The organism is Microcoleus sp. MON1_C5 (assembly GCF_036701875.1).
In the GTDB taxonomy this organism is placed as follows: domain Bacteria; phylum Cyanobacteriota; class Cyanobacteriia; order Cyanobacteriales; family Microcoleaceae; genus Microcoleus.
The window spans coordinates 1-57,671 of sequence record NZ_JAUBRN010000006.1 but is presented as its reverse complement, the minus strand read 5'-3'; the positions used below and the strand labels follow the sequence as shown (position 1 = coordinate 57,671).

At 45.2% G+C, this 57,671-nt stretch carries 53 protein-coding genes (1 of these 53 running past the window's edge); 26 read left to right on the top strand and 27 right to left on the bottom strand.

Translation table 11 applies throughout. The annotated features are described in order from the left end of the window. Positions 1-367: the 5' portion of a DUF1997 domain-containing protein gene (locus QUA71_RS04585; RefSeq protein ID WP_333282704.1), read on the bottom strand. It extends 212 nt beyond the left edge of the window; 367 of the gene's 579 nt are visible here — the first part of the coding sequence; its start codon is at positions 365-367; its stop codon lies off the left edge, out of view. Between the two features lie 208 nt (positions 368-575). Between QUA71_RS04585 and pheA the strand changes: the two genes are divergently transcribed. Further along, entirely contained in the window at positions 576-1,502 is a 927-nt protein-coding gene (gene pheA, locus QUA71_RS04580) for a prephenate dehydratase (protein WP_333282700.1), read from the top strand. A gap of 50 nt (positions 1,503-1,552) precedes the next feature. Beyond that, positions 1,553-2,194 (top strand): pentapeptide repeat-containing protein, encoded by a 642-nt coding sequence (locus QUA71_RS04575; RefSeq protein WP_333282698.1) that lies wholly within the window; start codon positions 1,553-1,555, stop codon positions 2,192-2,194. A gap of 33 nt (positions 2,195-2,227) precedes the next feature. Here the strand turns inward: QUA71_RS04575 and QUA71_RS04570 are convergent, their stop codons facing one another. From QUA71_RS04570 to rpsL, 7 genes are all read right to left on the bottom strand, one after another. Further along, the gene (locus QUA71_RS04570) at positions 2,228-3,160 is read right to left on the bottom strand and encodes a PspA/IM30 family protein (protein ID WP_333282695.1); all 933 of its coding nucleotides are present in this window, start codon (positions 3,158-3,160) and stop codon (positions 2,228-2,230) included. A gap of 215 nt (positions 3,161-3,375) precedes the next feature. Next, a complete protein-coding gene (locus QUA71_RS04565) occupies positions 3,376-4,017 on the bottom strand; it encodes an LON peptidase substrate-binding domain-containing protein (protein ID WP_006632192.1) in 642 nt (213 codons plus the stop codon). Positions 4,018-4,425: 408 nt separating this feature from the next. Then, the gene (rpsJ, locus tag QUA71_RS04560; protein WP_006632193.1) at positions 4,426-4,743 is read right to left on the bottom strand and encodes a 30S ribosomal protein S10; all 318 of its coding nucleotides are present in this window, start codon (positions 4,741-4,743) and stop codon (positions 4,426-4,428) included. 182 nt (positions 4,744-4,925) lie between these two features. Continuing rightward, positions 4,926-6,155: an elongation factor Tu gene (gene tuf, locus QUA71_RS04555; RefSeq protein ID WP_190660866.1), complete on the bottom strand. Its 1,230-nt coding sequence runs from the start codon at positions 6,153-6,155 to the stop codon at positions 4,926-4,928. A 102-nt stretch (positions 6,156-6,257) separates the two neighbouring features. Next, positions 6,258-8,330, bottom strand: a complete 2,073-nt coding sequence (gene fusA, locus QUA71_RS04550; RefSeq protein ID WP_333282691.1) for an elongation factor G — start codon at positions 8,328-8,330, stop codon at positions 6,258-6,260. 345 nt (positions 8,331-8,675) lie between these two features. Then, the gene (rpsG, locus tag QUA71_RS04545) at positions 8,676-9,146 is read right to left on the bottom strand and encodes a 30S ribosomal protein S7 (RefSeq protein WP_006632196.1); all 471 of its coding nucleotides are present in this window, start codon (positions 9,144-9,146) and stop codon (positions 8,676-8,678) included. A 145-nt stretch (positions 9,147-9,291) separates the two neighbouring features. Beyond that, positions 9,292-9,672 (bottom strand): 30S ribosomal protein S12, encoded by a 381-nt coding sequence (gene rpsL, locus QUA71_RS04540; RefSeq protein WP_006632197.1) that lies wholly within the window; start codon positions 9,670-9,672, stop codon positions 9,292-9,294. A gap of 85 nt (positions 9,673-9,757) precedes the next feature. On the opposite strand from rpsL, the gene QUA71_RS04535 reads away from it, so the two are divergent. From QUA71_RS04535 to QUA71_RS04525, 3 genes are all read left to right on the top strand, one after another. Next, positions 9,758-9,910, top strand: coding sequence for a hypothetical protein (locus tag QUA71_RS04535; protein ID WP_190660862.1), 153 nt, complete (start codon positions 9,758-9,760; stop codon positions 9,908-9,910). 213 nt (positions 9,911-10,123) lie between these two features. After that, complete coding sequence (locus tag QUA71_RS04530; RefSeq protein ID WP_015174049.1) at positions 10,124-10,327, top strand: hypothetical protein; 204 nt, start codon at positions 10,124-10,126, stop codon at positions 10,325-10,327. Positions 10,328-10,534: 207 nt separating this feature from the next. Then, the gene (locus QUA71_RS04525) at positions 10,535-11,386 is read left to right on the top strand and encodes an Npun_R2479 family HD domain-containing metalloprotein (protein ID WP_333218050.1); all 852 of its coding nucleotides are present in this window, start codon (positions 10,535-10,537) and stop codon (positions 11,384-11,386) included. A gap of 244 nt (positions 11,387-11,630) precedes the next feature. Here QUA71_RS04525 and QUA71_RS04520 read toward each other — a convergent pair whose 3' ends face one another. From QUA71_RS04520 to QUA71_RS04475, 10 genes are all read right to left on the bottom strand, one after another. Beyond that, on the bottom strand, positions 11,631-12,146 hold the full coding sequence (locus tag QUA71_RS04520; protein WP_190660858.1) for a transcriptional repressor: 516 nt from the start codon (positions 12,144-12,146) through the stop codon (positions 11,631-11,633). Positions 12,147-12,366: 220 nt separating this feature from the next. Further along, positions 12,367-12,552 carry a hypothetical protein gene (locus QUA71_RS04515; RefSeq protein ID WP_333282686.1) on the bottom strand — a complete coding sequence of 62 codons (186 nt, stop codon included), beginning with the start codon at positions 12,550-12,552 and terminating at the stop codon, positions 12,367-12,369. 266 nt (positions 12,553-12,818) lie between these two features. Then, positions 12,819-13,133 (bottom strand): photosystem I reaction center subunit XI, encoded by a 315-nt coding sequence (locus tag QUA71_RS04510; RefSeq protein ID WP_333282683.1) that lies wholly within the window; start codon positions 13,131-13,133, stop codon positions 12,819-12,821. Further along, positions 13,130-13,387 carry a hypothetical protein gene (locus QUA71_RS04505; RefSeq protein WP_333218044.1) on the bottom strand — a complete coding sequence of 86 codons (258 nt, stop codon included), beginning with the start codon at positions 13,385-13,387 and terminating at the stop codon, positions 13,130-13,132. Before QUA71_RS04505 ends, QUA71_RS04510 begins: the two co-directional genes overlap by 4 nt. Positions 13,388-13,921: 534 nt before the next feature. Beyond that, positions 13,922-14,659: a response regulator transcription factor gene (locus QUA71_RS04500; protein ID WP_039886887.1), complete on the bottom strand. Its 738-nt coding sequence runs from the start codon at positions 14,657-14,659 to the stop codon at positions 13,922-13,924. A gap of 598 nt (positions 14,660-15,257) precedes the next feature. After that, a complete protein-coding gene (locus QUA71_RS04495; RefSeq protein WP_333282680.1) occupies positions 15,258-16,220 on the bottom strand; it encodes an FTR1 family protein in 963 nt (320 codons plus the stop codon). Positions 16,221-16,331: 111 nt separating this feature from the next. After that, the gene (locus tag QUA71_RS04490) at positions 16,332-16,766 is read right to left on the bottom strand and encodes a ferritin-like domain-containing protein (protein ID WP_006632205.1); all 435 of its coding nucleotides are present in this window, start codon (positions 16,764-16,766) and stop codon (positions 16,332-16,334) included. Between the two features lie 118 nt (positions 16,767-16,884). Next, positions 16,885-17,205 (bottom strand): hypothetical protein, encoded by a 321-nt coding sequence (locus QUA71_RS04485; RefSeq protein ID WP_333282677.1) that lies wholly within the window; start codon positions 17,203-17,205, stop codon positions 16,885-16,887. A 113-nt stretch (positions 17,206-17,318) separates the two neighbouring features. After that, complete coding sequence (locus QUA71_RS04480; protein ID WP_333282674.1) at positions 17,319-17,528, bottom strand: hypothetical protein; 210 nt, start codon at positions 17,526-17,528, stop codon at positions 17,319-17,321. Between the two features lie 9 nt (positions 17,529-17,537). Then, a complete protein-coding gene (locus QUA71_RS04475) occupies positions 17,538-17,699 on the bottom strand; it encodes a hypothetical protein (RefSeq protein ID WP_333282671.1) in 162 nt (53 codons plus the stop codon). Between the two features lie 628 nt (positions 17,700-18,327). Here QUA71_RS04475 and QUA71_RS04470 point away from each other — a divergent pair. From QUA71_RS04470 to QUA71_RS04460, 3 genes are all read left to right on the top strand, one after another. After that, positions 18,328-19,257, top strand: coding sequence for an energy-coupling factor ABC transporter permease (locus tag QUA71_RS04470; RefSeq protein WP_333282668.1), 930 nt, complete (start codon positions 18,328-18,330; stop codon positions 19,255-19,257). Then, a complete protein-coding gene (locus QUA71_RS04465) occupies positions 19,250-19,927 on the top strand; it encodes an energy-coupling factor transporter transmembrane protein EcfT (protein ID WP_333282665.1) in 678 nt (225 codons plus the stop codon). The genes QUA71_RS04470 and QUA71_RS04465 overlap by 8 nt, the downstream gene beginning before the upstream one ends. A 167-nt stretch (positions 19,928-20,094) precedes the next feature. After that, positions 20,095-20,829 carry an ABC transporter ATP-binding protein gene (locus QUA71_RS04460; RefSeq protein WP_333282662.1) on the top strand — a complete coding sequence of 245 codons (735 nt, stop codon included), beginning with the start codon at positions 20,095-20,097 and terminating at the stop codon, positions 20,827-20,829. A 190-nt stretch (positions 20,830-21,019) separates the two neighbouring features. On the opposite strand, the gene QUA71_RS04455 is transcribed toward QUA71_RS04460, so the two are convergent. Continuing rightward, a complete protein-coding gene (locus tag QUA71_RS04455) occupies positions 21,020-22,027 on the bottom strand; it encodes an ion transporter (RefSeq protein WP_333282659.1) in 1,008 nt (335 codons plus the stop codon). 244 nt (positions 22,028-22,271) lie between these two features. On the opposite strand from QUA71_RS04455, the gene QUA71_RS04450 reads away from it, so the two are divergent. Together QUA71_RS04450 and QUA71_RS04445 are read left to right on the top strand one after the other, a co-directional pair. Beyond that, the gene (locus QUA71_RS04450; protein ID WP_333282656.1) at positions 22,272-23,279 is read left to right on the top strand and encodes a 2-hydroxyacid dehydrogenase; all 1,008 of its coding nucleotides are present in this window, start codon (positions 22,272-22,274) and stop codon (positions 23,277-23,279) included. A 196-nt stretch (positions 23,280-23,475) separates the two neighbouring features. After that, positions 23,476-23,913, top strand: a complete 438-nt coding sequence (locus tag QUA71_RS04445) for a CAAD domain-containing protein (RefSeq protein ID WP_333282653.1) — start codon at positions 23,476-23,478, stop codon at positions 23,911-23,913. A gap of 141 nt (positions 23,914-24,054) precedes the next feature. On the opposite strand, the gene aroA is transcribed toward QUA71_RS04445, so the two are convergent. Continuing rightward, positions 24,055-25,410, bottom strand: a complete 1,356-nt coding sequence (gene aroA, locus QUA71_RS04440) for a 3-phosphoshikimate 1-carboxyvinyltransferase (RefSeq protein ID WP_333282650.1) — start codon at positions 25,408-25,410, stop codon at positions 24,055-24,057. A gap of 437 nt (positions 25,411-25,847) precedes the next feature. On the opposite strand from aroA, the gene QUA71_RS04435 reads away from it, so the two are divergent. Further along, positions 25,848-26,351 (top strand): hypothetical protein, encoded by a 504-nt coding sequence (locus QUA71_RS04435; RefSeq protein WP_333282647.1) that lies wholly within the window; start codon positions 25,848-25,850, stop codon positions 26,349-26,351. Between the two features lie 118 nt (positions 26,352-26,469). On the opposite strand, the gene QUA71_RS04430 is transcribed toward QUA71_RS04435, so the two are convergent. Next, on the bottom strand, positions 26,470-26,949 hold the full coding sequence (locus QUA71_RS04430) for a hypothetical protein (RefSeq protein ID WP_190656695.1): 480 nt from the start codon (positions 26,947-26,949) through the stop codon (positions 26,470-26,472). 143 nt (positions 26,950-27,092) lie between these two features. Between QUA71_RS04430 and QUA71_RS04425 the strand changes: the two genes are divergently transcribed. The 3 genes from QUA71_RS04425 (at position 27,093) to QUA71_RS04415 (ending at position 29,228) form a co-directional block, all read left to right on the top strand. Then, a complete protein-coding gene (locus tag QUA71_RS04425; protein ID WP_190656697.1) occupies positions 27,093-27,770 on the top strand; it encodes a hypothetical protein in 678 nt (225 codons plus the stop codon). A gap of 236 nt (positions 27,771-28,006) precedes the next feature. After that, positions 28,007-28,306 carry a putative quinol monooxygenase gene (locus QUA71_RS04420; protein WP_190656699.1) on the top strand — a complete coding sequence of 100 codons (300 nt, stop codon included), beginning with the start codon at positions 28,007-28,009 and terminating at the stop codon, positions 28,304-28,306. A gap of 118 nt (positions 28,307-28,424) precedes the next feature. Next, the gene (locus QUA71_RS04415; RefSeq protein ID WP_333282642.1) at positions 28,425-29,228 is read left to right on the top strand and encodes an MOSC domain-containing protein; all 804 of its coding nucleotides are present in this window, start codon (positions 28,425-28,427) and stop codon (positions 29,226-29,228) included. Positions 29,229-29,345: 117 nt separating this feature from the next. Here the strand turns inward: QUA71_RS04415 and QUA71_RS04410 are convergent, their stop codons facing one another. Next, complete coding sequence (locus QUA71_RS04410) at positions 29,346-30,212, bottom strand: calcium-binding protein (RefSeq protein WP_333282639.1); 867 nt, start codon at positions 30,210-30,212, stop codon at positions 29,346-29,348. A 75-nt stretch (positions 30,213-30,287) separates the two neighbouring features. Next, the gene (locus QUA71_RS04405) at positions 30,288-31,961 is read right to left on the bottom strand and encodes a methyltransferase domain-containing protein (RefSeq protein WP_333282636.1); all 1,674 of its coding nucleotides are present in this window, start codon (positions 31,959-31,961) and stop codon (positions 30,288-30,290) included. A 356-nt stretch (positions 31,962-32,317) separates the two neighbouring features. On the opposite strand from QUA71_RS04405, the gene QUA71_RS04400 reads away from it, so the two are divergent. The 7 genes from QUA71_RS04400 to QUA71_RS04370 all read left to right on the top strand — a co-directional run bounded on the left by QUA71_RS04400 (position 32,318) and on the right by QUA71_RS04370 (position 46,222). After that, on the top strand, positions 32,318-36,118 hold the full coding sequence (locus QUA71_RS04400; protein ID WP_333282633.1) for a glycosyltransferase: 3,801 nt from the start codon (positions 32,318-32,320) through the stop codon (positions 36,116-36,118). Positions 36,119-36,413: 295 nt separating this feature from the next. Continuing rightward, complete coding sequence (locus QUA71_RS04395; protein WP_190656712.1) at positions 36,414-37,163, top strand: peptidylprolyl isomerase; 750 nt, start codon at positions 36,414-36,416, stop codon at positions 37,161-37,163. After that, positions 37,160-40,159: a peptidase domain-containing ABC transporter gene (locus tag QUA71_RS04390; RefSeq protein WP_333282630.1), complete on the top strand. Its 3,000-nt coding sequence runs from the start codon at positions 37,160-37,162 to the stop codon at positions 40,157-40,159. Before QUA71_RS04395 ends, QUA71_RS04390 begins: the two co-directional genes overlap by 4 nt. A gap of 52 nt (positions 40,160-40,211) precedes the next feature. Next, on the top strand, positions 40,212-42,218 hold the full coding sequence (locus QUA71_RS04385) for a chromosome partitioning protein ParA (protein ID WP_333282626.1): 2,007 nt from the start codon (positions 40,212-40,214) through the stop codon (positions 42,216-42,218). A 238-nt stretch (positions 42,219-42,456) separates the two neighbouring features. Further along, positions 42,457-44,400 carry a hypothetical protein gene (locus QUA71_RS04380; RefSeq protein WP_333282623.1) on the top strand — a complete coding sequence of 648 codons (1,944 nt, stop codon included), beginning with the start codon at positions 42,457-42,459 and terminating at the stop codon, positions 44,398-44,400. A 3-nt stretch (positions 44,401-44,403) separates the two neighbouring features. Continuing rightward, positions 44,404-45,165: a glycosyltransferase family 2 protein gene (locus tag QUA71_RS04375; RefSeq protein WP_333282620.1), complete on the top strand. Its 762-nt coding sequence runs from the start codon at positions 44,404-44,406 to the stop codon at positions 45,163-45,165. After that, positions 45,158-46,222 (top strand): NAD-dependent epimerase/dehydratase family protein, encoded by a 1,065-nt coding sequence (locus QUA71_RS04370; protein WP_333282617.1) that lies wholly within the window; start codon positions 45,158-45,160, stop codon positions 46,220-46,222. The genes QUA71_RS04375 and QUA71_RS04370 overlap by 8 nt, the downstream gene beginning before the upstream one ends. A gap of 84 nt (positions 46,223-46,306) precedes the next feature. On the opposite strand, the gene QUA71_RS04365 is transcribed toward QUA71_RS04370, so the two are convergent. Then, positions 46,307-46,996 (bottom strand): methyltransferase domain-containing protein, encoded by a 690-nt coding sequence (locus QUA71_RS04365; RefSeq protein WP_333282614.1) that lies wholly within the window; start codon positions 46,994-46,996, stop codon positions 46,307-46,309. Between the two features lie 50 nt (positions 46,997-47,046). Between QUA71_RS04365 and rfbC the strand changes: the two genes are divergently transcribed. The 4 genes from rfbC to QUA71_RS04345 all read left to right on the top strand — a co-directional run bounded on the left by rfbC (position 47,047) and on the right by QUA71_RS04345 (position 51,454). After that, positions 47,047-47,592, top strand: a complete 546-nt coding sequence (gene rfbC, locus QUA71_RS04360; RefSeq protein ID WP_333282611.1) for a dTDP-4-dehydrorhamnose 3,5-epimerase — start codon at positions 47,047-47,049, stop codon at positions 47,590-47,592. A 2-nt stretch (positions 47,593-47,594) separates the two neighbouring features. After that, positions 47,595-48,467 carry a dTDP-4-dehydrorhamnose reductase gene (gene rfbD, locus QUA71_RS04355; RefSeq protein ID WP_333282609.1) on the top strand — a complete coding sequence of 291 codons (873 nt, stop codon included), beginning with the start codon at positions 47,595-47,597 and terminating at the stop codon, positions 48,465-48,467. A gap of 118 nt (positions 48,468-48,585) precedes the next feature. Further along, positions 48,586-50,388, top strand: coding sequence for a hypothetical protein (locus QUA71_RS04350; RefSeq protein WP_333282606.1), 1,803 nt, complete (start codon positions 48,586-48,588; stop codon positions 50,386-50,388). A 91-nt stretch (positions 50,389-50,479) separates the two neighbouring features. Next, on the top strand, positions 50,480-51,454 hold the full coding sequence (locus QUA71_RS04345) for a glycosyltransferase family 2 protein (protein WP_333282603.1): 975 nt from the start codon (positions 50,480-50,482) through the stop codon (positions 51,452-51,454). A 95-nt stretch (positions 51,455-51,549) separates the two neighbouring features. On the opposite strand, the gene QUA71_RS04340 is transcribed toward QUA71_RS04345, so the two are convergent. From QUA71_RS04340 to QUA71_RS04330, 3 genes are all read right to left on the bottom strand, one after another. Beyond that, positions 51,550-53,382 carry a DUF6798 domain-containing protein gene (locus QUA71_RS04340; RefSeq protein ID WP_333282600.1) on the bottom strand — a complete coding sequence of 611 codons (1,833 nt, stop codon included), beginning with the start codon at positions 53,380-53,382 and terminating at the stop codon, positions 51,550-51,552. A 12-nt stretch (positions 53,383-53,394) separates the two neighbouring features. Further along, positions 53,395-55,488 carry a hypothetical protein gene (locus tag QUA71_RS04335; protein ID WP_333282597.1) on the bottom strand — a complete coding sequence of 698 codons (2,094 nt, stop codon included), beginning with the start codon at positions 55,486-55,488 and terminating at the stop codon, positions 53,395-53,397. A 168-nt stretch (positions 55,489-55,656) separates the two neighbouring features. Continuing rightward, the gene (locus QUA71_RS04330; protein ID WP_333282593.1) at positions 55,657-56,679 is read right to left on the bottom strand and encodes an SGNH/GDSL hydrolase family protein; all 1,023 of its coding nucleotides are present in this window, start codon (positions 56,677-56,679) and stop codon (positions 55,657-55,659) included. 244 nt (positions 56,680-56,923) lie between these two features. On the opposite strand from QUA71_RS04330, the gene QUA71_RS04325 reads away from it, so the two are divergent. Then, positions 56,924-57,193 carry a hypothetical protein gene (locus QUA71_RS04325; protein WP_333282591.1) on the top strand — a complete coding sequence of 90 codons (270 nt, stop codon included), beginning with the start codon at positions 56,924-56,926 and terminating at the stop codon, positions 57,191-57,193. The last annotated feature ends 478 nt before the right edge of the window (positions 57,194-57,671 follow it).

The window sequence follows — 57,671 nt, the reverse complement described above, 5'->3', positions numbered from 1 at the left end:
CCGCTTTTCCCCTCAAGTATGCTACGCCGCTGCTTTGGTGTACACAAAGCTGTCCTTTGAGATTGAGAGCAAAGCGATCGTTGATATAACCCACGCCGCGAATTTCGCAGGCGACGGACTCCAAATTGATTGTGCCGTCCGACTGCGCCCACACCCTCATGTCTACTGTGGGTTGAAGGCTCAGCATCATAAATTGTAACGGTCGCATTTTTAGGCGGAAACAGTCATCGCTTAGCTGTTCTGTGCGACTTTGATCGACAAGGGCGTTCACCAGTCGCCTCGGCTGGCGCAGATAATGTTGAATGGGAACCCGTTCCTCTGGTACGGCGATCTCAACGGATTGGGAAGAATTAAAGCGGGTATACATGAGAAAATATCAAAATATAGGATTCCTAAGCATATCTTAATAAAGTATCACCTTTTCTAAGGTGACATAAGTCGCGCACTAAGTCGTGTACCCAGCAATGTCATCCGAGAAATCACCGATAAAAGCTTTCGGGACATTGCTAATTTTTCATCATACTTCCTAGCTGATGAGAGTAAAGCAAACATTTGTAACCTAAAATTGCCTCTAAATGAAAATTTCGATCGCACATCTCGGCCCTGTTGGTACAAATGCAGAAACAGCGGCTCTAGCTTATGTCAATTGGTTGAGCCTGAAAACTAACTTGGAATGCACCCTGTGTCCTTATTCCACCATTTCCCAAGCGCTAGAGGCATCGGCCGTAGGGCAGGTTGACTATTCAGTTGTGCCCGTTGAAAATTCGATCGAAGGCAGTGTGACTGTCACCTTAGATACACTGTGGCGACTCGATCAACTCCGCATTCAACACGCCTTAGTTTTGCCAATTTCCCACGCTCTGGTATCTAATGCTAAAAATTTTAACGAGATTCAAAAAGTTTACTCTCACCCGCAAGCGCTAGCTCAGTGTCAGGTATGGTTGGGGCAGTTTATTCCCTCAGCTCAATTAATTCCGGCCAATTCTACCACGGAAGCATTGCAATATCTGGAAGATAGAAATGTAGCAGCGATATCTTCGCCAAGAGCTGCTGAACTTTACCATTTGCCAGTGTTAGCTCAACCCATTAATGATTATCCCGATAATTACACTCGATTTTGGGTACTCAGCAGGAGTTTTGGAGAAATCGCAAACGTAGAACCAGGGGAGCGCTCATCCATTAAATCCATTACAGAATCTGCTTCTAAGTTGATCCTCGATGCTTCACCGTCTAATTGCACCCATACCTCACTAGCTTTTAGCGTACCTGCCAATATGCCGGGAGCACTGGTAAAACCTTTGCAAGTATTTGCCAGTCGGGGTATTAATTTAAGTCGGATTGAATCTAGACCGACTAAAAGATCGCTCGGAGAATATATTTTCTTTATGGACGTTGAGGCTAACGCCTGCCAAGCATTTGTTCGATCGGCACTCGAAGAATTAAAAAATCACACAGAAACTTTAAAAATCTTTGGTTGCTACAGCTTGCTGTCAGTAGTATAATTTCTTTTTATGTACTATACTTTTTAAGTAAAACTTAGGAGGCTGGTGAGATGAATGCTGATGAACTTCTCAAGCGATACGCAGCCGGAGAAAGAAATTTTCATGAAACAAACTTGAAAGAGGCTTCTTTGCGAGAAGCTTTCCTAATTCATATTAATCTAGCCTGCGCGAATCTCAAAGAAATAAATTTTGCTTTGGCAAACTTAAGGGGGGCAAACTTAATAGCTGCCAAGCTCAAGAATGCTTGCCTGGTGATGACAAAACTCAATGGGGCTAACCTGAGCCGAGCAGATCTAACTTTCGCAAGATTAACAGGAGCTGACATGATTGAGGCAAACCTGAAAAAGGCAAACTTGAGCGACACCAAAATGATTGGTGTTAATTTGAGCGGAGCATCCTTGTACGCGGCAAACCTGATGGAAGCGAATCTCCTAGATGCTTGCTTGGACAATACAAACCTCGAAAGAGCGAATCTAAGTGAGGCAAAACTGCGGGGCGCAAGCCTGAGAACAGCCAACTTGAGAAACGCTTTTTTGTGTGAAACTAACCTTGAGGGGGCAGATTTGAGCGGTGCTGATTTAAGCGGTGCTAATTTGAGCGGGGCATTTTTATGCGGGGCTAATCTCGAAGGAGCGAAGCTAGATGAGGCAATTTTAAGTGGGGCTATACATTTTTGCGTCAGACAAGTTTGAGATCACGCAATATATAACCTGAGAATCCGACAACTAAGGACTAAAAAATATACTATTGACTTGGCTGAAAGTGAAGTCTATTTGCTGCTGTACCTTAGCAAAATGAAGCTGCATCTTGAGGATCTCTTTCTTGGAATTAGCTTGAGCAATCTTACTTTCCAAAGCCAGCAAGTTGCGGTTGAGATTTTCTACTCGCACAGTTTGGTAGTCTAAGTCAATTTTTAGTTCTGCCGCCCGATCGACTTGAACCTGCTTGCGAACCGCGGCGAGGCGGACTGAATTTTCATCCTGTGTCTGAAGAGCTAGCAAAGCTCGCTGCTGCCACTGGTTGGCTTGAGATTCAGCTTGATTGTACAGCCACTGAATCCGCAGTTGGGCGGAAATCGCAGTGCCAACAGCCTGACGCAGTTCTTTGAGAGGTTCCTGAATTTCTAAGATTAATAGTTCCCAAAGATTCATCAGTTCGCTGGTAAATTCTTCGCGTTCTACAGAGGCTACCAGTGCTTCTAAGAGCAACAAATTTGGTTGCATTTGCTGCGTAACTGTCTCAAATATTAACTGTGCTTCGGACATTTGCCGATCGTAATTTTTTTCTGAGACTGCACCCGATGAGTGCTTTAATATTTTTTCACTGCTATCTACCTTAGCTTCGGAATCTGAACTTGAAGCTACAAAGGCCTGTAATTTTTCGCGGGCGATCGAATTCAGCCTTTGTCGAAGCAAATCGCAGGCAGCCCGCTGCACTGGCCCTGTTTCGCTTTGACAAATGTTGATGACTATTTTTAAGCCGGCATCGCCGTAATTCAATGTCTCTCTCAGGGCGGCGATTCGATGTTCGCTGACAGAACTAGACAGCCGATGTTTAACTCCTGCTAGTCCGCCGAGCACTACACCGCCCACAGGAGGTGGCAGTTGACCGCCTCTAACTGCATCGTATGGTTTCGGTTGGTCGTGATTGTCTAACACAAGTTACTGCTATAAGGAACCTATCCGAACCTGTTTGAAGTTAAGAATTAAACAGATACCAGTTCCCAAAAAGAATGGAACTGTAGGCAATCTCCGAACTCTTAGTTCATAACTCATTCCCAGTCGAAAATCGCAAATCGAAAATGGTATGATTTGTGTGTAATTCTTCCTTCAATGCAGGTCAAACCGATCGTGCTTTTTCCTAGGCAAATTGGCTACTTGAGGGTATCTTTAAGTACAGTCCTCGCTGCCAAGTGATTGCGAGTAGAAGTCAAAATTTCGGTTTCGCGTTCCAATCTCGCAGCAGTATCTTGCAATTCTAAAAGAGTTTGCTGTTCTGTGGCTGCGCCGTAAAGGTAGCTGGCTACCCAGTAGGACAATTCTGTAGGCAAACTGGGAATGTCTTCGGGCAGGTCGATCGGCTGATCCATCAATTTACTGGAGAGGCGAACTACATCTCTCAGCAGTTGTTCGACATCTTTTCCCAAAGGTCTGAGGTCTTTTTGCGGCGGTTCGTCTTCAATCCATTCTACTAGACCGACTAAATAGGGTTTTTCCCGAACGGCGTCGAGAACTCGGAACCGCTGCTGTCCGAGAGTCATAATTTTCATGCGATCGTCGGGTAGGCGTTGGCAGTGAATCACTTCGGCGCAACAGCCGACGGCGGAGACTTTGTTTTGGTTGGGGTCCCACATGAGTACACCGAAACGCCGATCGCCCTCCAGAATCGTATTCATCATGATTCGATAGCGAAACTCGAAGATTTGCAGCGGGAGTGGCCTACCTGGAAATAGAACCACTTCCGGCAACGGAAATAAGGGGAGTTCGCGAACTGCTACAGAGGAAGAGGATGCCATTGTCGCTCAAAAGTGACGGTACTTGCGCTTATTTTTCTTACTTTAACTGATTAAAGGCAATTCCGGGGCAGGAGCGATCGGGCTTTTGCGACGCGGATTAGAGCGACCGATCGCGATCGCCCGTGCTGGCAGCTTGACAAAGGCGTTATTTCGTCAAAATGCTAAATATACCTTTTTGCTGAACTAAGTGATGCTGAATGCGATGATAGCGACTGCTCAAGGAGCGTTTTTGTAGCGATCGCCCCTTAATTAAGAATAATTATTTAAGTTCGTGCCGGAGCCAAAATTATTGTTGATTATTAACTAATAACTAATACCTAATAAGTAATGACTAGGGAACTTTATGCAAAAAGAAGGAACAAATGCTTTTCCCTTTGATCCTTCTTTCTGCGTTTGAGATAGGTCAATCTACAGCTTGACTTCGATATCTACGCCGGCTGGCAAATCCAGTTTCATCAAAGCGTCAATTGTTTTGGCTGATGGCTGGTGAATGTCGATAATCCGGCGGTGCGTGCGGGTTTCAAAGTGTTCGCGAGAATCTTTGTCTACGTGGGGCGAGCGCAGCAAGCAGTAAATCCGCCGTTTTGTCGGTAGGGGAATCGGGCCGATCGCTGTGGCTGCTGTGCGATTTGCTGTATCTACAATCTTTTCGCAGGATGCGTCTAGAATTCGGCGATCGAAAGCTTTGAGGCGAATGCGAATTTTTTGTTGTTGAATTGTTGCCATTTTTGTTTCTTGAATTTTCGAGGTTCAGTTTGTTGTTTGTTGTCTGTTGTCTGTCGTCTATTTGCAGTTGTCTTTGGGCTAACTGCTAACAGCAGACTTCTGAGTAATAACTAATCACTAAATAGCAGAAAAGCCTGATTAAATTTGGCGGCTTTTCTGCTATTTAAGCTGTTATCGGATTCCTACTTGAGGATTTTGGAAACAACGCCGGCGCCGACGGTGCGTCCGCCTTCGCGGATAGCGAAGCGCATTCCTTGTTCGATCGCGATCGGGTGAATCAGCTCAACAGTCATTTTGATCCGGTCACCAGGCATCACCATTTCTGCTTCACTACCGTCATCAGCGGTGAACTGTGCGATCGTGCCGGTCACGTCAGTGGTACGGACGTAGAATTGAGGGCGATATCCAGAGAAAAAGGGCGTGTGCCGGCCGCCTTCTTCCTTCTTCAGGATGTACACTTCAGATTCAAACTGAGTGTGAGGCATGATGCTTTTCGGCTTGGCAATCACCATTCCGCGTTCAATATCCGCCTTTAAAATCCCCCGCAGCAGTAGACCCACGTTATCGCCGGCCAAACCTTCCTCCAGAGACTTGGTGAACATTTCCACACCAGTCACCGTAGTGCTGCGAGTGTCCTTAAGACCCACCAATTCGACTGTTTCGCCGACTTTGATGGTTCCGCGCTCAATCCGGCCTGTGGCGACAGTACCCCGACCAGTAATCGAGAATACGTCTTCAACTGCCATCAAGAAAGGCTTGTCAACTTCGCGCTCTGGGGTGGGGATGTAAGCATCTACTTCTTCCATCAGCTTGTAAATTTTGTCAACCCACTCATTTTCGCCCTTTACAGTCTTGGGATTAGCAAGCATCGCTTCGAGAGCTTTCAATCCCGAACCTGTGACGATGGGGATGTCATCGCCCGGAAAATCGTAAGAGCTCAAAAGTTCGCGAACTTCCAGTTCTACCAATTCCAACAGTTCAGCATCATCCACCATGTCTTCTTTGTTCAAGAACACAACCAAGCTGGGAACGCCAACTTGCTTTGCCAGCAGGATGTGTTCGCGAGTTTGAGGCATGGGGCCGTCTGCTGCTGATACCACTAAGATGCCGCCGTCCATTTGAGCTGCACCGGTGATCATGTTTTTCACATAGTCAGCGTGTCCGGGGCAATCTACGTGGGCATAGTGCCGACCTGTGGTTTCGTATTCGACGTGAGCAGTATTAATCGTAATACCCCGTGCTTTTTCTTCTGGCGCGGCGTCGATGTCGGCGTAGTTCTTAGCCTTTGCTTGACCTAGTGCAGAGAGAGTCATCGTAATCGCGGCGGTCAAAGTTGTTTTGCCGTGGTCAACGTGACCGATCGTGCCGATGTTTACGTGGGGTTTATTCCGTTCAAATTTTGCGCGTGCCATTCTCGATTTGTTCCTTGTTTCTTTTAGCGATTTTAGATTTTAACATTTTAGATTTTAGACTTTGGATTTCATCCAAAATCCAAAATCTAAAATTCAAAATCGTTAGTTACCTTTGTTCTTAGCGATGATGGCTTCAGCCACATTTCGCGGCACTTCTTCGTAATGGCTGAATTCCATTGTGAAGATGCCCCGACCTTGGGTTTTCGAGCGGATGTCAGTGGCGTAGCCAAACATTTCTGCTAGTGGAACTTTTACAGAAACTTTGGCAATTCCCTGATCCGTCTCTTGGCCTTCGATCTGACCCCGACGCGAGTTGAGGTCTCCGATGACGTTCCCGATGTAATCTTCGGGAACTTCAACCTCTACTTTCATCATAGGCTCTAGCAGCACTGGCGACGCCTTCATCACGGCTTCTTTGATCGCCATTGAGCCGGCGATCTTAAATGCCATTTCCGAAGAGTCTACGTCGTGGAAAGACCCGTCTACCATAGTAGCTTTGAGGTCGATCACGGGATATCCTGCTACAATACCCGATTCGCAGGCTTCTTTCATCCCTTGTTCTGCCGGGCCGATGTACTCTTTCGGTACAGTGCCGCCGACAATTTTGGAGACAAATTCAAAGCCACTTCCGACTTCGGTAGGTTCTAGTTCGATCACGACGTGACCGTACTGACCTTTACCGCCGCTTTGGCGGATAAATTTACCTTCGGCGCGGACGGCTTTGCGAATGGTTTCGCGGTAGGCTACTTGCGGCTGACCCACGTTGGCTTCTACTTTGAATTCCCGCAGCATCCTGTCTACCAGGATTTCCAGGTGCAGTTCGCCCATGCCGGCGATGACTGTCTGGTTGGTTTCTGGGTCAACGTTGACTCGGAAGGTGGGGTCTTCTTCCGAGAGCGACTGGAGGGCTTTGGAAAGCTTCTCCATGTCTTGTTTGGTTTTGGGTTCGACAGCCACCGAGATGACTGGCTCTGGAATAAACAGAGATTCCAGAATCACGGGCGCTCCTTCTTCGCAGAGGGTGTCGCCGGTGAAGGTGTCTTTCAAACCCAAGGCTGCTCCCAAGTCTCCGGCCCGCAGTTCCTCAACTTCTATCCGATCGTCGGCTTTGAGGACAATTAAGCGAGAAACCCGCTCTTTTTTGTCCTTGGTGGAGTTGAGGACGTAGGTGCCTTTTTTGAGGATACCGGAGTAGACGCGAACAAAGGTCAGCCGGCCGTAGGGGTCAGCCATGATTTTAAATGCCAGGGCTGACAGGGGCGCGCCGTCGTCTGCAAATCGTTCTGCGGTGTCGCCGTTGGGCAGGAGTCCTTGAATTGGGGGAACTTCCAATGGCGAGGGCAGGTAGTCGATAACTGCATCCAACAACAACTGAACGCCTTTGTTTTTGAATGCCGAACCGCACAACATGGGGACGATCGTACCTTCGACAGTGCCGTGACGCAGGGCCAAGCGGATTTCGTCTTCCGTTAACTCTTCGCCTTCGAGGTATTTCTCCGTGAGGGCGTCGTTGGTTTCTGCTACCGACTCTATCAGCTTGGTGCGGTATTCTACGGCTAGATCCTTTACTTCATCGGGGATTTCTACTTCCTCGATGTCGGTTCCCGTGTCGTTGTTGTAGATATAGGCTTTCATTTGCACTAAGTCTACAATTCCCCGGAAGTTTTCTTCACTGCCGATCGGGATTTGGATGGGTACGGCGTTCGCTCTCATTCGATCGCGAATTTGGGCGTAGACTTTGTAGAAGTTTGCGCCCATCCGATCCATTTTGTTGACGAACACGATCCGCGGTACTTTGTACCGATCGGCCTGTCGCCAAACTGTCTCGGATTGCGGCTGCACTCCCCCTACCGAGCAGAACACTGCGATCACTCCGTCGAGCACTCGCATCGAGCGTTCGACTTCGATCGTGAAGTCTACGTGTCCGGGAGTGTCGATGATGTTGATTTTGTAATCTTTCCAACTGGTGGTGATAGCAGCGGCAGTAATCGTAATTCCCCGCTCCCGCTCTTGCTCCATCCAGTCAGTGACTGCTGTTCCCTCGTGCACTTCACCCATTTTGTGAACCATGCCTGAATAGAACAGAATTCTTTCAGTTGTTGTTGTTTTGCCCGCGTCGATGTGGGCTGCGATGCCGATGTTGCGAGTTTTTTCTAGCGGGACGGTACGTGCCACAGCTACCTCCTTAATCTTGTGTTGCTGTTATAATACTATTATACTACACAGTAACCCTATTTTGCACTCCCCAGCGACTTACAAAAGTCTCTGGAGCTTATTGTTACATTTTAATATTTTTTGCAAAATTTGTTTACAAAAATATTAAGGATGCGACATGGAGGATTCAGAGAGTGCGTGAATTTTGAGTGCGTGAATTTTGATTTTGGGAGTTTTGAGTTTGCTTCACGAATCGCAACTGCGCCAAGAGAAGCAATCTCAACACTCAAAACTTACACTTTCCAATTTCTCACCCGATGCTTTTATACCGCACGATCGCGCTTTTCTCCATGCCCGATGTTGCAGTTAGTAGCGGTAGTGAGCAAAAGCCTTGTTAGCTTCGGCCATGCGGTGAGTTTCTTCGCGCTTGCGAATAGCACTGCCTGTTTCGTTAGCTGCATCCATCAGTTCGTTTGCTAGCTTGGCGGCCATCGAGCGGCCGGTGCGGGCGCGGGCAAATCTGATCAGCCAGCGGAGGGCGAGGGTGGTACCGCGATCGGAACGCACTTCCATCGGCACTTGGTAGGTGGCGCCACCTACCCGGCGGGCTTTGACTTCTACCAGGGGTGTCGCGTTTTTGACTGCTTTTTCAAACAAGTCTAACGGTTCAGCCCCTGTGCGTTCTTGGATGGTTTTGAGGGCGTCGTAGACGATGCTGGAGGCAACGGATTTTTTGCCGTGCTGCATGATCCGTCTCACCATCATGCTTACCAACCGGCTGTTGTAGGTTGGATCTGGTGGAACTGGACGTTTTTGAATAACTGTGCGGCGAGACATAGTTCTACTTGGGATTTTTGATTTTGAATGACTGAGTTTGGGGTTTTGGGCTCAGATCTCGATCTATGACGATCGAGCGTGCAATCGATCGGCGCGATCGGATTTATTTTTGCTTCCCAACCTCGACGATCGGGCGAGCTGCGTGTTATTTTTTCTCTTTAGGACGCTTGGCCCCGTACTTGGAACGACCCTGCTTGCGGTCTTTCACCCCGGCGGTGTCTAATGTACCGCGAATGATGTGGTATCTAACTCCGGGCAAATCTTTTACCCGACCGCCCCGGATCATTACTACAGAGTGTTCTTGCAAGTTGTGACCGATCCCTGGGATGTAGGCTGTCACTTCAAAACCAGAGGTCAGCCGTACCCGAGCCACCTTCCGCAGCGCCGAGTTGGGTTTTTTCGGGGTGGTCGTGTACACTCTGGTGCAAACTCCGCGGCGCTGGGGGCAACTCTTGAGAGCTGGCGATTTGGTTTTTTTCTGCGTTTGTTCCCGTGCTGAACGGATGAGTTGCTGAATAGTGGGCATGAGTTACGGCATTTCTAGCTTTTTGCTGAATATAGTGATTTGGCTGCATCCGCACTGAAAGTCCCTTCCCCTCTGGGGGGACGGGATGAATGAAAATCTATGGGTAAGTGAGGATACCAGACTCTATATTCTACACGACGCGAGTTTCTTTGGCAAGAAATTTGCACGGCGGACGATCGAACTTCTTTCGTTGCTGCAAGTTGGGAGCGGGCGAGCGCAACGGGAGAATGGTATGTGACATCCTATAATTTAGGCGCAACTATGATGATTGTCACAGGCGTCAGCAAAATTTATGAAGCTCGCCATATCGCTTTTTCGATCAAATTACCATTGTTAGGAGAGGCGCCTTAACTCCAGCCTGCGATCGCATCACAGTCTATAGCCGATCTACATCACATAAACTTATCTAAAATTGCCGGACAATAAGAAATATACATTGAGTTGACTGCAGATGACAACCAAAGCTTATATTCCTGAATATAAAATTTCCGAACTTTACTTGAACATTTGGAAATCCGGTAAGATCGATCGGACTGTGTTCCAACAAATTCAATACGCAATTAATTCTCACAGTTTAAAAAGTTCAGAGGAGCGAAAAATTGTCAGCAGGCTGCTCTATGCAGTACGGCGGGGATGGGTGTCAGTGATGGACTGAGTTGCTTGGGAGTTTTGACTCAGGGCGCGAGATTGCTTAGTGACTCCCCGGGCGTAGCTGCGTCAATGAGTTTTGAGATGGCCACCCACAGAGCACAACACACACGGGGTGCAGGAGTTGTGAGTTCAAATCTCATCCATAAAATTAGACTACTCCCCAATAGATGCACCGTTCTTGAAAGGCAATATTAAGGTAAAAGGATAGGATATGTTTAATTCTACAGAACTGCTGATCGAGGCTTTCATCGAACAACTTCAGAACGGGTACAGCCGCACTTACGGAGGCTACAAATCAGACTATGCTGACATTATTGCCTGGGTGGGGGCAATGGCCTTAGAAAACATCGCTAACAGCGACGCTCTTTATCACAATGTAGAACACGCCATTTGCATTAGCTTAGTCGGTCAAGAAATCTTGCGGGGAAAACACATTCGCAAGGGCGGAGTTTCCTGCGAAGATTGGCTGCACTTCATCATTTCTTTGCTGTGCCAAGACATCGGATATGTCAAAGGAGTTTGCCGGCAAGACCAAGAATCAGAAGGATTGTATGCTACTGGAAAAGATGGCATGAGAATTGCACTTGCTCCCGGTGCAACAGCGGCTAGCTTAGCTCCTTACCGAGTTGACAGAGCTAAATTGTTCATTGACGAGCGCTTCGGCAACCACAAGCTAATTAATGCTGAGATAATTAAGCAGAACATAGAACAGACTCGTTTCTCGGTGCTTGACGGCAACACTGACGAGGATGCACTTAATTACTCTAGTTTAGTGCGCGGTGCTGACTTGATAGGTCAGCTCAGCAACCCGCAATATTTGCAGAAAATTGGCGCGCTGTTTTACGAGTTGGAAGAAAGCGGTGCTACTAAAATTTTGGGCTATCGACATCCGGGCGACTTGCTGCAAAGCTACTCTAAGTTTTACTGGACCGGCATTTATCCTCACATCAGTGAATCTCTCGGTTACTTGCAGTTGACGCAGGAAGGTAAACAGATTGTTGCTAGTTTGTACGCTAACATATTTCGGATGGAACACCAACGTTGCGATTCTGAGGTTGCTTGACGGAAGGGGAAGGGAAAGGCGACCATTTTTAAATGCGTGACATTACTTTTCTAATAATTGCTTCGCTAACATTCCTTAACATTCCTTCCCATGCTACTAAGCAGAAGGGGTTTTGAATGTGTGAGATTGCTTTCCTAAGAATCACTTCGCTAGCATTCCTTGCAACGCTATTGCCGTACCTGAGTTCAAGAGTGAGCAATTACCAATTACCAATTCCCCATTACCTAAGTGTATTTCATCCAAATCAACTAATTTCCTCATCAATTTCTGAATGATATCTGGGACACAACCAATTGCTGGGTACCAAAGAAGGCCATCCCTCCCGCAGCGCTTCCAAACAAACAGCTCGCACAGTTAGTTGGCAGTCAAGCAGTTCGACCCCAGCTTTTTCAACTTGCTTTTTGCCAATTCTTAAAATGGATTCATCGCTAAATTCAAAGGTTTTGTGACACTGAATGCAAACCAGGTGGTGGTGGTGGTGCAATTCGGGAAAATTCAGTTCGTAATGTTTGTGCCCTTCTGCTAATTCTAGTTCACGCAAAATTCCAATTCTTGCTAATAAATGCAGGGTTCGGTAGACAGTAGACAAGCCTATTCGTTCTCCTTTATTCTGCAAAGTCCTGTATAACTCTTCCGCACTTAAATGATTGCCTTGTGGCAGATTTTGAAAGACACTCAAAATAGTTTCTCGCTGGGGAGTAAGGCGGCAGCCTCTCTGGTTTAGTTCGACTTTGAGTGAGTTAGCACTGTATAAATTCATGTCGCAAAAAATAAAAAACTTGAACGAGGCTTCTAGTGGATTATCTGTTATTTATTCGCGCTCTTTTTTAGATTCTCCTAAAGTGTATTTTCCGTGATAATCCATCTAATTCTAGACTTCCCCTTTAGTTAAGGGTAATCTGCTAGCCATCTATCCCCCTTGCTAAAAGTGGAACTAAAAAAGTAGTTTTCGGTATTTATGCGTAATTTTTGTGAAGTTTCTAGTAATGTTGCTGATAAGCATTGGTAAAACAATTCTTAGGGTCAAAGTCAGTGCAACCGATCGCATCTTCAGTACAAGCAACGCACGGACGCACTGTAAATGTGAGGCGGTAGTCGTTAGTAAAAAAATCCCAATAACAAGGAATTGGATACAAGCGCTTGATTTGATGCGCTCCTTCTGGCAAGGTTACGGACAGACTCCACAAAAATAATCAAAGTGGCGATACATAAATTTTAGAAAAAGACAGTCATACGGTTATTGTCTCAAGGTTGACCGAAATATGAACGGCGTTTGTAGGTAAAAAATAGGAATTGCACCATCGATTTTCTGTGTGTAACTGCGCTGTAACAGCGACAAAAGGTTTTCAGCAAGTCGGCGGATGAAAGTCTGTTTCGCAATTCCTAATTCTCCGGGCTTGCGCTCGACCGATGTCAACCGCCAGCAGAGTAGTTAATTGACAAAACCTCGAACAATGGCATCTATAGGAGAAATATTTTCTAGCAGCAAATAGCCGAGAAAAGCTGCAGAGGTGTCACCGATGACAAAACCACTCGGGAATAAACTCCCAGGTTCGGGAGTTTTATGCCAATAGAATGACTTGTCTTTTTCCAGATTTTGTCGATCGCCAACACAAAGGGCGATCGACAAAATCCAAATCAATGCCAGCGTCGTCAGCAAACCCGTCAGCCGTGTCAACTCTTTTTCCTGCAACCGAATCAACACAGCAACTGCTCCTACTAGGGAATATCCGTCAGCTAAACTCATAAACCACCGAAATACATAGCTTTGGGTACCAACAAGAAGGTAGCGACACCCAGCAAAACTAGGCTGATGCCCAAGAGGGTGGTCATTTTGTCTGCGTCTTCCCATGTGTAGCCAAAGAAAGAAGTTCTTGCTTCGAGGGTTGCTGGCCCTTTGAGGGAGTGAAAGATGTCGCCGAAGCCTAGAAAGGCTGAGCTGATTAGGTGAATCGCCCTAACGGCGAAGAAGGATTTTTTTGCCATGCTGGTCACGGCCATTTACCTCTTGAGAAAGATGTCAGGGGAGTTCTAAGCGATTGCAGGTTATTGATATAGATAATCAACAATTTTAGTAGTTTAGTCAAGGGGTATTTGAGAAAAATTTTCACTGATTTGAGTTTAGGTATGTAAATCAGTAGGAAAAAACATCGCTGTATCAGGATTATGACTGTTTTTGGCGCTTGAGCGGAGTTTGGTCTCTCGTTAGCAAAAATAGCAGCTAAAGGAATACTTCTAAATTTATTGATAAATAATATTATTAAAGAGTATTATGGGTAGAGTATTGTTTCAGTAGCTATCCAATCCTCTCGGAAAAGACAAGGTGGAAAAAGAAATCCGGTACTTTCCTATGGACAAGCTTCTCTAAAAATAGGCTTAGAGGGGGGCGCGCCATTGTTTTTTTCCGAATCAAGAGAGTTAATGCCTATTTGTTGACATATTCATCTCAAACTCCAAACAACCAAGCCTGAGAGCAAATGCTCTCAGGCTTTTCTAGCGGAATTTTTAACTGCTTGTTGCATCTGGCGCGCTAGCTCAAGCAGAGGATTTGGTTTCTTCAGCTACTTGCTCGTTGTTGGGCAACTCCAGGCAATAACCGGCCCCGTATACGGTTTTGATGTACCGAGGATGGCGGGGATCGGGTTCCATCTTGGTTCTCAGGTGTCTGATGTGTACACGAATAGTTTCGATGTCGTCGTCGGGGTCGTAACCCCACACTTCTTTGAGAATTTCGCTGGGAGAAACTGTCTGACCGTGGCGCTGAAGCAAGCAGTGCAGCAACTCAAACTCTAGGTGGGTCAGTTTGACTGTCTGAGCGTACCAAACAGCTTCAAACCTTTCGGGGACCAGGGTCAGCGGGCCGTAATTCAGAATTTCGGAGTGTTTGGCAGCTTGGGGGATGCGGTCTGTGCGCCTTAGTAGAGCTCGCACTCGGGCTAGCATCTCTTCTAGTTCAAAGGGTTTGGTCAGGTAGTCGTCGGCGCCGGAGTTGAAGCCTTCTACTTTGTCTTGAGTTTGACTTAAGGCTGTCAACATCAAGACGGGAATGTCTGAGGTGCGCTCGTCACGCCGCAAACGCTGACATACGGTGAATCCGTCTACTCTAGGCAGCATGAGGTCTAGCATGATCAGGTCGGGGAGCAGTTGTATGGCTAGTGCCTGACCTTTGATGCCGTCTTCTGCCTGGGTGACTTCATAGCCAGCCATTTCTAGGTTGACGGCTACGAGTTCGGCGATCGCCGCGTCATCATCAATAACAAGTATCCGGGGCATCATTATTTATCTCACCGCTAACCGAATGGCAGATCCTACAGCCTTCTGGGGGTTCCAGGTAACTTTAACGAACAATTTTTTAATTTTAAGCTTCATGTAAGGATTATAAGGTTGATTAAGAACTTTCGGGGCTCTGTAAATATTCTTGTACTAATTATAAGCCCTAGGAGCACATATCAGAAAACTGTTGACCAAAAATCTTGCTGGGGGCAGATTTTTGGTCGGCAAGAACAGCCTTAACTTTTGCACTGTGCGCCTGGGGCTTCACAGCATCGCCCTAACGGTAGTCCGCGTTTTGCATAACCCTGTCAACCGTTAACTGTAAATTTTTTAAGTTAGTTAATTTTGCTTATAAAATTTTTGTGTTTTTTGAGGGGGTAGGGTTTGCTTTGTTGGGGGATTGACGGTATTATTAAATAATATTAATATAAGTATTTATAAAGTAAATAAACAATAATGCAATCATTAAATGATATCATATAAAAGTGAAATAATCAATTCCGCAACCTGACAATTTTTGGTAAATTTTTTGCCTGTGGTACTAATTGTTGTCTCGCTCTGGAATCAGCAAAACAACCGATAACAACCGCTTGCATACCTACTGAGGGTGAGTTTGCGATCGAGCTGGCTGAGTATGTTTGTTGGGAAGAGTCGCCTTAGATCCTAATTTTTGGAAATAAAGACCGCCGATGGTGGCTAAGAATATTGTGTAAGCCGCTGCTTGCACGAGATAAAGTCGATCTCTGTATCCAAACAGTGCTTTGAGAAGCACTCCTGGAAATTGTCGATCGGGCAAAATTTCCGCTGCATTCCACACCATAGGCCCTAAAATACAAGAGTGGACTGGTGCGAGGCGATCGTAATAAAAACAAATCGCTGCATACTTGCTATTCATCTGCGACAAAATCCCAGCGGCTTGGTCAAAATGTTTGAGTGCAGATACTGCCAAACCTGCCACGATTAACAGCAACAAAATCCCCATAAACTTGAAAAACAGGCGGATATCAATTTTGACACCCCACTTGAACAGTAGCGCGCCAATGATTGCCGCCCCAGTCAAACCGCCCAAAGCTCCCAAAGCGGGACTCAAACCTTGTTGAAATTGAGCGCTGACAAATATAACTGTTTCAAAACCTTCGCGCAGTACCGCAATAAAAATTAAGCCAAATACGCCCCAGCCGGCCTTGGTATTTTCTGTCAAAGCTGCTGTAACGGCCCCTTCAACTTCTGCTTTGAGAAAGCGCGCTTGCTGAGTCATCCAAATTAGCATCCAGCTTAGCATTGCGATCGCCACAATGCCCAACACGCCCTCTAATAGCTGTTTAATTACTGGTGCGTAAGCCTGCTCTGATGTTGATAGTGCTGCCAGCAATCCATTGAATAGAACACCCACAAAACCGCTAGCAGCAATGCCGGCTGCGACACCTGCATAAACCCAAGAATTCAGGTGACTTTGCTCGGCTTTTTTGAGGCAAGCTAGTACAATTCCGACGACTAAGGCGGCTTCTACGCCTTCGCGCAGGGTAATTACAAAAGTCGGTACGGCTTCACTAAAATTCATTTTTTATAATCATGGGGCATGGGGGAGAGTGCATTGGTCACTGGTCATTGGAAATAACAACTAACTCATAAGCAATAACCAATAACCAATAACAACTAACTAATCATTAAATCAACTATAATCACGCAGCATTTTTTTCAGTTCTACTTGGTGCAATTCTTCTTGCCCAATTAGATTGCGGGCATATTCTTCCAAATAAACGCTGGAGCCGCCCACGACTTCAAGTAAAGATTTATACTTTTTCAGCGCTTTTTTCTCGTGATTTAAACTTTCTTCCAACAAGTCTTTCACCGAGTGTTTGTAGGTTTCTTCGATGGGAGCAATTTTCTGACTGGGATGCCCCTCTAAACCGGTGAGAATTTCTCCTGCTTGTTGGGCGTGGAGTAGGGATTCCGTTGCTTGTGCTTTAAAAAACTGCACGATGGGAATCCGGTTTGGCCCTGTCACCATTAGTGAATAGTGGGTGTAGCGCACGACACCTGCTAGTTCCCATTCCATGATGGTGCATAGCAGTTCCTGGGTTTTTTTGTCGTCAAGTTCTTTCATTTGTTGTTTTAGATGTAGAATGCCTTAGAGGGCGCTGTTTATAATATCACATTTAAGTTAAAAATGAAAGATAAGGTGCGGATGGCGCACCTTACCGGATATAGATGTTGTATGTGAGTTAGGGGTTAACTTCTAAGGTTCCAGTTGGAGCAAACACTACAGTAAACTTAGCGACTGGTGCTGCATTGTTGCTGCTAGTTTCGAGAGATTTGAGCAGATTTGGCAAAGGAGTTTCTTGGCTGTAATCCTTGGCTGGTTGATTGAGCGGCTCGAAAATGCCGATCGCCCCATCTTGACTTGTACTGACTCGATACACTAGATTTTGATTGAACGTAGGGCTAGTTTGCCAACTTCGATCGATGCGATCGTAGACTTTCAGAGCTAGCTCATCTAGTTTTGGCGATTTTTTTTCTCTAAAATTGCGTCGCCGTAGTTCCACAAAATCCACGCACAAGCTACTGTTAAAGGCAATGTAAACAGCACGCTAAATTCGTGATATTCCATCAAAACGTACTGCGCTAGAGGAGAGTTTTCTTTCAGCGCTGCTCTAGCTCAGGCGAAATCTATGCCTGCTCGATACCGCATATAAGCCCAATTGCCAGTAGCAATGGCCAAAAAACTCAAAAGAGTTGACCAAAAGGCTAATGTACGCATTTGCGGCAAGATTTTAGGGACACCCCGCAACAATGGAAATGCTAGATGTCCTGTATAAACCATTACCACTAATGCCAACATTGCAGCCATGCCGTGAATGGTTCCCATCTACCGCTGTCAAGGGCTCGGATGCAATAAGTTAACTAAAGGTAAAAACAGAAATAAACCAGCAGATAAAAAGCTCAGCCCGTAGATAGAAACTTGAGCGATATCTAACTGTTTGGGAAATTCAGATGGAACTAAATCGGTAGTTGAGTCTTGGGTTGAGCGCTGCACCACTGGCAAACCTCCTGTAGGTTGTCCGGAAAATTACTTGAGAATAAGCGCATTAGTATTTTGAGTTTCTGGATAATGCAGCTCGTGCGGGCAAAGCCGATCGCACATTTGCGCGATCGACAACCGCAAACATACTGCTAACTATATGAACTAGCAATAATTCGGACTTTTTAGTTTCTATAAACGCAATACTTTGGCTGTGACTAGCTATCTGCTAATTTCACTGTTGCGGTCGTCAAACACTTAATGCTATTTCTTCTCAAGAGGTGAAAATAAAACCAATGAGAGATTTTCAGTGTATTCTTTATATTTTTTTAATATTCTTGTTTGAGCTTGACGGTGAATACAATTTGGGAGTTGAATCTGTAAACAAATATTGATAATTTTTATCAAAAAGCTTCAATGTGAGGGTGGTGGGTAAAATATCCGAATAAATCTTCAGGATTATTTAATGTAAAATTTATCATCCTCAAAATTCTGCCCCTGAGGCGCTAATCTATATCAAATAAGCGATCGCCCGCCACTAATCCCCCGATCGCTCGATCGCATTAATGCCCCCAGAGGGGGTTTTAAATTTTTGTAAAAAATAGTTGACTAAAGAGTTGGAACTTCTCTCGTTTGGGATAGATCGATGCACATACCTGATGGTTTCCTTTCACCGCCAGTAGCCGTTGCCACCGGCATAGCAAGTGCAGCAGTAATTGCTGTTGCCCTGAATCGAACCCGCGCCAGTCTTGGACTCCGACAAGCCCCAATCATGGGCTTAACTACAGCTTTCGTGTTTGCAGCCCAGATGATCAACTTTCCCGTAGCCGGAGGCACCAGCGGCCACTTGTTAGGAGGGGCGCTAGCTTCCGTGGTTTTGGGGAACCCTTGGGCGGCAACTTTAGCGATGAGCACAGTTTTTATAATTCAGAGCGTCTTGTTTGCCGATGGGGGCATCACCGCCCTGGGAGCCAATATTTTTAATATGGGGCTAGTGGGCATTTGGGTGGGCTGGTGGCTGTTGCAGCCGTTGCAGCGACTGTTGGGAGGTTCCAGAAATCGTTTGCCGCTAGCAGCAGGGATTGCAGCCGCCCTTAGCGTTGTGGCTGCTTCGATTTGTGTGGCGATCCAATTGGCAATTTCTGGAACAGTAGGGCTCAATATCGCATTGCCAGCAATGGTAGGCGTACATATTTTAATTGGGATTGGCGAAGGGCTAATTACAGGTGGCGTTTTAACTTATCTCGTCAAAGTGCGGCCGGATTTACTGCCGGGACAACAGCCACAATTGCAGAAATGGGTAGTGCCAGTAATCGGGGTGTTATTAATTTCGGGGGTGCTTTCGCTGTTCGCTTCAAGTTGGCCTGACGGGTTAGAAGCGGTAGCCGAAAAATACGGCTTTAAAGATAAAGAAGCTGTGGCGATCGAAAATCCTACTCCTTTAGCCGATTACACAGTTAAAGGATTAGAAGAACAGCCTATTGGTACTAGCATTGCTGGACTTTTAGGGTCTGCCTTCAGCTTCGGCGCGGCCTTTGGTATTGCTCAGTTGGTGGTAAAACCTAAAGATGTCTAAACTCTCCATACCTTTTCGATTGCGGCTGTCTTTGACAATTGTCATCGGCATTGGTTTTATGAAGACAGGCGCTTGGCTGTGGCTGGGAATCTATGGGGCGATCGCACTTTTTTGGTCATTTTGGCTGAGGGCGCCGGTGCGAACCCTAGCGCAACTGTTGGGAGCAGAATTGCTTTTTCTCTCCTTATTAGTGCTGCCCCAAGGTTGGGAACGCGCCAGTTTTCTGTTGCTGCGTTCCCTAATTTGCCTGTTAATTATGAACAGTTTTCTGCTAACTTTGCCACCCCACAGTTTCGGAATCGCCCTCAAAGGATTACCCCTACCAGCAGGTTTGCAAGAGATTGTACTTTTAACGGGACAATACTTAGAAATCCTGCTGGCAGAAGTCAACCGCATGAAAATATCCGCCCAACTCCGAGGCTTGTCCGGCGCCGGAGGATGGCTGCGTTACGCCAGTGCTTCCATGATCGGAGCGCTTTATTTGCGAAGTCTCGATCGGGCAGAAAGAGTACACGCCGCCATGCTAATTCGCGGCTACCAAGGAAGTTTGCCCGCCGACTCAAAATCGACACCTAAAGAGCGACTCTGGCTGACAATAACAATTTTAATAGTAGCCGGATTAACAACAGCTTCTTACGGTAATTGGCAATGGGTAATGGGGAAGGGGTAATTAACTGGTTCCCAAGCTCTGCCTGGGAACCGATGTCCAGAGGCTCTGCCTTGCTTCTTGCGGAGGGAAATTGGAGGCAGAGCCTCCCGATCAGCTTTTCCAGGCAAAGCCTGGGAACGAGTAGAAATTATTCAATCTAAAATCTAAAATCTAAAATCTAAAATCGGATGACTAATCTCAAATCCGCGCCAACAATCGAAGTGCAAGACTTAGTATTTGGCTATCCCGAGCAAAAGCCAGTATTGCGGGGAATTTCTTTTACTTTGCACCCCGGAGAAAGAGTGGCTCTACTCGGCCTGACAGGTGCTGGTAAAAGCACTTTGCTCGAAAACTTGATCGGATTAAAAATGCCTCAATCCGGCGAGATTAGAGTGCAGGGAAAAAAGCTGGAAGAGGCGACTTTATCGCAGGCGCGCAGGCAGATTGGATTTTGCTTTCAAGACGCTAACGACCAGCTATTTATGCCGACAATTTTGGAGGATGTAACGTTCGGGCCGCGCAATTACGGAGTGCCGCCGGGAGTTGCGCGCGATCGAGCTTTAGCCCTATTAGACGAATTTGGTTTAGTAGAATTTGCCAACCGTTCGGCCCACGAACTTTCGGGAGGCCAAAGAAGGTTAGCAGCCTTGGCAGCAATTTTAGCATTAGAGCCGGCAATTTTAATCTTAGATGAGCCGACTAACGGACTCGATCCCTCGTGGCGGCGTCACTTGGCTAAGGTTTTGTCCCAATTGCCGATCGAGGTAATTTTGATCGCTTCTCACAATTTGAATTGGATCGGGAAAACGACTCAAAGGGCGTTAGTTTTGGCGGATGGTGAGATTAAAATTGACAGAAAAACTCAAGATTTGCTGGCAGATACATCAACTCTCGAATATTACAATTTGCCGCCAGATTGGTAATTATTTATTGGTTTGTATTGAGGATTTTTTTCCTCAATACAAACCTGATAAGGGTTATTTTACAGGACATGATATGAAAGGCAATAGACTTATTACATAAATCTTTGATTGCTCGGGAAAACGCAGAGCCAAGGCCGATGATTTCAAGATTGTTTGCGAGTTTTGCAAGAGGTATAATATCTAGCTGGAATTACAGATCAAATTTGCTAACAGCTTCCTTGTACAGATGAATAGCTAAATCACGAAGAATTTGTTCATTTTGAAAATCACTTCCTAACTTCTGTTTCGCCGTTTGAACACACATTTTCATCAAGTCGGATGAACTTTCGATGTGAAGTGCGATCGCCCTTTGCTTTTGTTCAAACCCGACCTCGATTTCCGCCAGCCTTTTGACCGATTGATAATTCGCAGATTGCTCTAAAGTTGCCGCCATTTTTTGCTGCTTTCTCCTTTGCACTTCCTCGGAAAAACCCGCAGCAATTATCCCTGCGGGTAACGCAAAAATTCCGATTCCCAAAAATGCTAATATTGCTCCTAAAAATCGACCTAAAGGAGTGATTGGATAAATATCGCCGTAACCAACAGTAGTTAATGTCACAACTCCCCACCACATTGCATCGGGGATACTCCCAAAAGCTTTGGGATGCGCCTCGTGTTCCACAAAATACATGATGCTAGAGGCAAATATTAACAGAATAAAAACTGCAAAGGCAGTGGCAATTAACTCCTCTTTTTTAGCGGACAATACTGCTCCCATAGTTCGGACTGACTCTGAATAACGGCTCATTTTTAGCAACCGCAACAAGCGCAGGACACGAATTAAATTAACAACGAAGTTTAAATTAGAAAATAACAGCAAAAAATAAAAAGGTAAGATGGAAATTAAATCTATCAAACTTAGCGGTGTAAGAGCATATCTCAATCTTCCCCAAAGCGGGTGGCTGTATCTGCAATCGACTGTACACACCCACAGCCTCAAAACATATTCTATTGTAAACACTAAGGAGGAAACAATTTCGATGTTTTCCAAAATAGATATGTGTTGTTGCGACAATGTGGGCGAAGTAGAAGCAATAAAAGCGGCGACGTTTATGACAATCAAACCAGTAATAATAGCGTCATCAGCTAAACTGTAGAAATTGCTTGAGTCTGAGGTTTCTAAAATTTCATAAATTATAGTTTTGAGTTGTTTACGCATCTGACTTTCTCCTAAAAAGTTAGCAATTAACGATCGCCCTTTACTACAGTCTAAGCAATTAGATTAAAAAAATTAAGCAGGACTTGCCCTAAAGCTAAAAATTTGGCGTCTTCAGAGATGCTATCGTTGCGAAACTCAATATTTCTCAGGCAAACTGGGTTGTTTGGGGCAAGGGCGTTCTAGTAAAATTTAGAGTTAATCTGGAAAGAATTCCCAACTATTACTGGATTTGCAGGCAAAAATCATGAAGGTAGCCGTATTTAATACCAAATCCTACGATCGCACTTTTCTGACAGCAGCCAATGTCGGCGGTAAACACGAGTTGGTTTTTTTTGAACCGCATCTGACCCTGGAAACCAGCGTTTTGGCTGCTGGATTTCCGGCCGTCTGCGCGTTCGTTAACGACTGCTTGGACGCGAAAACGCTCGGGGCGATCGCCGAAAAAGGCGTCCGCTTGCTCGCCCTGAGATCGGCCGGATTCAATCACGTCGATTTAGCAGCAGCGAAGGATTTAGATCTAACTCTCCTCCGAGTTCCGGCTTATTCTCCCTACTCCGTCGCCGAACACGCAGTCGCCATGATTTTGTCCCTCAACCGCAAAATCCACCGGGCTTACAACCGCGTCCGCGAAGGCAATTTCGCCTTAGACGGCTTGTTGGGTTTTGACCTCCACGGCAAAACGGTGGGAATCGTCGGGACTGGCAAGATTGGCGCAATTACTGCCCAAATTCTGCACGGATTCGGGTGTCGCCTGCTGGGATACGATGTTTCCCAAAACCCAGATTGCCTCGCCCTAGGCATGGAATACGTCGCACTCCCGGAACTGTTCGCCACCTCTGATATTGTCAGCCTCCACTGTCCGCTGATACCGGAAACTTACCATTTAATCGGTGCAGAGGCGATCGAGCAAATGAAACCGGGGATGATGCTGATCAATACCAGCCGCGGTCAGTTGATTGACACTAAAGCTGTTACCAAAGGACTGAAGTCGGGTATAATTGGCTACCTCGGCTTAGATGTGTACGAACAAGAGACGGATCTGTTTTTTGAGGATTTGTCCAATCAGGTCATTCAAGACGACGTATTTCAGCGCTTGCTGACTTTCCCCAACGTCCTGATTACCGGACACCAAGCTTTCTTCACCGAGGAAGCTTTGAAAAATATCGCCGAAACCACGATCGCCAATATCACCGACTTTGAACAAGGACGCCCTTGCCCGAATCAAATCGACCTCGCTCAAGTGAAAAAATGAGTCAAAAGACCGATTTGGCAACGGGGGAAATTGTTTACAATCAAGTCTTATCCTTATTTTTGCTTGCAATTTGTGAAGCTCTGCCTTAGTCTCATCAATTAGTCCCGGCAGCGCGAATGCTGTGCTAATTGCCGGAGAATTATACTGGCAGCCACTCAAAGCCTGCAATTGTACTTGACACCGGAGGAAGTATCAAATGACACAAGCTAACTTTTCTGACGACGCACAAACAGTCACTGAAGTCGTCACAGTAGACCTGGTGCCTGACCAACCGGGGGTCATGACTACAGTGACAACCGCAGAAACACCGACGAGCCAGTTCCAAGATATTAAAGACCAATTTCTGACAATTTTGTCGGAACTTCCAACCTATGTCTCCAATTTTTTTGCTGACTACCAAAAGCCCCTCATAACTGTTGGTTTAATTCTGGCAGGCGGTATTAGTATTAAGGTAATGCTGGGAGTTTTAGGTGCTCTTAATGATGTCCCTTTGGTTGCTCCCGTTTTTGAGTTGATTGGGATGGGATATACGGGTTGGTTTGTTTACCGCTATCTGCTCAAGGCTTCTAACCGCCAAGAGTTGTTAACGGAAATTGATTCTTTAAAAGAACAAGTTGTAGGTAAAGATTCTTAAACGAAGGAAGAAGGAAGAAGGAAGAGGGAAGAAGGAAGAATGAAGAAGAAAGAATGAATAAAGAAGATTTTTCCCACTCTCCCCTCTCCCGATCTCGCACTCCTGGCTCTCCCAATCTCCCGCTCTCCGGCTCTCCCCCTCTCAATTTGGATGGCAAACTTGTTGCAAAGTGGCGGTAAAGTCGGGATAGGAAATGGCAGCAGCTTCTGCCCGGTGAATGTTAGTAATACCTGTGGCGTTGAGGGCTGCGATCGCCAAACTCATCGCTATTCTATGGTCGGTGTAGCTGTCAACATCGGCGCCGCTCAAAGGAGTTCCCCCGGTAATTTCTAAACCGTCGGGCAACTCGGAAATTTGGGCCCCCATGCGGTTGAGTTCGGCAGCAGTCACGGCCAGCCGATCGCTCTCTTTGACTCGCAACTCGGCCGCATCTCGAATTATTGTAGTACCGGACGCAAAGATTGCCGCTACTGCCAAAATTGGGATTTCGTCAATCAGTCGGGGAATTAAGTCGCCAGCAATGGTGCATCCCCGCAATTGGCCGGAACTGCGAACCAAAATATCCGCTACCGGTTCCCCAGCCGCCTCTCGCTGATTTTGCAGTTCAATATCGGCGCCCATCATTTCCAAAGCTTCCAAAATGCCTGTACGGGTTGGGTTGACGCCGACATTTTCGACTACGAGTTCCGAACCCGGGACGATCGCCCCAGCAACTAGCCAAAAAGCCGCCGAACTAATATCCCCCGGTACAATCACATTCTGCCCTTGCAGTTGTGTCGGCCCAGTGACTGTCACGCTGCAAGTTTCTGGATCGACGCTCAATTGGGCTCCAAACGCTCGCAGCATCCGCTCGCTGTGATCCCGCGACAGAGCGGGTTCTGTGACTGTAGTGTCTCCCTCCGCCATCAAACCGGCGAGCAAAATGCAAGATTTAACTTGAGCCGAGGCGATCGGAGAATGGTAGTGAATTGGTTTTAGCTGCTGTCCGAGTATCGCTAAAGGAGCTAAAGAATTGCTTTTTCGGCCCCAAATTTGGGCTCCCATTTGTTGCAGCGGTTTAATGACGCGCGACATGGGGCGCGATCGCAGAGAACTGTCACCCGTTACTGCATAAAAACGCCCCGGATGAGAAGCTAAAATTCCCAACATCAGCCGCATCGTCGTGCCGGAATTACCCGCATCCAAGACTTCCACAGGCTCCTCTAACTCGCCAATTCCGACGCCCGTGACTGTCACCCGTTCCGCGTTGAGTTCAGAAACTTTGGCTCCCAGGAGCGAGAAACATTTAGCCGTGCTGCGGGGGTCTTCCCCTAGGAGTAGTCCTTCAATAGTAGTTTCGCCTTGGGCGAGCGCACCCAACATCAAAGCTCGGTGAGAAATCGACTTATCGCCCGGAACTCGAATCCTCCCCACCAGCGACAAGCCCGAGGCCGGTTTTTGAATGCTTAAAGTTTGGCTTTTGTCAAGAAGCGTAGTAGTTATAATGTCAGCTTGCATTGAGATAAACTAGGATTGGATGGCGTTAGCTATCCTACCTTTTTCCCAGTCCTAAGTTAGTCGTCTTTTGGATGCCTGCGGGTTTTTTCCCAATGTGTCCGGTTAACTTAAAGGCTGATTAAACTCGCCCGGAGACTCCGCTGTCAGTTATCGAGGACACAGGAGTGCGGACGCAACAGCACGGATTTCACTTTAATTTCACATTAATTTCACAACTATTATCCGTGTATCTGCCTAGGTTTCATTTCCTGCTATCAGTTATCCACCAGATGATTGAATTGTGACTGAACAATTTTAGATTTTCGATTGCGAGTTGTAGGTTTTTCATTTTTTTAAGCAAAAGCTCCGGAATTTGGAACCCAGCAAATCTAAAATCTAAAGTCTAAAATCTCAAATCTCAAACCGCCCGATCCACAACAACTCCTAAACTTTTATTTATGCTGACCCATCACCGCAAGCCTGTCAGTTTATCGCTGGTATCCACTGATTTACCTTTGTGGTCATTCGTGGAAACCGCTGCTACCCTTTATCAAAAAGACAGCGATCGCTTTCACTTGTTGTTACACGAACCAGCAATAATCGATCGCGAATTTTCCGACGACTCCGACAAATCGGCCGAGCAAGTTACAATTTTGCCCGCAACTACAAAACCCCGGTTGCTCTGGCTAGAAGTTTCGCCCTATCGAGTCATTATGACCATGCAAGGAAACGGCAAATACAGTTACCGCCACTGCTGGGAACGAGGAATGTACGGCCTGAGCCGTTATTGGCTTCAGGGCGAATCGCTGGCGACTCCCGAACAGTTGCGACTCCGGAACTTCACCCGCAACTTGACGCTGACAGGAAAGCCGGAACCCGGACACTTGCAGTTAGAATACGAGTTGTGGTCGGAGAAAGTACAACTCGGTCGCTATATTTTGAATCTAGAAATTCATCACTAAATTGGGTAATTGCAAAGGGGTAGATAGTAGGTGAAGGCGACGCATTCCTCAAATTCCTTCACCCCCCGTGGGCTGTTGGGGTTCGCGTGGCGATCTCCCAACTCAAAACTCTTAGCCTTTAGCGATCGCTCTTACAATAATTAATCAGTTTGCTAGTCAAAGCGTCTTGATTTGCGGCTGCTTGATTCGCCTGTTGGCCGGCTCTAATAATATCTGCTTGAGCGGTTTGGATTTGCTCGCGACCTTCTATACTTGTAGAAGCGAGATTTCCAGCCTGAAGGCTTTTGCTTATGTCGCCGAGTGCTTGACTAATTTCCTGGAAGGATTTAACCGATGGCTGCTGAATTTCTTTGAGGGTTGGATCTGTTATTCGCAGATCCTCAAGTTCATTCGCTATCAGGTTCAAATTTTTAGCTAAATTGTCGGTCGTTGCAGCATCGTTGCTGTCTTTATCAACATCAATGAGAGCGTTGCCTTTGTTGACAATTTCAGTAAATTTAGTACACTGGACAGCTCGGCTATCGCTGCAACTAATCGTCAGCGTACAGCAAGCAACAACTATCAGCAGGATGGCAATCTGTTTGCGAAAAAAGTACATGAACCCTCGGTTGCAAAAAAAAGTAGATTCTGGGATGGTGTAGTAGAGTGCGTCAGCGATCGGCCGATATATCGACGGTCGTAAAACTTTCGCGGCATTCAGACACGCTCTACTAAGCTAAACTACGTACCTGTTTAGGAACTATGGTCAAAAACAGCAATAACCTAAAGAAGGGAAGCATTTGGGGATATCTTACCCTGCTTTTGCCTATTTCCTTAACGGCGGTTGCCAGTTTCGAGTCGGGAACGATGTTTTGGGCGATCGCCACCACAGCGGGTATTGCTTGGGCTTGGAGGCTCTACCAGCAGCAACAAAAACACAAACTCGCTCATTTAGACTCGGTTTTCTACAAGTTAATCAAGGAAAATCAAGGGCGAGTTACGGCTTTGGATTTGGCGATGAATGCAAAACTCCCCGGAGAAAAGGTTCAAGAGTATCTCGACGAACGAGCCTCTGAGTTTGCAGCGGATTTTGAAGTGACAGAACAAGGCGGAATTTTGTATTATTTTCAAATAGCTCCACCTGTCAATCAAAGCGAAACAGCTAATGCGGGAATAGCTGTTCAAGAGCCTCCCACAAATCGGGAAAAAGCACAAGATAAAAAACCAAATTTATTCCCCATTGCTCAAACCAAGACTCCTGAAAAACCCAAAATCTCTTTTACCCAGACGGAACTCTCCCGCAGGTTCAAAGTTCACGCAACTACGATCGGCAAGTGGAAACTTAAGCCGGAGTTTGCTCAGTGGAGCCGCGAAAAAGACCCGGAGGATCTGGCCTGGGAATATTCTACAGAAAACAAGCGATTTTATCCCAAAGATTGAGATCCTCCGGTATTTGCCAAAATATCTCAAGAAACCCGGTTTCTAGGAGGTTCGGCGCTTATTAACGAAGAATTTGGGAAGAAACCGCGTTTCTGAGACTTAAGCGCACCCAGCATTGATTTTACTGCCGTTGACCGATCGACCTCTTTAGGTTATTTTAAGTAAAATCCTCTATTGTTGAGTTTGCCAAATAAAAATCGGTAAATTCGATCGTCCTATCTGTGACTTTTTCTCCTATGTCCAAAACAACCTTGCGAGTAGTCGCCCGCCTCGCTGCCTTTCCCGACAAAGTAGCAGAACTTAAATCTCTGCTGCTGAGCATTATGGAGCCCACTCGCAAAGAAAAAGGCTGCATCAAATACGAACTCCTGCAAAATCAAGCCGATCCCACAGATTTTACCTTCGTTGAAGAGTGGGAAAGTGCAGATTTGCTGGAACTACATCTCGGTTCAACTCACATTCAAGACGCTGTGCAAAAATTAGACGGTTTGGCCGTTGGGCCTCCAGATATCCGCCGCTATGAATTGCTAGCTTAATCCGGTTTTTAGAGCAATTTTATTAAGGGTTGGTGAAATAGCTTCTACCCCGCTATCCCCCCTTAGTAAAGGGGGGGATAAGATTGAGATTTAAAATTGTAGTAACTTCCTAAAATTTATGATGTCTGCAACAATAAAACAGTTATTTATTTATCCAATTAAAGGGCTGACACCGCAAGAAATGTCGGAGTTTGCTTTAACAGCAGGACACGGAATTAAGGGCGATCGAGCTTTTGCCTTAATGTTTGCAGATAATCTTGAAGCTGCAAAAAGGCCGGCAGACAATGTGCCTTGGATGAGCAAAAAAAATTTTGCTGTCCAAAACGATTGGCCTCTGTTAGCAGCTTTAGAATGTCATTATCAACCGGAAACGGCCGTTTTAACAGTCAAGCGTGAAGGAGTTGTAGTGTTATCGGCAGAAACGAACACAGCAGCGGGGCGCGATCGCATCGGCGCTTTTTTCACAGAATATCTGGCGGCAATTGAACCCACAAAAGAAGCGAGACACCCGCAGTTTGCACCTTTGCACTTAGTCGGCGACACCAGCGGCGAAACTCGTTATCCCGATCGAGAACCCGTACACATCTCTTTACTCAGTCAAGCCACATTAGACCAATTAACAGAAATCGCTCTTCAAAACATTGACGTGGGCCGATTTCGCCCGAACATTGTGCTAGAAGGTATGGCAGCTTGGTCAGAATTTGAGTTGATCGGAAAACAGTTTCAATTAGGCACGGCGCGCATAGAAGTTACAGCACGAATCAATCGCTGTGTCAATATAGAAGTTAATCCCGAAACAGGCGATCGGGATATTTCCCTACTCAGTTTACTGCAACAGGAATTCGGTCACGCGCAAACCGGAGTTTTAGCCAAAATTATCAACAGTGGCACAGTTAAAATCGGCGATGTTTTGCATCCCTAGAATAATCAGTTGATGCGTTGTTATATTATCCGAAGCCTTTAGAGGCGTACCCGAGTTTACAATCCGAACCGACAGCAGACAATATTAACACAAAACCCGCCCCAACCCAGCGACTCATTATGCTTCCGGCACCCTCACCTTATTACCAATCAAATTCAGAAAACTCGTTCCAAAATGTTGAATCTCCAAAAAGTTAGCATAGGAAGGAGTTGACTTGTAAACTCTAAAAGTCCGCATAATTCCTAAAGTCGCCGCACTTTCCAGCGGGCCGATAAAGCTAGTATCTCTGTCCAAAAAATGAGACTGCTTAGCCCAGTGTGCCATCTGTTCCGCATTCAAAAAATAGCAGCCGGAATGAGGATTCAACGCCCGCTCAAAAGCGACTGTTTGTTCCATGATTTTTCCCATTAACTGCCGCTGCTCCTCTACATTTTGAAACGGAGAAGTAGCTGATTCTGCTAAATCACCATCAACATATGCTTTAAAAACCGCGCCTTTAGGCGCTATTTCATAGCGATTAGGTTGCAGCAAATTCCCATTTCCCCCGTGATGCGTAAACCACTTTAATTTACTAAAAAACCACGGATCGTGCAGAACTAAATCATCTTCCAAATAACAAAAATAATCGTATTTGTTAAGACACGCTCGCAAAACAGCTTGACACTCAAACCCCAAAAGCAGCGGTTCGCATTTGGTAGCGTGGTGCATAAAACATCTGGGCTGCACAGGCAGTTGAGGCAACAGATGATAACCTTGAGTAGTGCAAATAACAATGTCTATTTCGTGCTGTTGAGATTGATTTGCTGGGATAGTTGCACATTCGCTAATGTCAATCATGGACTGAGATTTGCCGTACAAAGCTTGCAGCGCTGTCACGCAAGCGGTTAAAGCATTCAGTCGCGGTTGCGGATCATTTCGCTGGGAAGCGTGTTTCCCCTCGCCGCTGGGATTGTAAAAGTGAGCAATAGTGAATAGAATTCGCATTGGTGTGGAGTAACAATTAGAAATTAAACAATACAACAGTAAGATCGCACAATAACCCTATAAATCTTACCGCATTTAGTCACCAAATAACTCCGGCAGGCGATCGCGCAACTCAGCATTTAAACGTGGCAACTCGTCCCGCATCTGTAAGTACCAATCTCGCCGCTGTCGGTAGTGCCCGCACAGCAAGCGGTTGTCGCGCACCCATTCGTAAGCATTCGCAGCTATTTCCCGGCGCATAGAAGTGTCTGAAATCAGCGAATTTAGTTTGGTTTCAAACTCTTTTTCATATCTATAAATCAATCCTGTTTCACCTTCGACTATCGAATGTTCGTACACAGTGGGACTTGCCAGTACCGCTACTCCCCGCGCTGCACATTCAATAAATTTTAAGTCGGATTTTGTTTCGTTAACCGCGTTGGAAACAAGCGGTAGCAAAGCTATATCGCAACTGTACATGATTTCTTGGTACCGTTCGTAACTGCAAAATGGTTCAAATTCTTTTTGCTGTATTTTCAAGGAGTCAAAAAATTTTCTATCGTGGATTACTTTAACTCGAATCCGGTGCTTGTGGGCGACTAAAACTCGATTGAGTGCTCCCATAATAGGCTGCCAATCTTTTTCGCGGTTGAGTGCACCAAAAAAAATTGTGACTGTATCTTCTGCCGGATAAATTCGCGGCGGAGGTAGATAAGCTAAGTGATTGGGAAATACAGCCACATTTGGATTGTAAGACCGCAAAATTTTTGCGAGGGGTTCTGTAGAAGTTTGCACGCAGTGACAGCCGCGATAGCTGAGGTAATTATTATCTGCATATTCGCGGCGGCGGATGGGATTGTCGTCAATTTCAGCTACTATTAAATAGCCTTGTTGCAGGAGTTCTTTGAGTTGGGGAATGTAGGCAGGATATTGCATGATTGTCCGCTGCCAGATGAAAACTTTTTCTTCTTCCGGCAGAGGGGGAATTAATCCTGCTGTTTTCACGCCGGATACGGTGCGGACACCGGGAATTGTGGCGCTAAATTTGTCCGGTTCCAAAACTCGCACGCGATCGCACCCTGTAGGAGCCATAATGATAGTCTGAATCAGCAGTCGGCGCGCAGGTACGGTCGATTTGGTCGATCGCACGATATAATGTTCAGCACCAGTTTCCGTAGCAAAACTGCTCGATGTGAGCTCTAAAGCCTTTACCATTGGATGCAGTAATTCCTGAAAGTGGACAAAATTTTCGGTTTTGTGTCCCTTCCCTTGAAATTCATAAACCTGCAATCCGGCTTGAGCAAATAGTGATTTAATACTTTCTAGGGTAAACCAGTGCTGCATCTTGCTGTCGGGATTCTCCCACTGTCCCCGCAGCAGATTGACAATTCGCCGCCAGTATTGAACATTAGGGATTCTGGCGAGAATTTGCCCCTCTGGATTCAGCAAACCACTGTACTGCTTGAGGACTTCCCAGGGATTTTTCAGATAGGGTAGCAAGTCGCCGAAAATTAAGCAATCGACGGTTCCTGGAGCGATGTCGAGACTTTCGAGGGCAATTTCTTCAATATCGGCTACAGTCACCCAGTTTAGCCGATCGACTGCAATTTGAGCTTTTTCTCGATCGCATTCAATGCCCATATACTGACAATGGGGATTGATCAGCTTGTACTGTTCGCCCGTCGAACCCGTACCGCAGCCAATTTCGACAATGACTTTAGCATCCGGCGGTAGCAGCTTCAAGAAGTCGTGGTTGGCGCGATCGATCACTTTGTCTAAAATTCCTGATTAGTTTATCGTAAAATAAAACAGAGCAACCCATGCCGACAGACAACCAGCCGAAGGTTAGCATTGCGATGCCAGTATACAATGGCGATCGCTATCTTTGTCAAGCACTAGATTCTCAGTTGCGAACTTTTTTTCTTTTCTATTCTCTTGGTGTGCGTTAAGAGCGTTTCCTTTAAATCTTATTCACCAATCCTCCAGGATTGCTATATGTTAGCAAATATTCGGCAAATTTATAATTTATTCTCTACCTACCCTTTTTTAGCGCAATTGAGCCGCTCAATTAATTCTGCTTTTCCTCAAAAAATCCACACTACACTGTGCTAAATACATTAGAAACTATGAACCCTAATCTAGGAATGAACATCGCCGGCTACATCAACGGCGAATTTGGCATAGGAGAAGGTGTCCGAGCAAATATCAGGGCTGCAGAAGCCGCCAACATTCCCTTCGCCATAAACAATTTTACCCGCAGTCCCCACCGCAAGAAAGACACCACCTATCAAAATTTTAGCCAAGATAATCCCTATCCCGTAAACTTAATTCAAGTCAACGCAGATGAAGTTGCAACCTTTATCAAACATATAGGTTCCAGTTATTTTGACAAAAAATACAACATCGGCTTTTGGGCCTGGGAACTTCCCGCCTTTCCCCCGGAATGGCAGTCCGCATTTAATCACTTTCACGAAATATGGACTTACAGCAACTATTGCGCCGAAGCAATTGCCGCAGTAGCGCCAATTCCCGTTATCAAAATCATGCCTAGTATTGCTCTCCCCGCACCTTCCCTGAACAGAGAAGCACTGAATTTACCGAAAAATAAATTTATTTTCTTGTTTGCCTTCGATTTTTCTAGCCGCATCGAGCGCAAAAATACTTTAGCGACAATTCAAGCATTTAAACAAGCTTTTGGCGAAGATGACCGCCTGTTGTTGATTATCAAATCTTCTAATTCAAACAAAAATTTAGAGCAGCAAAACTTATTAAATTCTGCCATCGCCAATTCTTCAAATATCAAACATCTAGACGGCTATTTGTCCAAACCTAAAATTAACGGTTTGGTATACAATTGCGACTGTTACGTATCGCTGCACCGCTGCGAAGGATTTGGCTTAACAATGGCTGAAGCCATGTTTTACGGGAAACCCGTAATTGCCACCGGCTATTCATCAAATACAGAATTTATGAATGTCGGCAATAGCTATTTAGTCAAGTATAAGTTAATCCCAATTGAGAAAGATTGCGGGCCTTACAAAAAAGGCAATGTTTGGGCCGAACCGGATGTCGAACACGCTGCTGATTTAATGCGTCATGTCTTCAACAATTACCTGGAAGCTCAGCAAGTTGGAAGAATAGCTTCTGATGAAATTAAGACTTTACTGAATCCGCCAACTGTCGGGAGCAAAATTCAAAACCGTCTCGAATATATTGCCGAAATTACAGATAATTTCAAAAGCTTGGAGCGCGGAATACGGAAAAAGTCCTCTCAGGGGGCGACAGTAAAAAATGCACGACCTTTAGTTAGCATTTGTATTCCGACATACAACGGAGCGGCATTTATTGGCGAAGCGATTCAAAGTGCGATCGCCCAAACTTACTCTAACATAGAGCTGATTATATCCGACGACGGTTCCACAGACGAAACAGTTGCGATCGCCCAATCCTTCCAATCGCAAACCTCACTCGATTTCCGCATCGTACTGCACCGCAACTACGGCTTATCACAAAACTGGAACTTCTGCATATCCCAAGCAAAAGGTCAATACATTAAATTTCTCTTTCAAGACGACTTGCTCGCACCCGAATGTATTGAAAAAATGGTCGAAGTCGCCCAAGAAAACCCAAAAATAGGTATGGTTTTCTCCCCGCGCGGCATCACCATAGCTGAAGATGAATCTAGCCCGATTTTGCGGAGTGCTTCCCACTCAATTAAAGATTTGCATAAAAGTTGGTCAAATTTAAAATCTATTCAGCCAGGAAAAGAATTACTGGCAGATACTAACTGCTTGAGCAACCCCATCAACAAAATTGGCGAACCGAGTACCGTCTTAATTGCCGCCCGAGTCTTTGAAGAAATAGGATTATTTGATTCGGGACTATCTCAGTATGTAGACTTAGATATGTGGTGGCGAATCATGGGCAACTATCACATCGGATTTGTAGATGAAAAACTGTCCTCACTGCGGATTCATCCCGAACAACAAACCTGGAAAAACTTCGCGGCTGGGGAAAATCATAAGGATGTAGTAAGATTTTACAAAAAACTACTAAATAGTCCTGATTACAGTTTCTTGAATCAACAAATTAAACAGACAATCCGCCACAAGTTGGCATTGAGAACCCAGCCGAGTTTATCGGAATTGTCAGCACTCCTTGATCAATACAATAAATTCCCCTCAAAACAGCCTCTTCTCGCGCTGCGCCCATACCGCCAACAGCTAGCTGAATATTGGCTGAATTTGCCCGCGAAAAAATTAGAAAGTGCTTACTTGAAAGACATGGGGAAAGCTCATAAGTTGCTCCTAGATAGCGCCCTCAAAAATGAAAGTTTAACTGAGGAAGAACAAAGTTTTGTCCAGCAGTTATCCTCGAAACTTGCTGAAGGAGGGGAAATTGCCGATAAGATGCAATATCTCCTCGCAGCGATGCTGTACCGCGACGCTTATGAGTTGCCACTTGAGTATAACAATGCAGCAATTCCCCAGTGGTTTTTTGACGACTTTTTGAAATTTATATTTCAGTCTCCCGGTTATTTTAAACAAAACTGGCAAATAGAAAGGTACTCTGAATATTTCCAGCAGTTAATCAAGTACGTCGCGGCTAATATCGCCAGTTTTCCCGATTCAGAAGTTTGGCGTTATGTGGCGGCTTTGCTGGCGAAAAATGTTAGTTTCCAAGCTTTGTATTTGAGCGAGGTCAATCTGCTCAATATATTGAGTCAGCGAGCTGATATTCTGGAATTTTATTTGAAAAATGTCGGCTGTCAAATAGAAGGGGATTTTCCCCATAGAGAACCTGAAAGAACTAAAATCCGAGTTGGGTTTTTGCTTGATAAAATTAGTGATGAATCCGAGACTCGTGCTGCAATTCCGACTTTTGAATATTTAGACAGAAGCAAATTTGAAATTATCGTGTACCATTTCCAGGTACAAGACGAGCGACTGAGGAAATATTGCGAAAATTGCGCCGACAAACTGGTGCAAATGTCCGAAGATTTGCCCAATCAAGTTCGAGAAATGCGATCGCACGATTTAGATATTCTGCTAATCTGCACCAATACCACCGACACTTCTCAACCAAGCGCCCTCCTCTGCCTGCACCGACTAGGGCGGGTGCAAATAGCTACCGGTGCATCAACCCCCGCAACCACCGGAAGCAGAAATATCGATTATTTCATTGCCGGAGATTTGACCTTGCCAGGAGGCGCAGCAGCAGAATATCGCGAAAAATTAATTACTTTAAAAGGCTCGGGAGTTTGTTTAAGCTATACTGTAGAATCAGCACCTGCCCGAGTTGAACCGACTCGCAGCAGTTGGGGAGCCACCGAGGACTCTGTAGTGTTCATGTCCGGCGCTCAAGCTTTTACAATTATCCCAGAATTGAGAGAAAGTTGGGCAAAAATTATTGCGGCGGTACCAAATTCTATTTTAGTTTTGTATCCCTTTAGTTCCCACACTAAAAACTATCCGACGGTGCCTTTTTACAAACAAATTCGCTCGCTCTTTGCCGAATTTGGGGTTGACAAAAAGCGCTTAGTTGTGATTAAAGCGCTGCCATCTCGCGCCGATTACATAAAATGTCTGGAATTGGCTGATATATATTTAGACTCCTATCCATACAGCAGTGCCTGCTCTTTAGCAGAACCCCTGTTGGCCGGATTGCCTATAGTGGTAAGAAAAGGGCAAACAACTCGATCGCGACAATCAGCCGCAGTGCTCGAAGAACTGCTAATTCCGGAACTGGTAGCAAACAGCGAGAACTCTTATTTAGAGCTCAGCACAGCACTGGGAACCAACCCAGAACTGCGCCAGCACTACCGCGATCGAATCCAGCAAAAAATGGCGGCAAACCCGAAATATCTCGACAGTCGCGCTTGCTCGACCCAACTCGGAACACTCTTTGAAAGACTATTCCGAGAGTGAAGGAAGAAGGAAGTTCAGCAACTAAGCAGTGTACGGGATTTAACGGATGGATGTTGAGTCAAGAAGGAAGATGGCAGAAGTAAAGATTTTCCCACTCTCCCACTCTCGCATCCCGCTACCATTCTGAGACCCGCGGGGAACCCCTCGCTAGGCAGAGCGTCAAGAAATAGACAGCAATAGCGCTAGCCCACTGACGGTCTGCTATCATCGGGGAATCGAGGGGTTAGTGGTTGTCGCTCTTTTCCTGCCACAGCTAAATTAAAAGGGGAAGCGCAAGTCAGTTGGAGATAAAAAAATGACAGGACTTTTTCAAATAGGCGATAAATTACTGCAAGCTCAGGATATGCCATCGCTCCTGAAGCGGTACCAGTTAATGCCGCAATTCTTGCGGGGTGTAATAGTAGACCAAGCGATCGCATCCTTTAGTTGCAGCGACGAAGAACGCAAATCCGCCGTCGAGAACTTTCTGGCACAACACCAACTGACAGCCCCCGAAGCTAAAGAAGCTTGGCTGCGCGGCCAAAACATGACGGAAGAAGAACTTCAAGAGATGGCCGTGAGGCCCTTGCTGATCGAAAAATTTAAGCAAGCCACTTGGAGACCTAAAGTAGATAATTATTTTTTAACCCGCAAAGCCAGCCTAGACCACGTAGTCTATTCCCTGGTACGCACCAAAAATCCAGCACTGGCAAACGAACTTTACTTTCGCATCCTGGAAGGGGAACAAACCTTTGCAGAAGTGGCCCGCGAGTATTCCGAAGGGCCCGAGTCCAAGTCAGGCGGCTTGTTGGGCCCAGTACCCCTGAGCCAGCCCCACCCGGCAATCAGCAAACTTTTGTCCGTCAGCCAGCCAAATCAACTCTGGACGCCACGTCCTCTGGCAGAATGGATGGTAATTATTCGACTAGAAAAGTTCATGCCGGCCCAGCTCGATGAATCGATGCGGCTGCACTTGATTAACGAACTCTTTGAAAGCTGGCTCGCCGAACAGATATCGCAAATAGGCCCGCTACAGCCCCTCTCTTCCGTGTCTTCAATATCATGACTTCTTCCGCTGTTTCCCTCTCCCAAATTCAGGATTTCCTAGCTAAAACACCTCCCTTTGACCGACTCTCAGAGACGGCTCTGTCAGCCTTGGTGGCTAAATGCCAACTCCTCGGCTACCGGACGGGGCAGCCCCTGTTTGAACGGGAAAAAATGCCGACTCAGGTGGCAATTATCTATCAAGGCCAGGCCCGGCTGCTGGGCTTTGACCAGCGCTCGCAGCGCCACGTAAGTTTACGCTTGGTTCAGTCGAAGGAAATCCTTGGCTGGGCTGGCTTGCTCAGGGGAGTTCCCTGCGAGACGGCGATCGCCTCTACAGATGTGATCGCGATCGTCCTACCTGCCGAAGATTTCCTGAGCGTACTGGAAAAACAGCCGACCTTTGGAGAAGCCTTTCGCGAACACTGTTCCTTGAGCGAAGTATTTGAACTGTTGAGCCTAGAGTTGCAGCGCCAAGCCGACGGCACTTCCAATCTCAAGGAACTCACCCTGCAAGCTTGGCAAGACGCGACTGTTGTCAACGTGCCAAACGGCAACAAAAAAACTCAAGACATCGCCAAAGAGCTAGATGCCGATCGAGTTTGGCTCGTCAGCAGCGGCGTCTTGGGCGACTTTCCCACGGGCAGCCGCTTCTCTGTGGAAAACGCAGCCAAATCCTTAAAAGTAGAAGGCCGCCTCGGCGCGCGATTGGTCGGCTTCCGGGAAGCCTCAGTAACACCACCTCCACCACCACCCCCGCCGACGCCCACCCCGACGCCCACCCCGACGGGTGGTGGCGGTGGGGATGATAATACAACAATAATAAACTGGGACCCCCTTCCTCCCCCTCCGCCGACAGAGACAAATACGAAATACCCAGTTTTCCGCGCCAAAGGGAAGATTGAGGGCCCGCTAGCTTGCTTCCAAATGTTGAGCAAGTATTTCGGCCTCAAATTTCGTCGAGATATCATCCGCAAAGTTCTAGAAAATCAGTTAAAAACCGCTGGTTCTATCAGTATGCAAGCCTGCGGCGCGATCGCCCAAAGCATCGGCCTCACGCCCCAATTGGCGCAAGTGCCAGCAGAAGCCATCAACCGCATCAAAGCCCCCGTAATGATTAAATGGGAAGATAGCTTCGCCATTATTTACAGCATTACCGAGCAAGAATTGGTGCTCGCCACGCCCGAAAAAGGGTTGATGCGGAAGCGGATACCTCAGTTCAAAGAAATCTGGGGCGAACAGGGAGAAGTCCTGCTGCTGCAAGCTCCGCAAGTTGAGCAAAAAGAGCAGTTCAGCTTCTGGTGGTTTGTGCCGGCCCTCATGGAACACAAGACAGTGTTTTTTGAGGTGTTGCTCGCTTCGTTTTTTGTACAGTTATTTGGTCTTGCCAACCCATTAATCAGCCAAATAATTATTGATAAAGTATTAGGTCAGCGCAGCATTGACACATTGGATATTTTGGGGGCATTTCTGTTAGGTGTTGCCCTGTTTGAAGGACTGCTCAACGGTTTGCGTACCTTTTTGTTTATAGATACCTCAAACCGCATCGATGTCAAATTGAGTGCGGAGGTAATCGACCACTTGCTGCGGCTGCCCCAAAATTACTTTGACAATCGGCGCGTGGGAGATCTGGTTTACAAATTCAGCATGATGGGCCAGATTCGGGAATTCATGACGAGCACAGCTCTGACAGTGGTTCTCGATGCAGTATTTTCGGTGGTTTACGTCGCCGTTATGCTCTCCTACAGCGTGCAGCTAACGTTTGTATCTTTGGCAGTGGTACCGATACTAGGGCTGATGATTATTCTAATCAATCCGCTGGTGCTGCGCCTGATAAAACAGAGAAATATGCGTTTTTCTGACTCTCAATCTTATTTAGTTGAAGTAGTCGGCGGGATTCAAACTGTTAAGGCTCAAAATATAGAATTGAAATCCCGGTGGGAGTGGTCGAGCCGCTACGCAAAATACATTACAGCCAGTTTTAAAACAATTATCACGGGGACTGCCGCAGGTACGATTAGCAGCTTTTTAAACCAGGTGGGTAACTTAGCTCAGTTGTGGGTGGGAGCTTATTTGGTACTGGGAAATGAGATTACTTTGGGTCAGTTGATTGCTTTCCGAATTATTTCCGGGAACGTGACTGGTTCGCTGCTGCGTTTTGTGAGCGTGTGGCAGAGTTTCCAAGAAGTCTCGATGTCGATCGATATGCTTAAGGATGTTGTCGATACGCCGACGGAAACCAGCGATGAAGACCGGAACAATATCCCGCTGCCGGCAATTCAAGGGCAAGTTACCTATGAGGAGGTTTCCTTCCGATTTCTGGAGAGCGGCCCACTGCAACTGGCGAATGTGAATTTGGAATTTCCCGCGGGCAGTTTTGTGGGAATTGTGGGGGGAAGCGGTTCCGGTAAAAGTACGGCGATGAAGCTGTTGCAGCGTCTTTATCCGCCGCTCTCGGGCCGGATTTTTATTGACGGGTACGACATTTCTAAGGTGGAACTGTACTCGCTTCGCAGCCAACTTGGGGTGGTATTGCAAGATACTTTGCTGTTTAACTGTACTGTTCAGGAAAATATTGCTCTGAGTAATCCCGATGCAAGTACGGATGAGATTGTGCGAGCTGCGAAATTAGCGGTAGCTCACGATTTTATTATGGGCTTGCCTGCTGGCTACAATACGATAGTCGGAGAGCGGGGTGCGTCGCTTTCTGGGGGTCAAAGGCAGCGTTTGGCGATCGCCCGCACCATTTTGCAAAACCCGAAACTCCTGATTTTGGACGAAGCTACAAGCGCCCTCGACTACCATTCCGAACGCCAAGTTTGCAATAACTTAGCAGAAGCTTTCGCCGGGCGCACGGTGTTTTTCATTACTCACCGCCTGACTACAATCCAAAACGCTGATGTAATTATTATGATGGATCAAGGTTCTGTAGTCGAGCGGGGAACTCATAAAGAATTAATGGCTCTTAAAGGGCGTTACTACTGCCTCTTCCAACAACAAGAGTCATCGAATACCTGATATCTAACAACTCACAACTGATCGCTAACCCTTAACAACTGAAAACTAACAAATGGCTATGAAATCGTTAATACTTTCTGAGCAACCAGTCATTCTCGAAAAACCAGCGATTTGGTCCCACTTGTTTTTGTGGATGATCATGCTGATGACCACTTCTGCTGTAGTTTGGGCTTATTTTGCTAGCGTAGAGCAAGCTGTCCCCGCTGTAGGCCAATTAGAGCTCAAAGATGGTGCTAGAGACATCCAAGCACCTGCTACGGGCGCGGTGGTGAGACTTCACGTTGAAAATGGCGATCGTGTGGAAAAAAACCAGCCTCTGCTCACTTTCAACCCCCTTGCACCCAGTGCCGATTTAACATCGATTCAGAAAACTAAAGAAGCTCTGGAAAAGGAAAATAAATTTTACGAAGATGTTGTAAACGGCAAAATTCAAGGCGCGGTTCCTTCTAACCTAGAATCAACAATCAAGGACAGACAGAGCCTCACGGCACAAAATCAAGTGCTGCAAGCTTTGATTGACGAACTGTACCTAAATCGGGGAGCTAGCGGAAATTTTGATGCAGCCCAGCAAGGACTTTATGTTAATTATCGATCGGAATTTCTGTCTCGCGTCGCCGCAGCTCAAGGCCAAGTTCAGGAGTTGGAAACACAACTGAAGCAAGCTCAGGATGCTGAGAAAGCCGCCGGCGATCAAATGACAGTGGCACAGCAACAACTGGGTTTTGCCCAAAACCAATTAAATTATGCCCAGCAGCAGTTAACTTCATCGAAAGAGCAAGTAAAATCGGCCGAGGCCCAGAAAGACTTAGCCCAAGAACAGTTAGCGAAATCCCAACAAGTATTGAAGTCGAATCAAAACATTCTAGGCAGACTCGCCCCCTTGGTGGAGGAAGGAGCCATTGCTGAACTGCAAAAAGAACGTCAAGAACAAGATGTTTTCAGAGGCCAAAGCGAGGTTCTCAAACAGCAAGATCAAATCAAGCAGCGCGAAGGTGAAATCAACTCTCGCAAAGGCGAAATTAACACGCGCCTCGGTGAAATCAATACGCGGCGAGGCGAAATTAACGCGCGTCAAGGTGACATCCAAAAAATTACTGCTGAAATACAGCGTCACCAAGGAGACCAAGCGCGCATTCAGGAGTCTATCAACCGCGCCCAAGAAGAGTTAAAAAACACCAAGGATTCCTGGGCAAAAGAACTTTACAGCAAAATTGCTGAAAACCAGAAACAAATTGCCAGCAGCGATTCTCAGCTAAGCCGCTTCAAAGTGGAAAACCTGAAAAAGCTGTCTGAGGTGAACGCTCAGCTAGAAAAAGCTCAACAAAACCGCGACACTCAAGTGATGAAAGCTCCGGTATCCGGGGTTATCTTTGATTTGAAGCCTTCTACGAAGGAGAAAGCTAAGTTGGATATGGCGAAAGATCCGATCTGCCAATCCATTATTAAGTCGGTGGTGAAACCGGGCGAACCGCGCCCAGCACGCTGCGAAGAAGCTTATTACGAAGCGCAGCAAACTGAAAAGCTGCTCAAAGTTTTGGATGACGAAAACGGTCTGGAAGCAGTTGTTTATCTGGAAAACAGCAATGTGGCTCTGGTATTGGATGCTTTGAGACAGAAGCGGGCAAAATTGGAGAAGTATCACGGCAAGCAATTAGATGGAGAAAAGATTGACTGCGAAACAGGTAAAAGTTGCGTTTGTCCAGAGAAGGAAGTTAACAGAGAGACACTGGGTTTGACGAAATACCAATGCGTGCCTGTGGAAGTGAATGTAGAAGCTTTCCCGGCGATGGAGTTTGGTACTGCTGAGGGTGAAGTGATAGAGATTAGCAGCGATGCTGAGCCTCCTACTGAACTGCGGAAATACTACGCTTTCAAAACCAAAATTAAGCTCAAAAATCAGAAGTTTCTTTTGAACAAGGGCAAGGCAAATGAAGTGGAGGTTAACTTGCAGTCGGGAATGTCCGTGAGTTCTAATATCAATATCGGCAAGCGGACTGTTTTGCAGATGTTTATCAACCGATTTACAGGGAAAATGGATACGTTCAAGACTATTAAGTAATTCGGTTAACCGCTATAAAGAAGTAGGGTGCGCTAGGCGCACCTTACCGCTATAAAGTAAAAAGTAAATACCACCTCCTTGATAAAATTAGGTTAGGTGGTTAAAACTCCTCAAAAGTCAAACTTTCGTCGGCGGCTAGACTCAGCTTCGCCGAAGATCCTTCCCTGACTAAAAAATAAAGGGTATTTAAGCCGGGTTGATATAAAATGGTGATGGCAATCGGTGCGATCGCACATTGATGAAAAAATTAATCTTATTTACTCTATATCTGATTCCTGTCCTGTTGTTAATCGGATTTGTAGCGAATTTTAGCGTTAACGTTCCCGTTGATGACGAGTGGAGGTTAGCTAGCCTTTTTGAAAAAATAGCTCAGGGAAATGTAACTTTTAACGATTTTTGGGCTTTGCACAGCAACCACCGCATACTTTTCCCTAAAATAATTATTGCGGTGCTGGCTTTTGCTTCCCGATGGAATATTAATTATCAGTTGTGTCTCAGCATAGGTTTGGCTGCGATAACTTTTCTCGCTATGTACAAGTTATCCTTGATGCACGTTAAGAATATCGCGGATGATTTGTGGCATTTAGCTAATATTTTAACTTGTATTTTGGTTTGCTCTCTAGTTCAGCACGAAAACTGGCTTTGGGGGTTTCAATTAGCTTGGTTTTTCGTAAATTTGTGTTTAGTAACTGCGGTTTATGCGCTGGTTTCACCTTACAAATTAGTGCCTAATATTAGAATCTCTATTGCTGCTGTATTCTGCTTTGTTGCGAGTTTTTCGCTCGCTCAAGGCTTGCTGTCTTGGTTGGCTGCGATTCCGGCTGTGGTGGCTTTGAAGGGAAATACAGCGCAGAAACGAAAAAGAGCGATCGCATGGATGCTGCTGTTTGTGGCAACTTGTGCTGTTTACTCAATAGATTATCATCCTAGTCGGAAAGCAAGTATTGTTTCATTGTTGAATAAGCCGCTTGTGGTTATTGATTACTTTTTAAGCTTGCTGGGTTCGCCAATTGTTCGCTCGCCGGGAATTTCGGCATTTGTAGGATTGGTAATTTTGGCAAATTTTATATTTTTTGTAGTTTATTTTGGGAAAAAAATTGTATCAAGTTCGCTAGCTTCATCTGTGAATGCTAACTTCCAAAAGCAACCTCAACTCCCGCCGATTCCTTCGCCCCTCGGAATCACAGATAGCAATGATATTGCTGAAAGCTATAGCAATCCCAACTCAGTTATGAACGTGGTTCAGGCTGCCACGCTGGACGGGCAAGATGCCCATCCCACAATTCATTTAGGATTACGGCAAGATGCCCATTCCACAATTCCTTTAGGATTGCAATATCAGGCTTTACCTTGGGTGTCAATAGGGTTGTTTTCGGTTTTATCTTCTTTGTTTATTACGGCTGGGAGGGCAGAATTTGGGGCAATTCACGCGCTTGAATCGTCGAGATATACCACTAATTCGATTTTGCTCTTAATTGCTTTGGTTCAGCTAGGGCCATTGTTTGTTCGAGGTAATTATCAAGAAACAAAAGCAACGTTAAGGAGTAATTATAAATTTATTTATCGCGTAGTAGCAGGGGTGTTAATTGCTACAATTATTGTTAATTCTCAACAGGCGATCGCCCAAACTAGAGCGGCACTTCTTTACAAACAAGGCGCTCAAGATTGTTTGCAGTTAATTAACTATCTAGAACCCTCGGATTTTTTCAAAAATTCGCCGGAAAGCTGTTTGAGGGTGCTGAGCAAAAAAACTTGGCTGGTAAGAGAAGGCGCTGCAATTATCGACAAAATAGGTTGGATCAAGTTCGCGAAAAATATAGAGTTTATTTCTAATACCGAGAAAGTGTACGGCTATTTAGACAAACCTCAAACCAGCAATAAATCCTTGACTGTTAAGCAAAATGATGCTGTCAAGGCTGCTGGTTGGGCGGTTTTGCCAGAAAAATTGCAACAGCCGAATATTGTACTGCTATCTGTCGGGGACAAAAAATCTTTCTTTGCTAACGCTTATGTAAATTTGGACAGTCCCGACATTGCTAAGAGTTTAAAATCTGAGTTATACAATAATGCAAGGTGGGCTGTTGATTTGTCGGATAATAATTTGCCGATCGCCCAAACTGAAATTAAAGCTTGGGTGTATAATCCTGTGGACAACCAGTTTGTCCAGTTGCGCGGAGGATGAGGAGTGAAAATTTCTGTGATTATACCAGCCCACAATGAGGAGGGCTGTTTGTACGGTACTGTGCGGGCGATCGCCCAGACGCTCGATTTAGAAGGCATTCCGCACGAAATTTTGATAGTGAATGACAACAGTGTCGATCGAACTATTGATATTTGCCAGGAGTTGTCAGAGACTTTTCCCACAGCTAGATACATCAACAATCAACCTCCCAACGGTTTCGGATTTGCCGTGCGCCGGGGTTTGGCAGAATTTGACGGAGATGCTGCAGCAATTGTGATGGCGGATGCTTCCGACGATCCGATGGATTTGGTAGCAGGATACCGCAAGCTGCAAGAAGGATATGATTGCGTTTTTGGTTCCCGCTTTATCAAAGGTGGCTTTGTGGTTGATTATCCAATTCACAAGTTAGCAATTAACCGCTTAGCAAACTGGTTTGTCAAAAGTATTTTCGGCTTGCGGTACAGCGATGTCACCAATGCTTTTAAAATTTACCGCAGAGAAGTGATTGAAGGCGTGCAACCGATTTTGAGCCACCATTTTAATTTGACAGTGGAACTGCCTTTAAAAGCAATTGTCCGGGGTTTTTCCTATACGGTGATTCCTCTGAGGTGGTACAATCGGACTGCTGGTATTTCTAAGCTGAAAATAAAAGAGATGGGCAGTCGGTATTTGTTTATTGTCTTGTATGTCTGGCTGGAAAAACATCTCTCTCGCGGCGACTACCACCGGACTAGAAAGATAGCAAAATTAAAAGTGAATGCCTGATAGAATTTTAATTGTGGGGGGGGCAGGTTTCATCGGCAGTTGTTTGGCAATTGGCCTGAAGAAACTGCACCCGGAATGGCAAATAATTTGTTTGGATAACCTGCGTCGCCGGGGTTCAGAATTGAATCTGCCTCGGCTTAAAAGTTGCGGAATTCAGTTTGTTTACGGGGATATTCGCACAGCGGCAGATTTAGATCCAGTTGCACTAAATGCTGACTGCATTATAGATTGTGCTGCGGAGCCTTCTGTGCTGGCTGGTTTTAGTTCGCCTCAGTACGTTTTGCAGACGAATTTACTGGGCACTGTGAATGTTTTGGAGTTGGCGAGACAAACGGGTGCGAGTTTGCTGTTTTTGTCTACGAGTCGGGTTTATCCGATCGCCAGTGTCAAGTCTGTTAAACTGTTAGAGTTGCCGAATAGATTTGCGATCGCCCCTGAGCAAACTTTACCCGGTATATCCGAGTTGGGCATATCAGAAGACTTCCCATTAAAAGGACACCGTTCGCTTTACGGAGCAACTAAATTAGCTTCGGAATTGCTGATTGAGGAGTACAGGGAAGCATACAATGTGCCGGCAATTATTAACCGCTGCGGGTTAATTACTGGTGCTTGGCAAATGGGTAAAGTCGATCAGGGAGTTTGCGGTTTGTGGGTGGCGGCTCACTATTTTCAAAAGTCGCTGAATTATATCGGTTTTCGCGGCAGTGGGAAGCAGGTTAGGGATTTACTGCACGTTGAAGATTTGTTGAGGTTAGTTAATTATCAGTTAGAACATTTTCCTGAATTTGATGGCGAAGTTTTTAATGTTGGCGGCGGTTTGAGCAACAGTCTTTCTTTGGTTGAGACAACTGATTTGTGCCAAAAAATTACGGGTAAATCGATTCCCATTCATCCTGTTTTGGAGGAACGCGCAGGGGATATTCCGATTTTTATTACTGATTCTTCTAGGGTGATGGAGAAAACAGGATGGCGGCCTGTTATTGGGCCGGAAGCAGCTTTGCAGGATATTTATAATTGGATTGCTGCTAATGAGGTGGTTTTAAGTTCCATTTTGTAGGGATTTTTTAACCGCAGATGCAGGGGGATCAACGCGGATAAACGCAGATGTATCTCTCTGCCTGGATATGACTGGGAATGCCTGTCATGAGGATCTGCCTCTATTGTTTTTTTTTGATGCTTTAACAAACATTTGGCCTCCCAAAAACAGCCACAAAAAAGGCAATTTTAAGTAAACTTTTAAAAGCCAGGGCGATGTCGGTCTGCCTTTGGTAGAAAATGGCAAAAATCTGGGTATAATTAGGTCGATTTCAAAACCGACGGTTTGTAACAGTTCTTGCAGCGATAAGTGGGTAATTGGTAATTGATGATCGATAAAATCGTAATACTCTTTGAAAGAATATTTAAAATTTGGTTGGACAACTAAGAGAGAACCCCCTGGTTTAAGCGCCTCAAAGCAAAATGAGATAATTTGGATTAGTTCTTCTTTATTGCGGAGATGTTCAAAAAAGTTAGAGATAAATATTCTGTCAAATTCTTCGCTAAAAGCAGGTTTATCGCCAAGATTCAAGACATCAATATTAAGCACCTTCACATCAGGATTTGCAAAGAACTTTGAATCTGGATTGAGGTCAATCAAACATTTTTTGTCAGCTCTAATTTGATTTATAAACTCGCAGTAACCGCCGCCAATATCTAGAATTGCTGAGTTGGGAGGAACATAATTTTGTAAAAAATCGTCAATTAAAACTTTCCAGAGTGCCACCTTCGCTTGCATTTGTCGGGAATCAAAGCGGTTGGCATACAATTTTTTGAGATATGTGTCAGTTTTCATAGTAAAATAGCCTAGACTGAGTAGGAGTTTATCACGCGATACAGCCAACTATGAATGTTATATCTACTGAAATACCGGAAGTTCTGATCGTTGAGCCAAAAATTTTCGGAGACGATCGCGGTTTCTTTTTTGAGAGTTTCAATCACAAAGCTTTTGTCGAAAAAACAGGCGTGACGGCAGAATTTGTTCAAGACAATCATTCCAAATCCTCTAAAAATGTGTTGCGCGGTTTGCACTACCAACTGCAGCAGCCTCAAGGCAAATTGCTGCGGGTAGTTGCTGGCGAAATATTTGATGTAGCGGTGGATATTAGACAAAGTTCGCCGACTTTCGGAAAGTGGGTGGGGTGTTTGGTGAGTGCAGAAAATAAACGGCAATTTTGGGTACCGGCCGGATTTGCACACGGTTTTTTAGTGGTTTCGGAGACGGCTGAAGTTTTGTATAAAACTACAGATTATTATGCACCGGCACACGAGCGGTGTATCCTGTGGAATGACCCCGATTTGGCGATCGACTGGCCGCTAGATGGTGCCCAACCAATCTTATCAGCTAAAGACCAAGCGGGACAAACCTTCAAAAAAGCTGAAGTTTTTTAACAATGAAAATTTTACTCGCAGGTGGCAGCGGACAGCTAGCTCAAGAATTGCAGCCGATTTTATTATCTTCGGGAGAGGTAATTGCGGTCGATCGCACTCGCCTCGACTTATCCCGACCCGAAAGCATCCGTCAAGCAATGGCTGAAATTCAACCGAATTTAGTCGTCAATGCGGGTGCTTACACTGCGGTAGACAAAGCAGAAAGCGAACCGGAATTAGCAAACGCAGTCAACGGCATTGCACCCGGAATTCTCGCAGAAGAATGCGAAAAACTGGGAGCAAGTTTGATTCACTTCTCGACTGATTATGTATTTGACGGCAGCCACGGTTCTGCTTATCTGGAAACAGATTCTACGAACCCGCTGGGAACTTACGGCAAATCTAAATTAGCAGGCGAGGAAGCAATTCGGAAAGCGGGAAACCGACATATTATTATTAGAACCGCGTGGGTTTACGGCAATGGGGGCAAAGGTAATTTTGTCAAAACCATGCTGAGGTTGGGAAAGGAAAGGGAAGAAATTAGAGTAGTAGCAGATCAGATCGGAAGCCCTACTTGGACGGGCGATTTAGCGGAGGCAGTTTCGCAACTTATTCCTCGGGTTGGATCAGAAAGTTTTGGGACTTACCAGTACACTAACAGCGGAGTTTGTAGTTGGTACGATTTTGCGATCGCCATTTTTGAGGAAGCAGCACAACTCGGCTTTTCCCTAAAAAATCAGCGCGTAATTCCCATCACAACCTCTGAATATCCGACACCCGCAAAACGTCCCGCTTTTTCTGTCCTTTCTACGGTAAAAATATCAGCACTTCTAGGCACGTATCCTCCCCACTGGCGGCAAGGGCTCAGACAAATGCTGGCAAGAGAAGTGAAATAAAAAATTGAGGAAAACTCAAAACGCGAGGGCGGGTTTTGCTCAGAAATCATCTGTTAGATGCAAAGTTTCTAGGCTAAACCCGCTCCTACTAATTAAAAATCTCCCCATGTCTTAATCCATGAAAATCAAGCAACAAGATGTTTTAATTGCCGCATCAGTTCTCGGCATTCTAATACCAGCCTCATATATTTTGTACTTGATATCGCAAGCTGGAGACTTGTCTAATTTTGATTATTGGTGGATGACCTGGAATTTTTACTCAGTAGACGGTTTCTCTACAAATCCTTTTAATTGGCTCTTTCGGGCGAACGAGCATTTTGTCTTGATTCCGGCAATTATTTATGGCTTGAATATAGTTGTCACCCAAGGTTCAAATATTGGTTTATGTTTAGTTGCCTGGTTCTTGGCTTGGATTCAGTGCCACGTATTAATTGCTCTGCTGCCGTTAAATTTGAGGCGTTTTCCACTGCAATTTATCTCGCTACTCCTTGGCATTTCTATTTTTAATTTTACTCCGGCGGCGGCTCACAATTGGATGCGAGGATTCAGCGGCGTTCACTGGATAATTGCTAATTTATTTGTGATTTGTTCGATATTTTGTTTGCAATCCTATGTGACGCTTTTGCTAAGAAAGAGGGAGGCGGAGCCTCTGGATATTCATTCCCAGGCAGAGCCTGCTAACGAAGGATGGAAACAAAATAAGTGGGTAATTGGCAGCATTGTTTTTGGCGTTTTAGGCTGTATTAGTTACAGCACTCCTTTAGCTTTGTGGCCGATATTGTGTGCTGCTGCTGTTGTGCTGCGGTTTCCTCGGCGAATAACTTATTTGTATTTCATTGCTTCGATTGCCGTGATTGGCATTTATTTTTTAACTTATAAAACTCCATCTCATCACCCTTCTTTAACTAAAATCAACCCGCTCAAAACTCTCGAATATATTCCCACTTATCTCGGCGGAATTTTTAGTGAAAATATTATTGTTGCTTCAATTATTGGTATAATTGGTTTGATTGCAGTGACTGGTTTTGTGGGTTATTGGCTATTTGTAAAAAAGGTCGTGAAGCGTAGCTATCCCGTAGGGAATCGCCCGGATTGGCTGCCTTGGCTATCAATCCAACTTTACACGCTGCAAACGGCGTTAATGGCCGCGGTTAGTCGATCGGGATTTGGCGTCGAACAAGCCACCGCTTCCCGCTACGCCACACTCCCAGCTTTGTTTTGGATGAGCACAATTGTGCTGACAGTATTGTGGGTGCGCGAGTTGCAGCCAACACCAAGAATTCAAGGGCGTTGGCTGACACCGCTGTTTGCAGTCGCCACAGTCGCGATTATTTTAATGTACGGGGTGGGAGGCGAAACTGCAATGGCGATCGCCCGCAGAGCCACCTATCAACCGTTAGTAGCATTATCACTGCAATTAGGCATCACCGACGTAACGCTAATTAAAGACCGCGTAGGCAACAAACCTGCCGCTTTTATCGGATTAATCGACGCCTTAAAAACTAACAACTTAGTGCCATTTAACCGAGACATCAAAAAACACAATTTTTGTGCAGCATTAGACACAAAAATCGACCCAAATTTACTGTCAGCGCCCAAAGACGGAGTACCAGGATATTTTGATACAGCCACCACACTTGCACCAACAGCAGCGAGAGTAATTGGCTGGGTAGGAGACCCCGAAAACAATGTAAAATGTATTGCCATTCTCAACCAAGAAAATGTCGTTCGAGGTTTTGCCATGTCAGGATTTCCGCGCCCAGATTTAGTTAACTTGTTTGGCCCTTCCTACGAATTCGCAGCTTGGAGAGGATACATTCAAACATCGCCAACAGATAAATTATTAACAGCCTATGCCTCCTTTAAAAACCGCAAAGGGTGGGTAGCCTTGCGAAACTCCCAAGTTATCAATAAAAACTAAAAAACCTCTTTTTCTCCTCCTCTGCGTCCTCTGCGCCCTCTGCGGTTAATAAAAAACCTCATTTACAACACAAATGAAATAGAATAGCCCTATGCCAAAACATCTCAGCTTCGTAATCCCAGTTCACAACGAAGAAGCTACCCTCAAATTACTGTTTGAAAAAATCCAAATTGTCATGTCCCAAACCGGAATTGACAATTACGAAGTCATTTTCATAGATGACGGTAGCCGCGATTATTCGTGGCAAGAAATCGCAGATTTAGCCAGCCAACATCCCAAACTCATTAAAGCGATTAAACTCCGCCGCAACTTTGGCAAATCCGCCGCACTTTCAGCAGGATTTCGCAATGCAGCAGGGATAATTATCTTTACTCTCGATGCTGACCTTCAGGATGACCCCGCTGAAATTCCCAAATTTTTACATCATTTAGAATCGGGATTTGATTTAGTTTCCGGTTGGCGAAAACAGCGAAACGACCCCCTTTCTAAAACTTTACCTTCCAAGCTGTTTAATGCCGTTGCGTGTTTGCTGACTGGGGTGCAAATGCACGATATGAATTGCGGTTTTAAAGCTTACCGTAGGGAAGTTTTGCAGTCGATTAAATTGTACGGGGAATTGCACCGCTACATTCCAGCTTTAGCAAACAATTTAGGGTTTAAAATTGGGGAAGTAGTGGTGGAACATCATCCGCGAAAGCACGGAAAATCAAATTACGGCTGGGAACGTTATGCGCGGGGATTTATTGATTTGTTGACGGTGTTAGCCACGACGCAGTATTTGCACAAACCGGGTCATTTGTTTGGAGGTTTAGGATTGTGTTTTGGCTTGGTTGGAACTGTTTCGCTGAGTTATTTGATAGTTATTTGGTTTCTGAATTTGGCGGGGATGAATTTTGGGCCGATCGGGAATCGACCTTTGTTATTTTTTGGGATTTTGTGTACAATTCTGTCGGTGCAGTTAATTTCTTTGGGGATTTTAGCTGAGTTGATGGCGCGGAATGTGGATGCTGATTATGTGGACAAGCAAATTAGCGAAATTATTGATGATTCGGGTTTTAATATTTAACCGCAGATCTGATTCGGCGGTTGAAACCGCTTCTATACAAACAAAGTCGGCGCAACGCCAGACTGAATAAATCTCTTATGTTTTCAAGAATAGTATTATCTAATTTTAAACAGTCTCCATTTGCCTTCTTGCTCTACTATTTCTCCGTCAATATTTGGGTGCCAATCGCTGCGAGTCAGGATATAATCGGCATGATAGTTTCTGGCTACTTTGACTAAATCCGCACTGCTGCGTCGGATAAAAAAGTCATTTCCTCCCCAAATCATTTGCGGGTTTAAGGGAACCCCTAAAACAGCTTCCATGCGATTTTGCCATTCTTTGATGCCTTTTTCGGTAAAGGGAAAGTTCTTGAAGTTAACGACAATCGCTCTGTCGGAGAAAAACTGGAAGCTGGTAACTGAGGGTGGAACTAATACGAGTACATCGCGGCTGCTAATTTGCGAAAAACGCACAGCTAATCTGCTTAAGTCGTCCCTGGGAACGGCATTGATATTAACTCTTGTTTGAAATACATTTAATATAGGTTTGGGCAGAATTCCTGCTATTCCAAAAACTAAGGTGGCGGTAGTTATTAAGGCTAATATGTGAGTTATAGCCTGTTTGATAGATGTAGCTAGGGATGTTTCTTCTAAAATGAATGGGAAGGCGAGGATTGAGAAAAAGACTGGGATGCTAATTATTCGATCGCCTATTATTTCCCATGAGTCAGCCAGCGGATATATGAAGCTGAAAATTACCGTTCCTGCTGCTAAAATCCACAACAATATATTATATCGTTTGGGAAATACGTAATTTTTTGTTTGCCACACTGATAATACTAGGAAAATTATACCCCTAAAAGGCAAAGTTAGTACAGCTAACAGCAACAAGCTAACAGCTATTTGTTTGTCTCTGTAAAGTCTATCTACCGTCAAAGCCACAGCAATAAATATAATTAATTGAGCAAAAGGTACGGTTCTAGCTAACTGTAGTTTGGCGATAAAAGCCAAAGGGTAAACTTCGACAAATATGTAATTGAGAAACAGCCCAAAAATGGATGTGCCAACAATTATATAAAAATTAACCTTGTCTTCTTTTGGCAATAAATCGGAATTTTTGATGCACAGCAAGCCACCAATTATGAAACATATAAAGTTGAACCAATTTCCGACATCCCAATTTGACGGGAGGATGTGGTGGGGGTTGCGAACTTTCGCGTGAATGTAGACAAACTCGGCGTTGTCGATAGTGTGAGTGCTGGTAGTACCTGTTAATAACATCGGTACGTAAACGATACTTGCCATTGCTGCTAAAAGTGCGATCGCCAAAATCAGTGTTTTAAACTTCCGCTGTTTTACAGATTCAATAAATAAAACGGGAACCATCATCAATCCCGGCAACAAACCCACTAAAAATTGCAACAGACAAGCCAGTCCAAAAAAGAAATATCCGGTCAGCCATTTCTGGCGCAAACTAAAGTAAATTCCCCAGATTGCGAAACCCATTGCAAAGGTACTGGGTACTGATTTGGTGGAAAATATCAGGGTGTTACCAACATCTGTAAATGAAGCGGCTATACATAAAAAAGCCATCGCTGCTGCAGGCAGTTTGGAATTAGTATAGATATTGAGAATTGCGTAGCAACCTAGGATAAATGAACCGAAGGCTAGGAATTGATAAATAAAGTGCGCTAGGGGAATGCTTGTTCCTAAGTTGGCGAGCAAATAGATAATATAATAATAGTAATATCTCGGATTAAACTTAACCATTTCCTGAACGTAATAGTCATTTTTGTACAGTTCAGGATTTAACATAAATTGAATGGGCGGCACTTCTGGGAAGTTGCCTCCTATCGGGAAAAGATAGCCTGTAGCCATCAGGGAACCGATGATGACAAAAGTATACAGAGATAGATTAAAATACCAGTGGGATTTTTGATGTTTTTGCATTGACGGTTCAACTTACCTACTGACAGCCAAATTGTTAATCTCCAGTCGGCATTGGTTTGTTAAATCCTGTTTGCTGCTACTCAATACCTCAAGCAGCAGATAAATGGGATTTTTGCCCTCAACTAATAGATTTAAGTCGATCGCACTTTTTTGACTATAAGCCATCTCTGCTGAGTCTATTAATTTACCTTGCTTGTCCCACAAAGTCAAGCGCAGGGCAATTTCCGGACATTGTTTGTTAGGTAAATTGAGTTGGCCGATAACTTTCGCTTTGTCTGAGATGGAACCTAAATATAGGAAAGATGTATCGAGTTTCTTAGTGTTTTTAATTGGATGAGTTACAATATTATATAGGTTATCCGATTGTGGAGTGACTGAATAATTGGCACTTGTGTAGATTGATTGATGCAAACTAATCCAATCTAACTGCGTGCCCGGTCGATCGACTATTTGCCGCTGCATCGCCTCCAGAGTCCTAACTGCCGTTGCTGTATCAGTCGGCCGCACCCTCCGGTAAACGCTGACAGTCACGCCGTTTTCTAGCTTAAACTGTTCCGGTAGCAATTGGAAATCGCGGGCAATTTCCCAGTTTTGAGTAAAGGCATCGTACACAACTTTAACAACATCTTGTTCGTGCGATCGCAAAACTTGTTCGTCACTCGGTAACACCTGCTGAAAAGGTGTAGCAACCACCGCATATTGTGACTGCAACAACTCCGGTAGCGGGTAAGTATCGCGCGAGTCAATTTGCGGCCTCCCGATTGTATTTAATTTCCACCAACCCTCGGGCGGGTCTAATTTGCGGTTGGCTTGTCGCAGGATATTAGCATTAAAACTGTTAGAAGCACCTGCAATATAAATCGGTTCTTCATTCGGTGCTAATTTTCGCAGAAACTCTACTAATTTTACAACTTCGTCGTAGTCCGATCGCACTAACGGCGGAAAATTACCCACAAACAGTCTTGACAAATCAATTTTGAGAGGAATTAACCCGACTGCGGCATTCACAACCAGGTACAAACCCGCCGCGCCCACCATCAAATACCGGACTTTTCCCTTGAGTGTCAGCCAAGTTGTCCAGAAAAATGTGGATAGTCCTAAAAGTGCGATCGGTGTAAGATGAATTGTATAGTGCAAGTAGCCGTAACGCAAAACTAACAGCCATTCAATCAGCGACAAAACCCCAAACAACGAAACAAAAATAGCCGCCGCCGGAACCAGCCTTCGAGTGAGAATTCCCGCCGAAAAACCAATCAGTACCAGCAGCCAAGTTCCCAAACCGTAAAAATCCGCATAACGAGTTAAAATATCATTTACAGGCAAACTCCAAGCGACATACAAATTGCGGTAGTCAACCGTCAGAGCACTGCGAGTAAAATCTCCCGCTACCAACATTAAAATAGTCAAGCTAGTTGCAGCTATCAAGCCCAATTTTACAGCGGATTCAAACAAGCCTCTGTAGGGAAACGGCACTGCCGCGCCCTTGTCTTTTGGAGACGACAACGCCGATTTCCTACGGTATATTAGTACAATAAACTCGATGAAAGCCTGTAAAGTCGCTGCACCAAAAAATGCGATCGCACTATAAGCAAAATGGCGCCGCAACAGAATCGCCGCCGCCAGAAAAAACCCAATCAACGGGATTTTCCACCAAGATTTCAGCTTAATATCCTGCAAATAAACCAAAATTGCCAAGGCTACAAACACACAGCCGCCAGTATCCAGATATCCCCGCAGAGTCGGTATCCAACTCATCGGAATTAATAAACTCAGCAGCACAGTTGACCAAAACACGCGGCGGGGATAAACTGGAATTAGCTTTGCAGAAATTGCCCCCAGCAACAGGCGAAACGGCAGCACATAAATCAGGGATACGCTGAGAATGTAACTCAGGCGAGACTCGCCAAATAAGAGAATAAACGGCACTAACGGCAGAGAAATTAACAGGTTTTTTTCCTTAGATAGCGATTCTATAACTCCGCGCCATGCTTTATCTGGCGAGTCTCGAAATAAATTTGCCGTGTTGACTGTAGCAGTGTTGTAGCCCGCGTAATCCCACCAATAAAAAGTATGTTCGCTGGATACATAGATTGATGTAACGGCCACGGTTACAAGAACAACTAAAAAAAGAAAAAAGCCATCAATCAAACTCTTGCGAGGCAATTTAAAAGAAACAAAATCCAATAATCCCATCACTCTCGCAACCCTAAATAACTTATAAACTTCTTCTTTCTCTCTTCCTTCGCGCCCTTTGCGCCTTCGCGGTTCGTTAACTTACCTTAAAACATTACCTTGCAAAAAACTTGCCAACTTTTCTGCATATTGCCGATTCGCGATCGCACTTGGGTGAATGTCATGAGGTAAATTATTATTGGTAGGTATTTTCAAATCAACCGAAATATCCGCCGTAGCAATTCCCTCCTGACTTAACTCGTCCAACATCTTAGCAGAACCTGTATTAATTCCCGCCACAACTAACTTAACACCATTAGCCTCAGCCACACGGTTAAACTCTTCAATAATTGCCTTAGAAACCTCGTGACTTTTGTACAATCCCTCTTCAAATTGATTGTAATTAACCTCCAAAAAATGGCTTAATGCAGAAACCCGCATCAGCGGGAACTCGTGATATTCAAGTTTTGCCATCTTGTAGGTAAAATTATTTTCTCCATTCAGCCTAGCATCGGGCTGGAATAAAATACCCAGTTTATTCCAAGCAGCCATTTGCTTTCTTCTCGCCCTTAACAAAGTATTGCGGCGGTCATGAAATCCCGCATAAGCAATCACCGCAACTTTGGGTTTATTTCCTTGTTTGAGTGCTTCTTTGAATTGAATCAACGAGTGCAGCGTGCCGTAGCCATTAACGCCAAAATTAACTATTTCATATTTGGGTAATTTCTCTTGCAGCAACCAAGCATAAGTTTCGCTGTCATTCAATGACCAACCGTAGGTAAAAGAACAGCCAAATATCCAAATCTCAGGCTTTTTTGACGATAAATTGTAAGTATTGAGGGCATGTGTTATTCTTAAACTATTATTGAGATGAGTTGTATTAAAGGAGTAATTGCCGTTAAGTGTCACCTTGAATTTACCCGGCAAATGCTTGTAGCCAAGTTCCGAGTCTTTGGTAAAAAAGTTACCTTTTGGTTCGACCGCAACATCAACATTTTCTATTTGCCAGGGTTTGTATCCCGCAACTCGTAAGACAATTTCTGCACTGGTAGCAGATAGAAATATTGGAAAGATTAGATAAGTTATTAACCGAAAAGCAAAATTTTTAGCTATATCTTTTTTCATACTTTAGATCGCGGTGAAAGCAATCGACCGTTTTGCCGATCGCCCAAAACAGCGAACAATCGCAAATCAAATCACCGGACATGATATCACGGACTGGGGCGATCGATATTTCTGGCAAAACCTGCTTGGGCCCAAACAATCAACTCTGATCGATCGCCTTGCGGGGGCGCGTGTATTCATAATGTTTATGATTAATGAACTCTCTGAAAAAACCCGCCCCTTGTATCTTAAAAGAGTCAGTTAATTGATCGCAACGTCAGGCGATCGAGCTGTCAGTCAGGCGATCGAGCTGTCAGTCAGGCGATCGAGCTGTCAGTCAGGCGATCGAGCTGTCAGTCAGGCGATCGAGCTGTCAGTGAGGCGATCGAGCTGTCAGTCAGGCGATCGAGCTGTCAATCAGGCAATCGTACCGAAAATCAGGCAATTGTACCGAAAATCAGTCGCTCAATCTGTCAGTCAGTTGATCGTACCGAAAATCAGTCGATCGTACCAATCATCAGGGGAGCGTAACTAATCTCCAAAGTAAATCTAAAGAAACAAGGAAAGTTTCGTGCAAATAGTTCTGTAACAGTAGAAAGTGTTGTTCAAGGACATCAGAAATCGGTGAAGTTGGCCCGCCCCTTAGACTGCATAAGTCTGTTGCGTAGATAAGCTCCCATTACTGATGACAGGCGCACACTAAACTGGACAGTATCTTAGGCTCTCGATCTTCTGATCGGGAAAGCCTGCATTGACAAGGTTAGTATTCAATTGCCTGTAGGTTCTTTCATAAATTGGAGTACATCGGGAGCAAACAATGACATCAACAGTCTTAGGCATAGACATCAGTAAAAGAGACTTTCATGTCTCATTACTGAGAGAAGGTCGTGCGACTAAACCCAAAAAGTTTACTAATAATACTCAAGGGTTTGAGAGTTGACGGGGTGACAACCCCGTCAAAACATTGATAAAATAAAGGACATAGCCCTTAGACCCCTCTGAAAAAACGGTAG

Bases quoted from the DNA above. Each gene is read 5' to 3' on its own strand.
- QUA71_RS04445 (WP_333282653.1), top strand. From the start codon at position 23,476: ATGACACAAGCTAACTTTTCTGACGACGCACAAACAGTCACTGAAGTC.
- rpsG (WP_006632196.1), bottom strand. From the start codon at position 9,146: ATGTCTCGCCGCACAGTTATTCAAAAACGTCCAGTTCCACCAGATCCA.
- QUA71_RS04470 (WP_333282668.1), top strand. From the start codon at position 18,328: ATGCACATACCTGATGGTTTCCTTTCACCGCCAGTAGCCGTTGCCACC.
- QUA71_RS04500 (WP_039886887.1), bottom strand. From the start codon at position 14,659: ATGCCCCGGATACTTGTTATTGATGATGACGCGGCGATCGCCGAACTC.
- QUA71_RS04410 (WP_333282639.1), bottom strand. From the start codon at position 30,212: ATGCGAATTCTATTCACTATTGCTCACTTTTACAATCCCAGCGGCGAG.
- QUA71_RS04495 (WP_333282680.1), bottom strand. From the start codon at position 16,220: ATGAATTTTAGTGAAGCCGTACCGACTTTTGTAATTACCCTGCGCGAA.
- QUA71_RS04420 (WP_190656699.1), top strand. From the start codon at position 28,007: ATGTCCAAAACAACCTTGCGAGTAGTCGCCCGCCTCGCTGCCTTTCCC.
- QUA71_RS04490 (WP_006632205.1), bottom strand. From the start codon at position 16,766: ATGAAAGAACTTGACGACAAAAAAACCCAGGAACTGCTATGCACCATC.
- QUA71_RS04505 (WP_333218044.1), bottom strand. From the start codon at position 13,387: ATGGCCGTGACCAGCATGGCAAAAAAATCCTTCTTCGCCGTTAGGGCG.
- QUA71_RS04425 (WP_190656697.1), top strand. From the start codon at position 27,093: ATGGTCAAAAACAGCAATAACCTAAAGAAGGGAAGCATTTGGGGATAT.
- aroA (WP_333282650.1), bottom strand. From the start codon at position 25,410: ATGCAAGCTGACATTATAACTACTACGCTTCTTGACAAAAGCCAAACT.
- QUA71_RS04400 (WP_333282633.1), top strand. From the start codon at position 32,318: ATGAACCCTAATCTAGGAATGAACATCGCCGGCTACATCAACGGCGAA.
- QUA71_RS04455 (WP_333282659.1), bottom strand. From the start codon at position 22,027: ATGCGTAAACAACTCAAAACTATAATTTATGAAATTTTAGAAACCTCA.
- QUA71_RS04480 (WP_333282674.1), bottom strand. From the start codon at position 17,528: ATGGGAACCATTCACGGCATGGCTGCAATGTTGGCATTAGTGGTAATG.
- pheA (WP_333282700.1), top strand. From the start codon at position 576: ATGAAAATTTCGATCGCACATCTCGGCCCTGTTGGTACAAATGCAGAA.
- QUA71_RS04575 (WP_333282698.1), top strand. From the start codon at position 1,553: ATGAATGCTGATGAACTTCTCAAGCGATACGCAGCCGGAGAAAGAAAT.
- QUA71_RS04415 (WP_333282642.1), top strand. From the start codon at position 28,425: ATGATGTCTGCAACAATAAAACAGTTATTTATTTATCCAATTAAAGGG.
- tuf (WP_190660866.1), bottom strand. From the start codon at position 6,155: ATGGCACGCGCAAAATTTGAACGGAATAAACCCCACGTAAACATCGGC.
- QUA71_RS04465 (WP_333282665.1), top strand. From the start codon at position 19,250: ATGTCTAAACTCTCCATACCTTTTCGATTGCGGCTGTCTTTGACAATT.
- QUA71_RS04385 (WP_333282626.1), top strand. From the start codon at position 40,212: ATGGCTATGAAATCGTTAATACTTTCTGAGCAACCAGTCATTCTCGAA.
- rfbD (WP_333282609.1), top strand. From the start codon at position 47,595: ATGAAAATTTTACTCGCAGGTGGCAGCGGACAGCTAGCTCAAGAATTG.
- QUA71_RS04345 (WP_333282603.1), top strand. From the start codon at position 50,480: ATGCCAAAACATCTCAGCTTCGTAATCCCAGTTCACAACGAAGAAGCT.
- QUA71_RS04450 (WP_333282656.1), top strand. From the start codon at position 22,272: ATGAAGGTAGCCGTATTTAATACCAAATCCTACGATCGCACTTTTCTG.
- rpsJ (WP_006632193.1), bottom strand. From the start codon at position 4,743: ATGGCAACAATTCAACAACAAAAAATTCGCATTCGCCTCAAAGCTTTC.
- QUA71_RS04395 (WP_190656712.1), top strand. From the start codon at position 36,414: ATGACAGGACTTTTTCAAATAGGCGATAAATTACTGCAAGCTCAGGAT.
- QUA71_RS04460 (WP_333282662.1), top strand. From the start codon at position 20,095: ATGACTAATCTCAAATCCGCGCCAACAATCGAAGTGCAAGACTTAGTA.
- QUA71_RS04535 (WP_190660862.1), top strand. From the start codon at position 9,758: ATGAATGAAAATCTATGGGTAAGTGAGGATACCAGACTCTATATTCTA.
- QUA71_RS04330 (WP_333282593.1), bottom strand. From the start codon at position 56,679: ATGAAAAAAGATATAGCTAAAAATTTTGCTTTTCGGTTAATAACTTAT.
- QUA71_RS04430 (WP_190656695.1), bottom strand. From the start codon at position 26,949: ATGTACTTTTTTCGCAAACAGATTGCCATCCTGCTGATAGTTGTTGCT.
- rpsL (WP_006632197.1), bottom strand. From the start codon at position 9,672: ATGCCCACTATTCAGCAACTCATCCGTTCAGCACGGGAACAAACGCAG.
- QUA71_RS04530 (WP_015174049.1), top strand. From the start codon at position 10,124: ATGACAACCAAAGCTTATATTCCTGAATATAAAATTTCCGAACTTTAC.
- QUA71_RS04370 (WP_333282617.1), top strand. From the start codon at position 45,158: ATGCCTGATAGAATTTTAATTGTGGGGGGGGCAGGTTTCATCGGCAGT.
- rfbC (WP_333282611.1), top strand. From the start codon at position 47,047: ATGAATGTTATATCTACTGAAATACCGGAAGTTCTGATCGTTGAGCCA.
- QUA71_RS04520 (WP_190660858.1), bottom strand. From the start codon at position 12,146: ATGAATTTATACAGTGCTAACTCACTCAAAGTCGAACTAAACCAGAGA.
- QUA71_RS04435 (WP_333282647.1), top strand. From the start codon at position 25,848: ATGCTGACCCATCACCGCAAGCCTGTCAGTTTATCGCTGGTATCCACT.
- QUA71_RS04525 (WP_333218050.1), top strand. From the start codon at position 10,535: ATGTTTAATTCTACAGAACTGCTGATCGAGGCTTTCATCGAACAACTT.
- QUA71_RS04565 (WP_006632192.1), bottom strand. From the start codon at position 4,017: ATGGCATCCTCTTCCTCTGTAGCAGTTCGCGAACTCCCCTTATTTCCG.
- QUA71_RS04340 (WP_333282600.1), bottom strand. From the start codon at position 53,382: ATGCAAAAACATCAAAAATCCCACTGGTATTTTAATCTATCTCTGTAT.
- QUA71_RS04510 (WP_333282683.1), bottom strand. From the start codon at position 13,133: ATGAGTTTAGCTGACGGATATTCCCTAGTAGGAGCAGTTGCTGTGTTG.
- QUA71_RS04380 (WP_333282623.1), top strand. From the start codon at position 42,457: ATGAAAAAATTAATCTTATTTACTCTATATCTGATTCCTGTCCTGTTG.
- QUA71_RS04350 (WP_333282606.1), top strand. From the start codon at position 48,586: ATGAAAATCAAGCAACAAGATGTTTTAATTGCCGCATCAGTTCTCGGC.
- QUA71_RS04390 (WP_333282630.1), top strand. From the start codon at position 37,160: ATGACTTCTTCCGCTGTTTCCCTCTCCCAAATTCAGGATTTCCTAGCT.
- QUA71_RS04365 (WP_333282614.1), bottom strand. From the start codon at position 46,996: ATGAAAACTGACACATATCTCAAAAAATTGTATGCCAACCGCTTTGAT.